This window comes from Aquaspirillum soli (assembly GCF_054781915.1).
Genome location: NZ_BAAGTM010000007.1, coordinates 1 through 56288, shown reverse-complemented (window position 1 = coordinate 56288; position 56288 = coordinate 1). Strand labels below are relative to the sequence as shown.

58 protein-coding genes and 1 tRNA gene (1 of these 59 running past the window's edge) are annotated in these 56288 nt (G+C 50.6%); 33 read left to right on the top strand and 26 right to left on the bottom strand.

Features of this window, described 5'->3' with window-relative positions:
• Positions 1 to 818: the 5' portion of a glycosyltransferase family 2 protein gene (locus ACYVJG_RS08205; RefSeq protein ID WP_460430628.1), read on the bottom strand. 115 nt of this gene lie to the left of the window's left edge; 818 of the gene's 933 nt are visible here — the first part of the coding sequence; its start codon is at positions 816 to 818; its stop codon lies beyond the left edge, outside the window.
• A gap of 62 nt (positions 819 to 880) precedes the next feature.
• Here ACYVJG_RS08205 and rfbB point away from each other — a divergent pair, with 62 nt between their 5' ends.
• From rfbB to rfbA, 3 genes are read left to right on the top strand one after another with little or no spacing between them, the layout of a single operon-like run.
• Positions 881 to 1945: a dTDP-glucose 4,6-dehydratase gene (gene rfbB / locus ACYVJG_RS08200; RefSeq protein WP_460430627.1), complete on the top strand. Its 1065-nt coding sequence runs from the start codon at positions 881 to 883 to the stop codon at positions 1943 to 1945.
• Entirely contained in the window at positions 1935 to 2840 is a 906-nt protein-coding gene (gene rfbD, locus ACYVJG_RS08195) for a dTDP-4-dehydrorhamnose reductase (protein ID WP_460430626.1), read from the top strand. Before rfbB ends, rfbD begins: the two co-directional genes overlap by 11 nt.
• 17 nt (positions 2841 to 2857) lie before the next feature.
• On the top strand, positions 2858 to 3730 hold the full coding sequence (rfbA, locus tag ACYVJG_RS08190) for a glucose-1-phosphate thymidylyltransferase RfbA (protein ID WP_460430625.1): 873 nt from the start codon (positions 2858 to 2860) through the stop codon (positions 3728 to 3730).
• A 91-nt stretch (positions 3731 to 3821) separates the two neighbouring features.
• Here the strand turns inward: rfbA and ACYVJG_RS08185 are convergent, their stop codons facing one another.
• Positions 3822 to 5603: a M10 family metallopeptidase gene (locus tag ACYVJG_RS08185; RefSeq protein ID WP_460430624.1), complete on the bottom strand. Its 1782-nt coding sequence runs from the start codon at positions 5601 to 5603 to the stop codon at positions 3822 to 3824.
• Positions 5604 to 6068: 465 nt separating this feature from the next.
• Here ACYVJG_RS08185 and ACYVJG_RS08180 point away from each other — a divergent pair, with 465 nt between their 5' ends.
• The 6 genes from ACYVJG_RS08180 (at position 6069) to ACYVJG_RS08155 (ending at position 17318) form a co-directional block, all read left to right on the top strand.
• The gene (locus ACYVJG_RS08180) at positions 6069 to 9959 is read left to right on the top strand and encodes a beta strand repeat-containing protein (RefSeq protein WP_460430623.1); all 3891 of its coding nucleotides are present in this window, start codon (positions 6069 to 6071) and stop codon (positions 9957 to 9959) included.
• A 98-nt stretch (positions 9960 to 10057) separates the two neighbouring features.
• A complete protein-coding gene (locus ACYVJG_RS08175; protein WP_460430622.1) occupies positions 10058 to 13957 on the top strand; it encodes a beta strand repeat-containing protein in 3900 nt (1299 codons plus the stop codon).
• 183 nt (positions 13958 to 14140) lie between these two features.
• On the top strand, positions 14141 to 15676 hold the full coding sequence (locus ACYVJG_RS08170) for a methyltransferase regulatory domain-containing protein (RefSeq protein WP_460430621.1): 1536 nt from the start codon (positions 14141 to 14143) through the stop codon (positions 15674 to 15676).
• 72 nt (positions 15677 to 15748) lie between these two features.
• A complete protein-coding gene (locus tag ACYVJG_RS08165; protein WP_460430620.1) occupies positions 15749 to 16279 on the top strand; it encodes a hypothetical protein in 531 nt (176 codons plus the stop codon).
• Between the two features lie 360 nt (positions 16280 to 16639).
• Positions 16640 to 17005 carry a type II toxin-antitoxin system RelE/ParE family toxin gene (locus ACYVJG_RS08160; protein WP_460430619.1) on the top strand — a complete coding sequence of 122 codons (366 nt, stop codon included), beginning with the start codon at positions 16640 to 16642 and terminating at the stop codon, positions 17003 to 17005.
• Complete coding sequence (locus ACYVJG_RS08155) at positions 16998 to 17318, top strand: XRE family transcriptional regulator (protein ID WP_460430618.1); 321 nt, start codon at positions 16998 to 17000, stop codon at positions 17316 to 17318. The genes ACYVJG_RS08160 and ACYVJG_RS08155 overlap by 8 nt, the downstream gene beginning before the upstream one ends.
• A 224-nt stretch (positions 17319 to 17542) precedes the next feature.
• Here the strand turns inward: ACYVJG_RS08155 and ACYVJG_RS08150 are convergent, their stop codons facing one another.
• Both ACYVJG_RS08150 and ACYVJG_RS08145 read right to left on the bottom strand, forming a co-directional pair.
• Positions 17543 to 17800 carry a DUF2442 domain-containing protein gene (locus ACYVJG_RS08150; protein WP_460430617.1) on the bottom strand — a complete coding sequence of 86 codons (258 nt, stop codon included), beginning with the start codon at positions 17798 to 17800 and terminating at the stop codon, positions 17543 to 17545.
• A gap of 9 nt (positions 17801 to 17809) precedes the next feature.
• A complete protein-coding gene (locus ACYVJG_RS08145) occupies positions 17810 to 18079 on the bottom strand; it encodes a DUF4160 domain-containing protein (protein ID WP_460430616.1) in 270 nt (89 codons plus the stop codon).
• A gap of 139 nt (positions 18080 to 18218) precedes the next feature.
• Here ACYVJG_RS08145 and ACYVJG_RS08140 point away from each other — a divergent pair, with 139 nt between their 5' ends.
• The 4 genes from ACYVJG_RS08140 (at position 18219) to ACYVJG_RS08125 (ending at position 19804) form a co-directional block, all read left to right on the top strand.
• On the top strand, positions 18219 to 18476 hold the full coding sequence (locus ACYVJG_RS08140; RefSeq protein WP_022654548.1) for an AbrB/MazE/SpoVT family DNA-binding domain-containing protein: 258 nt from the start codon (positions 18219 to 18221) through the stop codon (positions 18474 to 18476).
• Positions 18476 to 18808, top strand: a complete 333-nt coding sequence (locus tag ACYVJG_RS08135; RefSeq protein ID WP_460430615.1) for a type II toxin-antitoxin system PemK/MazF family toxin — start codon at positions 18476 to 18478, stop codon at positions 18806 to 18808. Before ACYVJG_RS08140 ends, ACYVJG_RS08135 begins: the two co-directional genes overlap by 1 nt.
• 263 nt (positions 18809 to 19071) lie before the next feature.
• Positions 19072 to 19422 carry a type II toxin-antitoxin system HigB family toxin gene (locus ACYVJG_RS08130; RefSeq protein ID WP_460430679.1) on the top strand — a complete coding sequence of 117 codons (351 nt, stop codon included), beginning with the start codon at positions 19072 to 19074 and terminating at the stop codon, positions 19420 to 19422.
• Between the two features lies 1 nt (position 19423).
• Positions 19424 to 19804, top strand: coding sequence for a helix-turn-helix domain-containing protein (locus tag ACYVJG_RS08125; RefSeq protein WP_460430614.1), 381 nt, complete (start codon positions 19424 to 19426; stop codon positions 19802 to 19804).
• A gap of 203 nt (positions 19805 to 20007) precedes the next feature.
• On the opposite strand, the gene ACYVJG_RS08120 is transcribed toward ACYVJG_RS08125, so the two are convergent.
• The 3 genes from ACYVJG_RS08120 to ACYVJG_RS08110 form a co-directional block, all read right to left on the bottom strand.
• Positions 20008 to 20385: a hypothetical protein gene (locus ACYVJG_RS08120; protein WP_460430613.1), complete on the bottom strand. Its 378-nt coding sequence runs from the start codon at positions 20383 to 20385 to the stop codon at positions 20008 to 20010.
• Between the two features lie 199 nt (positions 20386 to 20584).
• A tRNA-Arg gene (locus ACYVJG_RS08115) sits at positions 20585 to 20661 on the bottom strand.
• Between the two features lie 57 nt (positions 20662 to 20718).
• Positions 20719 to 21516, bottom strand: coding sequence for an inositol monophosphatase family protein (locus ACYVJG_RS08110; protein WP_460430612.1), 798 nt, complete (start codon positions 21514 to 21516; stop codon positions 20719 to 20721).
• 98 nt (positions 21517 to 21614) lie between these two features.
• Between ACYVJG_RS08110 and ACYVJG_RS08105 the strand changes: the two genes are divergently transcribed.
• From ACYVJG_RS08105 to ACYVJG_RS08085, 5 genes are all read left to right on the top strand, one after another.
• A complete protein-coding gene (locus ACYVJG_RS08105; RefSeq protein ID WP_460430611.1) occupies positions 21615 to 22409 on the top strand; it encodes an RNA methyltransferase in 795 nt (264 codons plus the stop codon).
• 86 nt (positions 22410 to 22495) lie between these two features.
• On the top strand, positions 22496 to 23767 hold the full coding sequence (locus tag ACYVJG_RS08100) for an EAL and HDOD domain-containing protein (RefSeq protein WP_460430610.1): 1272 nt from the start codon (positions 22496 to 22498) through the stop codon (positions 23765 to 23767).
• A complete protein-coding gene (locus tag ACYVJG_RS08095; protein WP_460430609.1) occupies positions 23751 to 25160 on the top strand; it encodes a diguanylate cyclase in 1410 nt (469 codons plus the stop codon). Before ACYVJG_RS08100 ends, ACYVJG_RS08095 begins: the two co-directional genes overlap by 17 nt.
• Before the next feature lie 140 nt (positions 25161 to 25300).
• Complete coding sequence (locus ACYVJG_RS08090) at positions 25301 to 25633, top strand: DUF2782 domain-containing protein (protein WP_460430608.1); 333 nt, start codon at positions 25301 to 25303, stop codon at positions 25631 to 25633.
• An 8-nt stretch (positions 25634 to 25641) separates the two neighbouring features.
• Positions 25642 to 26583: a homoserine kinase gene (locus ACYVJG_RS08085; RefSeq protein WP_460430607.1), complete on the top strand. Its 942-nt coding sequence runs from the start codon at positions 25642 to 25644 to the stop codon at positions 26581 to 26583.
• Positions 26584 to 26635: 52 nt separating this feature from the next.
• On the opposite strand, the gene ACYVJG_RS08080 is transcribed toward ACYVJG_RS08085, so the two are convergent.
• The 4 genes from ACYVJG_RS08080 to cyaY are packed head-to-tail and all read right to left on the bottom strand — an operon-like array spanning position 26636 to position 28964.
• Entirely contained in the window at positions 26636 to 27382 is a 747-nt protein-coding gene (locus tag ACYVJG_RS08080) for an amino acid ABC transporter ATP-binding protein (protein ID WP_460430606.1), read from the bottom strand.
• Between the two features lie 8 nt (positions 27383 to 27390).
• Entirely contained in the window at positions 27391 to 28194 is an 804-nt protein-coding gene (gene rsmA, locus ACYVJG_RS08075; protein WP_460430605.1) for a 16S rRNA (adenine(1518)-N(6)/adenine(1519)-N(6))-dimethyltransferase RsmA, read from the bottom strand.
• A gap of 33 nt (positions 28195 to 28227) precedes the next feature.
• Positions 28228 to 28653 carry a YqaA family protein gene (locus ACYVJG_RS08070; RefSeq protein ID WP_460430604.1) on the bottom strand — a complete coding sequence of 142 codons (426 nt, stop codon included), beginning with the start codon at positions 28651 to 28653 and terminating at the stop codon, positions 28228 to 28230.
• Complete coding sequence (gene cyaY, locus ACYVJG_RS08065; RefSeq protein WP_460430603.1) at positions 28653 to 28964, bottom strand: iron donor protein CyaY; 312 nt, start codon at positions 28962 to 28964, stop codon at positions 28653 to 28655. The genes ACYVJG_RS08070 and cyaY overlap by 1 nt, the downstream gene beginning before the upstream one ends.
• Before the next feature lie 72 nt (positions 28965 to 29036).
• Here cyaY and lptM point away from each other — a divergent pair, with 72 nt between their 5' ends.
• Genes lptM through rfbC form a run of 4 tightly spaced genes read left to right on the top strand, consistent with a single transcriptional unit; the run spans position 29037 to position 31462 of the window.
• Positions 29037 to 29159, top strand: coding sequence for an LPS translocon maturation chaperone LptM (gene lptM / locus ACYVJG_RS08060; protein ID WP_460430602.1), 123 nt, complete (start codon positions 29037 to 29039; stop codon positions 29157 to 29159).
• Positions 29160 to 29178: 19 nt separating this feature from the next.
• Positions 29179 to 30429 carry a diaminopimelate decarboxylase gene (gene lysA / locus ACYVJG_RS08055; RefSeq protein WP_460430601.1) on the top strand — a complete coding sequence of 417 codons (1251 nt, stop codon included), beginning with the start codon at positions 29179 to 29181 and terminating at the stop codon, positions 30427 to 30429.
• Complete coding sequence (locus ACYVJG_RS08050; RefSeq protein ID WP_460430600.1) at positions 30429 to 30914, top strand: GNAT family N-acetyltransferase; 486 nt, start codon at positions 30429 to 30431, stop codon at positions 30912 to 30914. The genes lysA and ACYVJG_RS08050 overlap by 1 nt, the downstream gene beginning before the upstream one ends.
• Entirely contained in the window at positions 30911 to 31462 is a 552-nt protein-coding gene (rfbC, locus tag ACYVJG_RS08045) for a dTDP-4-dehydrorhamnose 3,5-epimerase (protein ID WP_460430599.1), read from the top strand. The genes ACYVJG_RS08050 and rfbC overlap by 4 nt, the downstream gene beginning before the upstream one ends.
• On the opposite strand, the gene ACYVJG_RS08040 is transcribed toward rfbC, so the two are convergent.
• A complete protein-coding gene (locus ACYVJG_RS08040; RefSeq protein WP_460430598.1) occupies positions 31459 to 32616 on the bottom strand; it encodes a pyridoxal phosphate-dependent aminotransferase in 1158 nt (385 codons plus the stop codon). The two genes, rfbC and ACYVJG_RS08040, sit on opposite strands and share 4 nt — an antisense overlap.
• A gap of 23 nt (positions 32617 to 32639) precedes the next feature.
• On the bottom strand, positions 32640 to 33434 hold the full coding sequence (locus ACYVJG_RS08035; protein ID WP_022654687.1) for a DeoR/GlpR family DNA-binding transcription regulator: 795 nt from the start codon (positions 33432 to 33434) through the stop codon (positions 32640 to 32642).
• Between the two features lie 184 nt (positions 33435 to 33618).
• On the opposite strand from ACYVJG_RS08035, the gene ACYVJG_RS08030 reads away from it, so the two are divergent.
• Entirely contained in the window at positions 33619 to 34530 is a 912-nt protein-coding gene (locus ACYVJG_RS08030) for a glutamate/aspartate ABC transporter substrate-binding protein (RefSeq protein WP_460430597.1), read from the top strand.
• A 105-nt stretch (positions 34531 to 34635) separates the two neighbouring features.
• Here ACYVJG_RS08030 and ACYVJG_RS08025 read toward each other — a convergent pair whose 3' ends face one another.
• From ACYVJG_RS08025 to ACYVJG_RS08010, 4 genes are read right to left on the bottom strand one after another with little or no spacing between them, the layout of a single operon-like run.
• A complete protein-coding gene (locus tag ACYVJG_RS08025) occupies positions 34636 to 36333 on the bottom strand; it encodes a SulP family inorganic anion transporter (protein ID WP_460430596.1) in 1698 nt (565 codons plus the stop codon).
• Entirely contained in the window at positions 36333 to 36752 is a 420-nt protein-coding gene (locus ACYVJG_RS08020) for a DUF6691 family protein (RefSeq protein WP_460430595.1), read from the bottom strand. Before ACYVJG_RS08020 ends, ACYVJG_RS08025 begins: the two co-directional genes overlap by 1 nt.
• Positions 36749 to 37183 carry a YeeE/YedE family protein gene (locus ACYVJG_RS08015; RefSeq protein ID WP_460430594.1) on the bottom strand — a complete coding sequence of 145 codons (435 nt, stop codon included), beginning with the start codon at positions 37181 to 37183 and terminating at the stop codon, positions 36749 to 36751. Before ACYVJG_RS08015 ends, ACYVJG_RS08020 begins: the two co-directional genes overlap by 4 nt.
• Positions 37180 to 37542, bottom strand: coding sequence for a metalloregulator ArsR/SmtB family transcription factor (locus ACYVJG_RS08010; protein ID WP_460430593.1), 363 nt, complete (start codon positions 37540 to 37542; stop codon positions 37180 to 37182). Before ACYVJG_RS08010 ends, ACYVJG_RS08015 begins: the two co-directional genes overlap by 4 nt.
• 131 nt (positions 37543 to 37673) lie before the next feature.
• On the opposite strand from ACYVJG_RS08010, the gene ACYVJG_RS08005 reads away from it, so the two are divergent.
• The 4 genes from ACYVJG_RS08005 to rlmH are packed head-to-tail and all read left to right on the top strand — an operon-like array spanning position 37674 to position 40063.
• Positions 37674 to 38540, top strand: coding sequence for an MBL fold metallo-hydrolase (locus ACYVJG_RS08005; protein ID WP_460430592.1), 867 nt, complete (start codon positions 37674 to 37676; stop codon positions 38538 to 38540).
• Between the two features lie 22 nt (positions 38541 to 38562).
• Positions 38563 to 39213: a nicotinate-nucleotide adenylyltransferase gene (gene nadD / locus ACYVJG_RS08000; RefSeq protein WP_460430591.1), complete on the top strand. Its 651-nt coding sequence runs from the start codon at positions 38563 to 38565 to the stop codon at positions 39211 to 39213.
• Positions 39210 to 39578: a ribosome silencing factor gene (rsfS, locus tag ACYVJG_RS07995; RefSeq protein ID WP_460430590.1), complete on the top strand. Its 369-nt coding sequence runs from the start codon at positions 39210 to 39212 to the stop codon at positions 39576 to 39578. Before nadD ends, rsfS begins: the two co-directional genes overlap by 4 nt.
• A gap of 14 nt (positions 39579 to 39592) precedes the next feature.
• The gene (gene rlmH / locus ACYVJG_RS07990) at positions 39593 to 40063 is read left to right on the top strand and encodes a 23S rRNA (pseudouridine(1915)-N(3))-methyltransferase RlmH (protein ID WP_460430589.1); all 471 of its coding nucleotides are present in this window, start codon (positions 39593 to 39595) and stop codon (positions 40061 to 40063) included.
• Here the strand turns inward: rlmH and aauR are convergent, their stop codons facing one another.
• From aauR to ACYVJG_RS07960, 6 genes are all read right to left on the bottom strand, one after another.
• The gene (gene aauR, locus ACYVJG_RS07985) at positions 40064 to 41404 is read right to left on the bottom strand and encodes a two-component response regulator AauR (RefSeq protein ID WP_460430588.1); all 1341 of its coding nucleotides are present in this window, start codon (positions 41402 to 41404) and stop codon (positions 40064 to 40066) included. It lies immediately after the preceding gene.
• On the bottom strand, positions 41397 to 43991 hold the full coding sequence (mutS, locus tag ACYVJG_RS07980; RefSeq protein WP_460430587.1) for a DNA mismatch repair protein MutS: 2595 nt from the start codon (positions 43989 to 43991) through the stop codon (positions 41397 to 41399). The genes aauR and mutS overlap by 8 nt, the downstream gene beginning before the upstream one ends.
• Positions 43992 to 44302: 311 nt before the next feature.
• Positions 44303 to 45370 (bottom strand): sulfate/molybdate ABC transporter ATP-binding protein, encoded by a 1068-nt coding sequence (locus ACYVJG_RS07975; RefSeq protein ID WP_460430586.1) that lies wholly within the window; start codon positions 45368 to 45370, stop codon positions 44303 to 44305.
• 38 nt (positions 45371 to 45408) lie between these two features.
• On the bottom strand, positions 45409 to 46308 hold the full coding sequence (gene cysW, locus ACYVJG_RS07970; protein ID WP_022653644.1) for a sulfate ABC transporter permease subunit CysW: 900 nt from the start codon (positions 46306 to 46308) through the stop codon (positions 45409 to 45411).
• 11 nt (positions 46309 to 46319) lie between these two features.
• Positions 46320 to 47156: a sulfate ABC transporter permease subunit CysT gene (cysT, locus tag ACYVJG_RS07965; RefSeq protein ID WP_460430585.1), complete on the bottom strand. Its 837-nt coding sequence runs from the start codon at positions 47154 to 47156 to the stop codon at positions 46320 to 46322.
• Positions 47157 to 47229: 73 nt separating this feature from the next.
• A complete protein-coding gene (locus tag ACYVJG_RS07960) occupies positions 47230 to 48225 on the bottom strand; it encodes a sulfate ABC transporter substrate-binding protein (RefSeq protein WP_460430584.1) in 996 nt (331 codons plus the stop codon).
• A 225-nt stretch (positions 48226 to 48450) separates the two neighbouring features.
• Between ACYVJG_RS07960 and ACYVJG_RS07955 the strand changes: the two genes are divergently transcribed.
• Both ACYVJG_RS07955 and ACYVJG_RS07950 read left to right on the top strand, forming a co-directional pair.
• Positions 48451 to 48627: a hypothetical protein gene (locus tag ACYVJG_RS07955; RefSeq protein WP_460430583.1), complete on the top strand. Its 177-nt coding sequence runs from the start codon at positions 48451 to 48453 to the stop codon at positions 48625 to 48627.
• Entirely contained in the window at positions 48624 to 50270 is a 1647-nt protein-coding gene (locus tag ACYVJG_RS07950; protein WP_460430582.1) for a methyl-accepting chemotaxis protein, read from the top strand. The genes ACYVJG_RS07955 and ACYVJG_RS07950 overlap by 4 nt, the downstream gene beginning before the upstream one ends.
• Position 50271: 1 nt before the next feature.
• On the opposite strand, the gene ACYVJG_RS07945 is transcribed toward ACYVJG_RS07950, so the two are convergent.
• On the bottom strand, positions 50272 to 51423 hold the full coding sequence (locus ACYVJG_RS07945; RefSeq protein WP_460430581.1) for a GGDEF domain-containing protein: 1152 nt from the start codon (positions 51421 to 51423) through the stop codon (positions 50272 to 50274).
• Positions 51396 to 52424 carry a type IV pilus twitching motility protein PilT gene (locus ACYVJG_RS07940; RefSeq protein WP_460430580.1) on the bottom strand — a complete coding sequence of 343 codons (1029 nt, stop codon included), beginning with the start codon at positions 52422 to 52424 and terminating at the stop codon, positions 51396 to 51398. Before ACYVJG_RS07940 ends, ACYVJG_RS07945 begins: the two co-directional genes overlap by 28 nt.
• 47 nt (positions 52425 to 52471) lie before the next feature.
• On the opposite strand from ACYVJG_RS07940, the gene ACYVJG_RS07935 reads away from it, so the two are divergent.
• From ACYVJG_RS07935 to ACYVJG_RS07920, 4 genes are all read left to right on the top strand, one after another.
• Positions 52472 to 53176: a YggS family pyridoxal phosphate-dependent enzyme gene (locus ACYVJG_RS07935; RefSeq protein WP_460430678.1), complete on the top strand. Its 705-nt coding sequence runs from the start codon at positions 52472 to 52474 to the stop codon at positions 53174 to 53176.
• Between the two features lie 218 nt (positions 53177 to 53394).
• Positions 53395 to 54207, top strand: a complete 813-nt coding sequence (gene proC, locus ACYVJG_RS07930) for a pyrroline-5-carboxylate reductase (protein ID WP_460430579.1) — start codon at positions 53395 to 53397, stop codon at positions 54205 to 54207.
• Entirely contained in the window at positions 54207 to 54791 is a 585-nt protein-coding gene (locus tag ACYVJG_RS07925) for a YggT family protein (RefSeq protein WP_460430578.1), read from the top strand. Before proC ends, ACYVJG_RS07925 begins: the two co-directional genes overlap by 1 nt.
• A 95-nt stretch (positions 54792 to 54886) precedes the next feature.
• On the top strand, positions 54887 to 55192 hold the full coding sequence (locus ACYVJG_RS07920; RefSeq protein WP_022653633.1) for a c-type cytochrome: 306 nt from the start codon (positions 54887 to 54889) through the stop codon (positions 55190 to 55192).
• Between the two features lie 236 nt (positions 55193 to 55428).
• Here the strand turns inward: ACYVJG_RS07920 and ACYVJG_RS07915 are convergent.
• Positions 55429 to 56288 (bottom strand): RNA-guided endonuclease InsQ/TnpB family protein (locus ACYVJG_RS07915; RefSeq protein ID WP_460430577.1); only part of this gene is annotated, 860 nt, incomplete at its 5' end.

The following is a 56288-nucleotide window of genomic DNA, read 5'->3' as shown; positions in this document are numbered from 1 at the left end:
GGCAGCCGCCATGCCTGATGTTGCCACAAATACGCCCACTCCGAACGCACAAAACGTGCCCCCTCGCCCTCGGCAGCACCAAACTCACGTTTTAGCCATGCCGCTTGTTGGTGGAAAACACCAATATCAAAATAGCGGCTCATTTCTTGCCATAGGGAGTAGTCATGGGAATGGAATACCTGTGCTTCAGCACAGTAGGCAATGTCGTGTCCTGCCAACACCAAACGGCCGCCAACCCACGCATCTTCTCCCAAAATAATTTGGGCTGGAAAGCCGCCAATCTCTCGCAACGCGCTTTGTCGATAGGCAGCAAAACTGTTCGACATGAAGCTGGCCTTAATCCCTTGCTGTGGAATGCTGGCGCGGCTTTGCCGGCGGCTGGTGGCAGGGTAGTTAAATAAACGGGCATGTGCTCCCAAAACGCCTGCCCCAGGGCGGGGTAATTGTCGCCCATAGGCCGCACCTACGCTTGGGTCGTTGAAAGTTTGCCGCAAGTGCCATAAAGCCTCTGGGTCGGCAAACCACGCATCTTGTGTCAGATACACCACAAAGGGATAGCGTTGTAAATAATCAGCCCCTTGTTGGCGCGTTGCACCATGATTGAAATCGCGGCTGTCAATGTGTTGCACAGTAAAGCCTGCCGCGCGTGCTGCCTCGGCGGTGCCATCGTGTGAGCCAGAATCGATGACCAACACTTCGGCTGGGCGATAACGCAAGCGCTGATAATGGTCGATCCATTGCAGCCAATCTTGCCCTCCCTGATAGGTTGGTACCATTACAACAACATCAGACAAGGTAGTAGGTGCAGACAAAGACATGTTCAAATCGCTGATTAGGCAAGGGCTTGTGAGTATAATCGTTGTTTTTTATCAGTTGAGGATTGCACGTGATTCTGGTGACAGGTGGTGCGGGCTTTATTGGCAGTAATTTTGTCTTAAATTGGTTAGCCAACCAGCAAGAACCGGTGGTGGTATTGGACAAACTGACCTACGCCGGCAATCCAGATAATTTGGCCCACTATCAAAACGACCCACGTTTACAGCTTGTGGTGGGAGATATCGGTGATCGAACATTGGTGGATGCGCTGTTATCACAACATCAACCCCGTGCTGTGCTGAACTTTGCGGCGGAATCGCATGTGGATCGCTCTATTCACGGCCCAGCCGATTTTATTCAAACCAATATTGTCAGCACCTTTTCCCTACTGGAGAGCGTGCGCGGCTATTGGCAAACGCTAGCAGAACCTACTCGTCAGGCTTTCCGCTTTTTGCATGTTTCGACGGATGAAGTCTATGGTTCTTTAACTGATGTTGCCCCCGCTTTCACCGAACAACATCGTTACGAACCGAATAGTCCCTATTCTGCCAGTAAAGCCGCCAGCGACCACCTCGTTCGCGCTTGGCATCACACTTACGGCCTGCCAGTTTTGACCACAAATTGTTCTAACAACTATGGCCCGTATCATTTTCCTGAAAAACTGATTCCGTTGATGATTTTAAATGCCCTCAACGGCAAAGCGTTGCCAGTGTATGGTGATGGTAAAAATGTGCGTGATTGGTTGTATGTAGTCGATCATTGCCGCGCCATTGAACGGGTATTGGCGGCTGGGCAAGTGGGTGAGACATATAATGTCGGCGGTTGTAACGAAAAAACCAATCTGGAAGTGGTACATACCCTGTGTGACATCTTAGATGAGCTGCAACCTCGAGCCGATGGTGCGAGCTATCGTGAGCAAATTCGCTTTGTGCAAGATCGCCCGGGGCACGACCGCCGCTATGCCATTGATGCCAGCAAAATCATCGATCAACTGGGTTGGAAACCACAAGAAAGCTTTGAAACCGGCATTCGTAAAACCGTGGAATGGTACTTATCCCATCCGGAATGGGTGGAAAAAGTGCAAAGCGGTGCCTACCGTGAGTGGTTAGGGAAACAGTATGCCGAATAATTTTCCTCGTATTGTATTGTTGGGCGCTCATGGTCAAGTGGGGCATGAATTACAACGCGCTCTCGCCTGTGTTGGTGAGTTACACAGCCTGACACGGGCGCAGCTGGATATCTGTGACAGTGTGGCACTGCGGCAAACGCTGAGGGATCTGGCGCCTGATATCGTCGTTAATGCTACCGCATGGACTGCCGTTGATAAGGCAGAAAGTGAAGTTGATGCTGCTTTTGCGGTCAATGCCACTGCGCCGCAGGTGATGGCAGAAACTTGCGCTGCCTTGGGTGCGGTGTTGGTGCATTATTCAACCGATTATGTATTTGATGGACAACACAGTGCGCCCTATCGCGAAAGCGATAGCCCCGCCCCACAATCTGTCTATGGCCGTAGCAAATTGGCGGGTGAACAAGCCATTTTGGCCTCGGGGGCAAAAGCCCTGATTTTCCGTACCAGTTGGGTGTATGGCGATTTTGGCGGCAATTTTGTTCGCACGATTTTACGTCTTGCTCGTGAACGCAAAACCTTATCCGTGGTGGCTGATCAAATTGGTGCGCCCACGGCGGCTTCGTTGATTGCAGATGTCACAGCGGCTGTGCTGCGCCAACTGTGGCAATGTCCTGAGCAAGCCGCATGGGGCGTATTCCATCTGACGGCCAGCGGTGCGGTATCGTGGCATGCTTTTGCCTGTGAAATTGTTCGATTAGCACAACAACAAGGGGCCAGCTTGGCATTGGATGCCGCAGCGATTGCGGCAATTCCAAGCAGCGAATATCCGGTGCCGGCCCCACGCCCAGCAAACAGCCGCCTCGACTGCCAACGGCTACAACAACACTATGGTATCTATCTGCCTTCGTGGTCACATGCTTTGCCGGCGGTTGTTCACTCACTTCTGCGACAATAACGATTTTGGAAACCACCATGACAACTCGCAAAGGGATTATTTTGGCCGGTGGCTCTGGCACACGGCTCTATCCCGCTACTATTGCTGTTTCAAAACAGCTGCTACCGATTTACGACAAGCCAATGATTTACTATCCGCTGACCACCTTAATGTTGGCGGGGATTCGTGAGATTTTGATTATCTCCACACCACAAGACACACCACGTTTCCAACAACTCTTAGGCGATGGCAGTCAATGGGGGATTCAGCTGCAATACGCAGTGCAGCCAAGCCCTGATGGTTTGGCACAAGCGTTTATTATTGGTGAATCTTTTATTGGCCAAGACAGCTGTGCCTTGGTGTTGGGCGATAATATTTTTTATGGCCATGATTTCACTGGGCTGTTGACCTCGGCAGCCAAGCAAGAACAGGGCGCGACAGTTTTTGCTTATTTGGTCAACGACCCTGAGCGTTATGGTGTGGTGGAGTTTGATGCCGCTGGCCACGCCATCAGTATCGAAGAAAAACCCAAGCAACCTAAATCACGCTATGCCGTGACCGGTTTGTACTTCTACGATAACCGTGTTGTTGATATTGCAAAATCGATTCGCCCTTCAGCACGTGGTGAGTTAGAAATTACCGATGTGAATGCAGTGTATTTGCAAGAAAAACAGCTAGATGTACAAGTGATGGGGCGTGGCTATGCTTGGTTAGACACTGGCACGCATGAGTCGATGTTAGAAGCAAGCCAATTTATTGCCACAATCGAACACCGCCAAGGCCTGAAAGTCGCCTGTCCAGAAGAAATTGCTTGGCGCAGTGGTTGGATTGATGACGCTCAACTGGCTACCCTAGCCGCACCTTTAGCAAAAAATGGCTACGGTCAATATCTACAACGCTTGCTCAGCTAGGGCCAAAAAAAGTTTCGTAGGGTGGGCACGTTTCTGTGCCCACCACATCTCATGGTGCGCCACCCCAAAGGGGTGACGGCACCACACCCACTTAAACAGTGAAAATCTCACCGTTCCCGTAGCGAATTTGTTCAACACCAATTAACTCGGCGGCAAAACCACTGCCGACCAATAAGAAATTACCATTATCAAGTTTGCCGGTTTGCACATCGGCTTTCAGCACATCAAGGTAAACCGTATCGGTACCGCTACCGCCATTGACAGTATCAAAGCCGCCACGACCCAGATAAATTGCATCATCACCACTACCGGTGGTGATGGTGTTGTTGACAGCGTTGTCTTTCACCGTGTCGTTACCGGCACCGGTTTTGACGTTCTCGATAATCGTGCCATAAGTAATCACTAGGTTGTTTTCACCCGTGTAGAGCTTTGAGGCATAGTCTGGTGTGGCATATACGCTATCAACCCAGCTGTCCATACCATTTAAACCCATCGACTGGTAATAGGCTTTGGTAACCGCTGCTTGCATGGCAATGGTTTGAATGTCGATCGAGGCTAATTGACCCGCACGCATGTCGATGATGGATTGACCGGTGGCGGTACTGGCATCAATCGTATCGTTACCACCGGCATCCCAAATGGTAAGGGTCTTTTTATTGACAGCATCAACGCTGTAGGTGTTATCACCGGTGGCATAGTTGGTGTTAGCGCCGTACATCGCTTGTAAAGCAGCGACATCAAGCAAAGTAAAATCGGCAGGTGCTGCATTGTAATCGGCAGCCACATTGGCACTATTACCTGATGCAGTGAATTTCAACACTAAGCTTTTGCTCGGTGTATACGACATAATTGAATTGGCCCAGTTGTCTAAGCTCTTGCTGAGGGTATAGGTTCCCTCAAAGGGGTGTTCTAAACCCATGGCATGACCCAACTCGTGCCAAACGGTCATGTAACCTTGGTCGCCTGCTGCAAATTTGTATTGTGAGCGCATTTCCGAGTCGAGGAAGACATCACCCTCCACTGCTGTGATACCGCCGTTGGTTGGCATATAGGCAAACCCTGCGGTATCTCCAGGGATATAAATAACATTAAAACGAATGTCTCCGCTGTTGCCGCTGGCTTCGGTAAAGGTCAGGGGCGTGAGTTGGCCTAGTCGATCAATTGCTGCCCGAGCTACGTTGGTTTCGGTTGTATTCAGTTTTTGCCATTGGTTGATCTGGCTTTTTAAATCATTGTCAGTCAGATATTCGCTCGGCAAGGTTTGGTTAAAGCCATAGGTGAGGGCTTGTTTTTGCCAGAGGTAAGAACTCGCCACGGTTCGTACCAAACTATCGTTAGCACTTGGCAAGGTGTCGATATTGTTATCGGTGTAGCTTTTGGTTTGGGCCGTGGAAAACAAGCTGGAAGGTGCAGAGCCACCCGTTGTGTCTCCCTCTGGCGTTGTTACTAATGTTGTTCCTCCAGAGTCATTGACAGTCACTGTTTTACCGTTGAGGATAGCGGCCCCAACGGGAACTGATGTTCCTAAACTTTGCGTGACAAACTGTGTAAAATTTTGTTTGCTGCCACCGATAGCGGAAAGGGAATCTCCCCCTGTCTGAAACGTAAAGCTAGACGCACCTAAAATGGTAATCTCTGCCCCATTTGTCAATTTTAACAGTAAGGTGTCCGAGGCAACCTTACTGGCTGAGATGACCAACCCACCTACCAAATGTAAAACGTTACTTCCTTGAGCATCACTGATTTGAATTTTTTGGTTCGTTGACAAAGTGGAAAGTGTCAGGATGTAACGATCATCCCCTCCACCGGCGCCAACTGTCTGAGCATCATTTTGCTGCAGTACATTTATATCGTTTTTTGATGTGAAAGGCATTTTTTCTCCGCTTGTGCTGAAAGTCATGGAATATGGAATTATGCAAGATGCCGTCTTTATAGACAGCGTGGGTTGGGTTGCTGATGTTTGGCAGCCCAACATTCCCATAATAACAATAAAACAAACAGCGATTGCTACGGCTCCGTCACCCCAAAGGAACGACACACGATGAGTTTCTGTCGCAAATCCCCCACTCTTTTTAGATGATTCAATGTTAATGTTTGTGTTTTTCCCATTCCGTGCGCTACCATGCCACGCTAATTTTGTGCCGGCTATTGTGTAACGATCTGTACGCAACCGCACAAATTTCAATTTCGTGTGACGTGCATCACATCGATTTTGAACAAGGTCGGTATACTGCCGATTCCAGGGATTTTAAGTTTTAGGGTACGTACCCCTTTAGCGACACATCCCGAACCTTCCCGAATGTTCGGGGTGTTTCTCAACCTAGCTAGGAGCTTTTTCATGGCTGTATCTGCTGATCACGTTTTATATTTGGCCGCTGGCCTGTTTGGCATGGCACCTTCCCGCGCCATCACTAACGACCTGACCACTCGCGCTAACGTCAACACATTGGCTGCTGAGTTGGGCAACACCCAATTCACCAAAGATTTCTACCCAGTGTTCAACGATGCTAAAGCCGCTAAATTGGCTGACGTGCTGTTGGGTAACGCTGTTTCCGCAGAAACCAAAACTGCTGCAGTTGGCGCCCTGAAAGGCATGTTAGATGCCAACGGCGGCAACGTCGGCTCCGCTGCACTGAGCGCAGTTCAATTCTTGGTGAGCACCAGCGACACCAACTTTGCTGCTGCTAAAACCCAATTGCAAAACCGCGTTGAAGTGGCAACTGCCTACGTCAACAGCAAAAACCCAACAGCTAACTTGCAGTTGACCAACGTCACTCAAGAAGCAGCAACCAAAACTGCTGCTATCGCTGCGATCGATGCACCTGCTTCCAAATCGTTCAACCTGACCACTGGTTTGGACAACCTGATTGGTACCGAAGCAAACGATACCTTCACTGCAGACTTCAACGGCAACAACAACACCTTCGAATCGGGTGATGCAGTTGACGGCGGCGCCGGTACCGACACCCTGTCCTTGAACTTGGGCAATGCTTCCAACTTCGCGATCAACGCAACCACCAAGAGCGTTGAAAACGTTGTAATCCGTGCTCAATCCGTTGATGCAAACGGTAGCTCCGGTGACAACAACATCGTGACCAACCAAGTGACTGTTGATGCTGATCGCATGAATGGCGTGAACTACTGGGAAAACAGCAACAGCCGTGCTGACCTGGTGGTTGAAGACGTTCGCATTCTGCCAACACAAATTACCAAAGACATCACCATCGCTATGGTCGAAACCGACCCAGGCCATGTTGACTTCGGCTTCTACTTCGACCAGTACTCGCTGCGCGCTCAGAAAAACAGCTCCAGCCAACTGACCATCGAATTGGCTGATACCCGTAGCTTGGCTGCTGGTGGCGCTGCCCTGAAAGACAACCCATACTGGGGCTTCAAGTTCCTGTTGGGTGGCGTTGAGCAGACTGTTACTTCCGACGCAATCGACGCAGCACAAACCTACGCTGAGTTGCTGACTGCTGTGAACGCAGCCTTGGCTGCAAACCCAGCTTTGGCTGGCGTGACTGCCGCTTTGGGTACCCCAATCACCCGTACTGACACCATCTCCGGTCAAGCAGTACAAGTGACCCCGCTGATTCTGTCCAACAGTGGCGCAGCTGCACTGAGCACCGTTGCTTCTGGCGATGCATGGTTGGCGAAAAACGGCGTGCCTGCTAGCTCCGGTCTGCACACATTCATGACTACTGCTTCTGCTGTGAGCACCGACAAAGTGACCAGCAAAGTGATCTTGGACGATGTGGGTCGTGGTTCTACTGGTGGCGATCTGGTGATCGGTGGCTTGTCTGTGGGCGATACCTCCACTTCCTTGGGCGTTGAACGCTTCGAAATCGAAGTTCGCGACAACAGCAAACTGCAAACCATCAACTCGACTAACAACACCCTGCAAGAAGTTGTTATCAAGAACGGCGTGACCAGCAGCAGCAGCTTTGCTTACGTTGGTACTGAAAAAGACAAAGGCAACCTGACCGTTAACGGCAACGTCGCTGCTTCTTTGGGTAACAGCAATGTTGACAACAACGTTGCTCCAGGTAGCGTATCGGCTGGTACCGGCACAGCCTACGGCACTGGCATCGACACTGCATTGCCAGGTAGCGCACTGCAACACAATGCTTACGGTTTCTCCGATGTTCGTTTGATCGACGGTTCCGCAATGGGCGGCAACTTGGCATTCACTGCTGAAGTGACTGCACGTTCGATCGCTAAGTACATGAACTTGGTTGATACCCAAAACAATCCAGTTGAAACCAACACCCAAGGCAATGGCCTGAACGGTTTTGGTACTGGTTCTATCGCTAACTTCCAATACCTCGGTGGTTCCGGTAACGACACCATGGTGGTTGATGTTGACGGTCAAGTCACTGGCAGCCGCAGCCTGATGGTTGCTGGTCGTGAAGACTTCACCTTCAAACTGGATGGTGGCGCAGGTGATGATTCCATCACTCTGAAACTGGCTAACAACGACATCGTGAATGGTGTTCGTAACAACCCAGGTAACAACCAAAACTGGTACAACAACCAAGACCTGAACAACAACATCACTATCGATGGTGGTGCTGGTAACGACACCATCCGCACCCCAGGTGCTGGTGATGTGGTGATCAACGGTGGTGACGGTAACGATACCATCTACACCGACAACACCGGTTTCCAAACCGTGAACACCTCTGGTGCAACGGGTTACAACAACGGTGTGGCAACAGCTGTAGTTGCTAAGACCTCCAACGTTAATGGCGTTTGGGTGTTCAACACATTGGATCAAACCAATGCTGCAGTGGTGACTGATGCGTTCGAGCGTAACATCAACGATCTGCGTTCCGACACCAACGAAACTTACAACTTCTACAACAGCAAAGTGGTTGTGACTTTCAAAGGTATCCCAAGCGCAACGATCGTTGTTCCTGGTACCGGTTACAAAACCACCGACCTCGAACTGAACCAAGCGATCAAAAAAGCCATCAACCTCGACCCAGTGTTGAGCAAATTGTTGGTTGCTGAAGACGGCCCAGCTAACACCTTGGTTGTGAAGTCGCTGATCGACGGTGTGATGACCAATGCCGACCTCGGCGTTGCTGTGACTCCATTGACCCTGAACGAAGTGACTGCATTGTCGGCAACTGAGTTGGCTGCTGTGGGTGCTGCTTATGGCCTGACTGCTGCAAACATCACTGCTGCTAGCGTCCACGCTGCAATGACCACTGCTTACAACGCCTACACCACCAACGGTGACTATGTGACCCAGTTGGCTAACGATGGTGCAGTTGTGATCACTGGTAACAACAGCTTGTCCACCAGCGACAACACCATCACCGGCGGCGCTGGTGACGATGTGATCGTGTTGGGCACCACTGCTGGTACTGATGCAACAACCACTTTCGACGACAGCAACGAAGTGTTGGTGTACAACGCTGCCTTCGGTAAAGACACTGTGGTGAACTTCACTGCTGCTGGTGCTGGCTTCGATGCATTCGACTTCTCTGCCTTCGGCGTGAAAGCCACTGGCGGCGTGACCAACGCAGTGAGCAACATTGATGGTTCCGTGACTATCGCTGCTGACATCGCTGTTCCAACCAACTCCACGCTGATTGCTGAAATCAAGAAACTGTACGTGGGTCTGGATGATGCAACCACCGCTGGTGCTTCGAAACACATCTATGTGTCTTACGATGCACACAATGTCGGTAAAGTGTTCCAAGTGGTTGACGGCGCAGCCGCAAACGACTTGACCGTGACCGAGTTGGGTTCGATCGACTTGGCCGCAACAGCATGGAGCACCTTGACAACACTGAACTTCACCACTGCTAGCGCAGCGAAGTTGAACGGTGGTCAGCCTGCTGGTGGTACTGGCGGCGGCGGGACACCTGTTGGTGGTGTGATCAACGTTGTCGCTGCTGGTGTTGCCGGTACTGCTGCTGCTGATACCTTTGCGATCAACGTTGCTAGTGCTCTGGCTGATACTGCTGGCACTAACTTCCAGCCAACCATCACTGGTTTTGCGACCGGCGATAAATTGAGCATTGACTTACCAACTGCAAACGCTGCAATCACAAACTTGGCACAGTTGAATGGCCAACAAAATGTTGCCGTTCAAGTGGATCCGTTTGCTAACAAAACTGTGATTAACTTTGGTAACGATGCAAACGGTGGTGAGGTTGTGACCGTGACTTTGGCTGGTGTTGTTGATCCAGCAACCGTAGCTGTTGAAATTGTTTAATTAAGCGGTTCCCTCACACCCCTTTTGGATGTGAGGGAGTAATCAACGTGTTTGCTAAAAGCATCACGTTGAAAAATCCCTAAAGGAGCTTTATAAAGATGGCTTTTACGACTGGTAACGACATCAACATCCTGCAAGGTTCTGACCTGACAAACGTAAGTGCAGGCGCAGGTAACGATCGCTATGTGTTGACTGCTGCAACACTGAATCCAAATCAGAAAATCACAATTACTGATACCCAAGGTACTAACACCCTGCAACTGGTTGGTGGCTTGGCAATCACAAGTGCAAAAGTGTCGAATGATGCTTTGTTGTTGAAACTGAACAACGGTGCAGAAATCACTGTTTTGGGTGCTGCTTCCTTCCAATTCCAAACTGGTGGTGATTCACTGGCTGGTACGGGTGGCTCGATTCAAAGCTATGCTGATTTTGTCAAATTATCGTTGGGTGTAGCTGCTGGCGTGCCTGCAGCAGGTGCTAATCCTGTCGATGTAGGTGCACTGACTGTCAATCCAAATGGTGGTGCAACTGCTGGTAACACCGGTGGTGTGACACCTACTGGTTTTGCTTTGACTGCAAGTGCAGACAACTATACCGGTACAACTGGTAATGATGTGGTGAGTGGTACAATTTCTGCCACGGCAACCTCTACCACCTTTAACAGCACAGACAACATTCTGGATGTTAGCACCACCGATACAGATACTTTCACCTTGACAACAGAGGTTGATGTAACTGCAGCTAACTCGGGTTTAGTGCGTAACTTTGAAACTGTTAACGTCAACTTTGACGCGACAACAGCAACGGGCGGCACATCAGCGACAGCTCTTGACTTCGCTGCAACAAATTTCTCGAATGTTAAAACCTTTAACTTCGACGTGATTCGTGCTACTTCTGCTGTGAACGCACTAGATGTTACCGCCCAAGGTAGCAATAATGCCAAAGTTGTTGCAAGCGATGATTTCAACTCGGTAGCTGTGGCGGGTACTGCAAGCAACAACATGACTGTTGAAGCAAAAGCAGCGGGTTCTGCAGGTGCAGCAACAACAGTAACAGTAACTGGTGCTTTAGCTGATGTTACTGTGGTAGGCGCAGGTTTCCTGAACGCTACTTCAAATGCCAGTACTGGATTGTTGACTGCAACCGCAGCTAAAAATCTGACCTTGTCAGGTACTGCTGCTCAAATCATCAATGCCACTTCTACCGCTGGTAATGTGACCATCTCTGATGCCGCCGCTTCTGTTAATACTACGGTTAAGGCTGCTGGTGATGTGTCCATCTCCAAATTGGATGCAGCTGGCAAACTGAACGTGACTGCTGGCGGGACTATCAATTTGGCAGGTACAACTAATGCTGGTACTGACTTAGATATAACAAGTGCAGTGTTATCTGGCGTTGGCGCTTCTACAATTGGTGATGCCGATGCACTAACCTCCTTGACTATCTCGGGCAATGGTGGTGCAGCAACTTATACAATGGCTGCAAGTGGTTCTGCCGCACTGACCGATGTGATTGTTAATGGTGACCAAAACGTTACTCTGACAGTCGATGCATCTTCCATTGAGGCAGGGACTTCTTCTGCATTGAATGTTGTTGATTCTGGTGCAGGTACTTTCACCTTGGAATTAGCAACTGCTGCTGGTACTGTTAACTTGGTTGACAGCACCAACTTGGTCGATAAATTGCTGGTGAATGTTGATAACACCGGTAAAACGTTGACTGTGAAGTCTGGTCAGGCTGTAACTTATAAAGCTGACCAAAGTGGTGGTACTCTGGCTGTTGGGACAGCAGCAAGTGCAGCAACCAATAATGTTACATTGAAGTTAGATGATGAAGTGCGTGATGCAAATGCTGCTGACATTGTTGGATTAACTATTACCCAAGCAAAAACCGTCACCATCGACGCTTCCGTCGACGCAACTGCAGGTGGTGCTGCCGTAGCACACAATATCAATGGTTTGACTGCTTCAGCAGCCAATTCGAATGTAGCTATCAAGGGTGGTGCAAACAACCTGACTTTGGGTGGCACTTCAACAGTTGGTACTGGTACTGTTACCGTTACAGGTTCTGGCTCTGTAACAGCGAATGGCGCCTCGCTGACTGCTGCAACCCTTGACGCGTCTGCTGCCACTGGTGTGGTTACCGTGACGCCAACAGCTTTAGTTGTTGGTACTGTGAAAACAGGTAGCGCGAATGACGTCGTAACATTAACCAACCAGATTGATTCTACAGTACAAACTGGTGCTGGTAATGATACGTTGACCCTCGCTGGTGCTGATTACTCTAACAAAGTTGTCAATATTGATTTGGGTGATGGTACGCTGGACAAGCTGAAGTTTGTTGCTAACTCCAAACTGATCAAAGATGCTTCTGGGGTTATTTCTTTGGCTGGTGTTGAAACCATTGAGTTTGCAAATGGTGCAAACCAAGAAATTCAAGCAAATCTGCTGAATGAAAAAACCTACAACGTATTGTCAACTGCTGCAAGTAACACTAACACTGTAACAGTCAAAGTTGCCAGCTCTGATACCACCGTTGATCTGAGCAAGCTGGTTGGTTCAACTGCAACAGAAACCAGCGTTGCAGCAATGACCTTCACAACTGATGCAAGTGCAAACACCGCAGCAACTACAGTGAAAGGCCTCGCTAACGCTAAGAACAGCATTACAGGTTCTTCTGTTGGTGGTGATAACTTGGTGGGTGGTACCAAAGCAGATACCTTCAACTACGGTACTGCTGCCTTGCTGTTTAGCAATAATGCGCTGTTAGACACCATTAACGGTGGTGATGGTGATGATGCTATCAACTTTACTGCCACAGGTACTGCTATCACTGTTGCAGCGACCGATAGCTGGGCGAATGCAAGCAGCATTGAGAAAATCACTACTGCTGCCAACACTTCAGCAATTAGTCTGACCTTAGGTACAACAGCACAAACCGCTGGTATCAAGACCATTGATCTGTCTGGTGCGACTGGTAATAACGTTGTAAATGTGTCGGCATTCACTAATGCAGTAACTATTACAGGTGCTGCTGCCGCCGCGATCGATACCATTACTGGTGGTTCTGGTAACGATACTATCGTTTACAAATTGGTTGCTGATATTCACAACGGTGGAACTGCATTTGTCGATAGCGTTGTTGGTGGTGAAGGCACTGATACCCTGTTAGTAGGTACTACAGGTACTGCATTTACTTTAGCTAATGATGTTTCGTTTGCTCGTGTTTCGAGTGTAGAAACAATCAAAGCTGCAGCCAATACTGCTGCTGTAAGTATTTCTCCAGATGTTACTGCCTATGCAGCTGGTCTTCGCACTGTTGATGTGAGTGCAGGGACTGCTACAACAGGTAATGTTATCAATGCGAGCGAAATCACTGGTGGTGGCATGACCTTAATTGGTTCTGCTACTGGTGAGACAGTAATCACTGGTGGTTCCGGTAACGATACTTTGTCTGGTGGCTCAGCAAACGATACCTTCGTTGGTGGTGCTGGTAGTGACAGTATTTCGCTGGCCGCTGGTGGTACAGATACTGTTAAATTTGCGGGTAACTCTGGTGGTTACGATACCATTACTGGATTTACTGCAGGTGCAAGTTCAGTGACTGGTTACGATAAGATCAGCGTCAATGGCGTATTAACTGGTACTGATTTGGTAACAGCCCCTCCTATTGCGACCAATGACATCACATTAACTGCAAGCAAAATCAGTGCAATTAGCCTGATTCTGAGTGGATCAAGCCTTGATACAAGCACCGATGGCTCTGGTTTATTGTTAGCGCTAAAGGCGGTTAACGCTGACACAGCTGTAACATTAACAACATCTGCATCAGGGACGGGCTACTTAGTAGCGTATCAAAACTCCAACGCCTACATTTATTCTTATGACGCAGCTACCCTTGGAACAAACACCAATATTGAAGCTGGTGATATCGTTCTGATTGGTAAGCTTACCGGAGTTGGTGCTGGAGCGCTCGTAGCTGATAATTTTGTGGCATAACCTGCGTAAGCTCGGTAGGGTGGGCATGTTTCTGTGCCCACCAAATCGGTGAACGTTGGAATGCCGGTTATTTGGCAACCCAACAAAACCGACACCGGCAAACGGCAGAACATCGCCGTACGTAACACCGAACCGCTTCACCCTGAATTGGGTGAGGCGGTTTTTTTTAAGGAAAAACCTATCATGACAGACTGGACCGCCGGCTATGTGGCCGATATTGGCTACACCTACGGCTACTACACCGAACTGAACCCGCTGCGCGTCAAGATGGCGTTTCTCAACGCCGGTTTGGCCCTGCCTGAATTTGGTACCGCCTGCGAACTCGGCTTCGGCCAAGGTTTGAGCGCCAACATCCACGCTGCGGCATCGATCACCCAATGGCACGGCACAGACTTCAACCCCAGCCAAGCCGCTTTTGCCCAAGAGTTGGCCAAGGCCTCCGGCAGCGGCGCCCAATTACTCGACGATGCGTTTGCCGATTTTGCCCAGCGCCCAGACCTCCCCGAGTTTGACTATATTGGCGTCCACGGTATCTGGAGCTGGATCTCTGACGAAAACCGTACTGTCATGGTCGATTTTATCCGCCGTAAGTTGAAAGTCGGTGGTGTACTTTACATTAGCTATAACACGTTACCCGGCTGGGCCAGCTTCGCGCCGATGCGTCACTTAATGACACAACACGCTGAAATCCTTGGAGCCGAAGGCCGAGGGATTGTCAGCCGAATCGATGGCGCCATCGACTTTGCTGACCAACTCATGAAAACCAATCCTGCCTTCGCCCGTGCCAATCCGCTGGTCGCTGGTCGTCTGAATACCTTGAAGGGCCAAAACCGCCACTATCTAGCACATGAATACTTCAATCGTGACTGGCATCCGATGCACTTTGCAACGATGGCTGAGTGGCTAGAGCCAGCCAAGCTGCAGTTTGCCTGTTCGGCCAATTACCTTGACCATGTCGAAGCAATTAACCTTTCTACAGAACAATATGCCCTGCTCAAGGACATCCCCGACCCAATGTTCCGCCAGAGCGTGCGCGACTTTATGGTCAACCAGCAATTCCGCAAGGATTATTGGGTTAAGGGAGCACGTCAAATGAACAAGCTTGAACAGGCTGAAGCGCTGTGTGCCGTGCGTGTGCTACTGACTACCCCACGAGACCAAATATCGCTCAAGGTAATCGGTGCCTTAGGCGAAGCTGTAATGAACGAAAGCATATATGCTCCGATCCTCGACCAACTGGCCGATCATAAACCCAAGACACTCAATCAGCTTGAACAGGCTTTATCAGATCGGGGCATCCACATGTTCCAGCTGGCAGAAGCAGTGCTGCTGCTTAGCGGAGCGGGCCATCTTGTCGTCATTCAGGACGAAGACACCATCCGCAAAGCCCGTAAAACCTGCGATGCGCTTAATTCCCGTCTACTGTTGCTCGCCCGCAGCCGCAACGATATTGCCTACCTAGCCAGCCCAGTCACCGGTGGTGGAATTACGGTTAACCGCTTCGAACAACTCTTTTTACTCATTCGTCAGCAAGGCCACAAAACCCCCACCACTTGGGCACAGTTAGTTTGGCAGCTTCTCTCTGCGCAAGGCGAGTCACTGATCAAGGACGGCCAACTCCTACCGACTGCCGAAGAAAACCTTGCCGAACTGACTCGTCAAGCCAATGAATTTGCTGAGAAACGGCTGCCGATTTTGAAAGCATTGCAGATCGCCTGATACGGTCTTTTCAGGAAACCCTGCCCTGTGGGTAGGGTTTTCTCTTTGATCTGAATAAACCAAGGAAACACCATGCCAATCAATATCACCGATTCCCAATATCGTTCCTTTGTGCTGGGCCTGACCGGCGCGCTACCGTTATCACCCAACCAACTATTGTGGCTGGGTCATGGGAGCGGCTACTACGCAGATCCGTGGGTCATTGAAGCCGCTGTACGAGATACGCCCGTCCGGCTGTCCTTCAAGTTCAAGGACAATGAGCAATTAAGTTGCTGCATTAATCTCCGCCCTTACGCAGAACGCCTTGGAGAGACTCAACCCGAGGACGTTGCATTTGCTCAATGGGTGCATCAGCAATACGCTAAAGAAGTGAGAGCGAACACCCCTGCCGCCTATTTCAAACCTTTTGGGCATCCTCCCGACAGCAAGGAAGGCAAGACGGTGGACACCTTTTTTAAACTAGGCCCCGAGATGTGCCTGACGCATCTGGCTGAAGTGAAATCCTGTCCAGAGTTTGCACACCTTGGATCAGGCACTGTGGTGCAACTGACCTTGGTTGAGGCTGTGAGCCGGATTCTTCAGCGCTTACGCAAATCTGCATAAGGCCGGTAGGTAGTCTGATGTAGTGGACACGTCTCTGTGCCATCTCATCGGTGAACGTTGGAATACCGGCTATTCGGCAACCCAACAAAACCGACACCGGCAAACGGCAAAACACCGCCGTACGTAATACGAACCGCCTCGCCCTTGATTGGGTGGGGCGGTTTTTTTTCGGGGGTGTGATTGGTGATGGGTTTGGTGGGCGAAAAACTTGACCATCACAGGCACGGGGGCTTGCCCCTACATATCTCTAACAAATTGTATTTATTCAACTATCCAACAAATTCTCGTTCCTTATTTACCTTATTTTACTAATCAAACATTCCCTTGAAGGAATGTTCGATCAAAGGTATATTCATTTGTATGAACTGGGATATCGAATACACCGATGAATTCGGTCAATGGTGGGATACGCTCTCTGAACCCGAACAGGAATCACTAGCTGCCTCAGTGCATTTACTTGAGGAACGTGGACCAAATTTGGGTTTTCCTCATAGCAGCGGAATCAATGGATCGATGTATAACCATATGCGTGAGTTAAGGACACAACATGAAGGTCGCCCTTATCGCACGCTCTATGCGTTTGATCCACGTCGGAGTGCAATTTTATTAATTGGTGGAGATAAAACTGGGAATAACCGGTGGTATGAACTCCATATTCCCATTGCAGACCGACTCTATACCGAGCATTTAGAGCAACTTCGAAAGGAAGGGCTGATCAATGGCTAAAAAATTTGCTGATCTACGTGCGAAAATGTCACCCGAATCACGTTCTCGTGCAGAGGCCAAAGCACAAGCAATGTTGAATGAAATGCCTCTTAACGAATTACGTCAGGCCCGAGGCCTCTCGCAAAAAATGCTAGCTGAAGTGCTAAATGTCCAGCAGCCCTCAATCGCTAAGCTGGAGAAACGTACGGATATGTATATTTCTACGCTCCGTAGCCATATACAAGCAATGGGTGGAGAGCTTGAAGTTGTTGCGCGTTTTCCAGATGGTATGGTCAGAATCTCTAATTTTTCTGATTTAGGTCGTTTGACATAACCCGCGTAAGGTGGATTCGCCGCTAGCCCGAGCACATCTCTGTGCCCACCAAATCGGTAAACGGCAAAACACCGCCGTACGTAACACCGAACCGCCTCGCCCTGAATTGGGTGGGGCGGTTTTTTTTGGGCGTGATTGGTGATGGGTTTGGTGGGCGAAAAACTTGACCATCACAGGGCAGGCATAGAGGCTTGCCACTGTCCATGCTAAAGAATTTATATGGATTATACTGCTTTCGATGTCATCAAAGTTGACTTGTCATAGAGTGTTTCCGGTGCGATGTCGATTTCACCTGGCCAGACGACAGTGCCATAATCGATATGAGCAGCAAAGAAAGTATTGTTTTCTTTTAATCGGATAAAGGGTTTTTTATCAATAATAGAAGACATATCGAATAGTCGATGCTCTCCATTTTCGAACTCTAATTGCAGTAGATAACCTGGCATTGCTGTCACTTTGACAACGTCAATTAGTTCATCCATATCAAATCCTTACTGTAACGGTGGAATACGGAAAAGTTCTTCACCATTAGTGGCTAATTCCCAATCGGCGAATAACTCATCACGATGGATTTCAACCCATGCTTGTACGAGTTTTAGTTGTTTTGGTGGAAAATTACCGGCTAAGACAGATCCATCTTCAATTGCAATCGATGCCTTAAAGTTTTGGTAGCGGACGTGGAAATGTGGTAGGTGATGTCGATCATTATCTTCAAACATGATAGCAACAAGAATTCCATAGAACATGCTAATCGTCGGCATGCTGATGTCTCCGGTGTTGGGATGTGATGATTATAGTCTGGTAGAAAAACAAGCGCAGCCTCGGTGAAGCAGCGAGAAGTTGGAGACAAAGGCAAGATTAAGTTATACTTTAATATAACTTAATGGATAGGAGCGGTTCATGCACACGACAAGTTTACGTAAGGTTGGCGGTTCGGTCATGTTGGCCGTGCCCCCTGCTTTTCTTGACCAACTGCATCTACACGCCGGTGTGACGGTAGGGCTTGCGATCGACCATGGCTGTCTGGTGGTTAATCCGAATCCACGGCCACATTACACGCTCGAAGAGTTGCTTGCTCAGTGTGATCCCAATGCTGAGATCTCGGCGGAAGATCGTGAATGGCTTGAGGCACCTGCGGTTGGTGGCGAGCTGTTGTGATGGAGCGAGGTGATATTTATCTCGTTTCACTTGATCCGACATCAGGTCACGAGCAACAGGGTACTCGCCCTGTGCTGGTGGTATCACCGACAGCGTTTAACCGGCTAACACGAACGCCCGTCGTATTGCCGATTACCAGTGGCGGCAATTTTGCTCGCACAGCGGGCTTTGCTGTTTCTCTTATAGGATCGGGTACACAAACGACTGGCATCGTGCGCTGCGATCAACCCCGCGCACTCGATATTGATTCGCGCTACGGCCGCAAACTTGAAAGCGTGCCGCAGTCTGTGCTTGACGAGGTACTCGCCAAAATTGCGCCGATCTTTAATTAAAGCCGGCATAGGGTTGCTTGCAACCCAACACTGCACCAAATCGATGAACATTGGAATGCCGGCTATCTGGCAACCCAACAAAACCGATACCGGCAAACGGCAAAACACCGCCGTACGTAACACCGAACCGCCTCGCCCTTGATTGGGTGGGGCGGTTTTTTTGCCCACGTGTGGGGAACACATTTTCCTGCCCACCACACCTCGCCGTCTTGCAGAAGGAATCCCCGCTCTTTAGGGCGAGGAGGAAGTCAACAGTGAGCACGATGATCAGCTGTTGCTATATCCCAACATGGGACTATAATAACCGCATGAACATCGTTGCCGTCAAATTTCTCCGTGCCTTCTGGGAACAGCACCCAGATGCTGAGCAGCCACTCAAGTCCTGGGTTGATGAGACTAAGAAGGCCGCGTGGACGCAACCTGCCGATATCAAAGAGCAGTATCGAAGTGCGAGTATCCTCAAAAATCGCCGCGTGGTGTTCAACATCAAAGGCAACGACTACCGGCTGGTGGTCTCAGTTGCCTACCACTACCAAGCGGTCTATGTGAAGTTCATCGGCACCCACAAAGAGTACGATGCCATAGACGCCGAAACCGTAGAGATGGAGGTCTGACATGGACATTCGCCCGATCCGTACCGAAGAGGACTACAAAGCTGCGCTGCGCGAAGTTTCGGCCTACTTCGACAACGAACCGACCCCCGGCACCCCTGATGGTGACCGCTTTGAAATTTTGCTGACGCTCGTTGAAGTCTACGAGGCTAAGCACTATCCGATTGAACTTCCCGACCCGGTCGAAGCCATCAAATTCCGTATGGATCAGGCTGGGCTAACGCCCAAAGATTTGGTGCCTATGATCGGTCGCCTGAATCGGGTCTATGAGATCCTCAATCGCAAGCGCCCACTGACGCTGAACATGATCTGGAAGCTGCACGAGAAGCTGGGCATTCCTGCAGACTGCCTGATCCAGCCGCCAAAGCTGAAGCTGGTTGCCTAGCTCGGTAGGATGGGCACGTTTCTGTGCCCACCACAGCGGCAAAACGGCAAAACACCGCCGTATGTAACACCGAACCGCCTTGCCCTTGATTGGGTGGGGCAGTTTTTTTTTGGGGGTGATTGGTGATGGGTTTGGTGGGCGAAAAACTTGACTATCACAGGGCAGACACAGAGACCTGTCCCTAAATATGGTGACGGCGCTGGTTAAACCTCGAAAATATCCTCTAACCGCTGTGCTTGTGTTAACGACACTCCCCACTGCTGCAACTGCTCCGGCGTCGCCGCCCGTAACCGCGACAACACCCAATCCGGCAATGGCTGACCGAACCGCGCCTCAATCAATGTTCGGAGAAGGGTTTGCATGGCCTGTATGCCTTTTTCCAGACCTTTCTGCATGCCTTGTTGAAGACCTTTTTGCATACCTTCTTCTAAACCCTCTTCCCGCGCAGTGATGATGTCAGTGTTGTAATCCCACACCGCCCGTTCACGTGCCAATGCCCGTAACCGTTCTTCTTTGGTCTGGCTCATTTGCTCTAGGGATTGCAAGACAGTCATTACCGGTGTGTGTGTCAGCTGTGCCATGATGTGTTGCTCCTGCCAGTGTTCAAACAGATCGACCCAATTCTTTAACGCAGTGGGCGCAAGTTGGAGGCGGTCGGCTTTGTCTAATTCCAGAATATCAATAAATCAATAAACTTGACCATGACAGCCAACGTAAGTTGGTTTACAGAGCGTGGGATAAAAAAATAGGCACTGCGAACAGTGCCTATTTTTTGTATGCTGGCGCACCCGAGACGATTCGAACGTCCGACCCCTGCCTTCGGAGGGCAGTACTCTATCCAGCTGAGCTACGGGTGCAAAGAGTAAGGGCGAGATGATAGCGTGTCAGCCGCTTGTCGTCTAGCGCCCATTTGTCTAGCGATAGTGTACGAGATGTGGTGCTAAGGTTTGTAACATCTGATTTAAGATTTTTGGACTGGCGGCAACAATATCACCACTGTTTAACCAGTTTTCTTCACCAAACACATCGGTCACAATTGCGCCGGCTTCTTGAGCAATCAAACTACCCGCAGCGATATCCCACGGCTTTAAGCCAAACTCCCAAAAACCATCGGCACGACCACAGGCGACATAGCATAAATCTAACGCCGCCGCGCCTTCACGACGCACGCCCGAACTCTTACGAATCATATCGCCCAAAGTCGCCAAGTACAGGTCTAAGTGCTGCAAATTAGAGTAAGGGAAACCCGTCACTAACAGCGCTTCGGCCAGCTGAATACGACGAGCAGCACGAATACGGCGATCATTGAGGAACGCGCCCGAGCCCTTGCTGGCAGTAAACAGATCGTTGCGGTTTGGGTCGTACACCACGGCTTGGGTGATTTGGCCACGATGCACTAAGGCAATCGAAATCGCGTATTGGGGATAGCCGTGTAGATAGTTGGTAGTGCCATCGAGCGGGTCGATAATCCATTCATACTCAGACTCACCTAAACGCTGAGCACCGGATTCTTCGCCCAAGAAAGCATGTTGAGGGTAGGCCTCGCGAATCACTTCGATAATGGCGGCCTCTGCAGCACGATCCACCTCACTCACATAATCATTGGGCCCTTTTTGGTCGGGGCGAATGAGGTCCAGATTATGTGAAGCGCGCTGAATAAGGTTGGCGGCGCGCCGGGCGGCTTTAATAGCCGTGGTGAGCATGGGATGCATGGGCAATCTCTCGTGATTCGTGGATGTCAATGAGCGAAAAAACCCGAACAAGTTTCGGGTTTTCTGGATAATGCGACATTTTACCCGACATTCTGAGAATGGATAAGTCCCAAGTGCTTGATCACACATCATTTGATGTCTTGCAACGCATCCGCATTGTGCTATCGCGACCGTCCCATCCGGGCAATATTGGCTCTGCTGCCCGTGCTATGAAAACGATGGGACTCAGCCGACTCTATCTCGTCGAGCCAAAACACTTTCCTGATCCTCAAGCCGACACCTTAGCCAGCGGTGCCGTTGATGTGCTGCAACAGGCAACGGTATGCCACAGTTTAGATGAGGCATTACAGGATGTGACAGTGGCAGCAGCGTTGACCAGCCGCCGCCGCGAACTCGCCGCCGACCTTCACCCACCCCGTATCGCTGTGGCTGATTTATTGGCCTTGGCGCGCAGTGGGCAAGAAGTGGCTTTGGTGTTTGGCAATGAGACTTTTGGCTTGTCGATTGAGGAAGTGGAACGCTGTAATTTATTGGTCACTATCCCGGGAAACCCAGCCTATTTTTCGCTCAATTTGGCACAAGCAGTGCAAGTGATGTGTTATGAGGTGTTTCAACAATATAACGACAACCTCGACCACCTACGGCCAAATATCGACTTAGCCACGCGAGAGGAAGTGCAAGGTTTCTACCGACATCTGGCCACCAGTTTAGAAGACATCGGTTTTTTCCGTCGTCGCAATAGCGATCGTTTAATGCGCCGTCTGTCCACACTTTTTGATCGTGCCCGACTGCAACGTGAAGAAGTCGATATTTTGCGCGGGATGTGTAAACAGATGCAGTATTTGGCACAACACCAGCCAAACGATGTGCCACCCCTCGACACTGAACCATAAAAAAACGCTTTGTTGCAAGAGAATCATGCCAAGAGGCAAGCTCTTGCGTATGATTTGCTGCAATTTTGTTTTAAGCCACTTTTGCTATGTCTGATTCTCCCTCCACCCCAGTCTTTGTCGGCCGACAGCCCATCTTGAATCACCAATTTGATTTGGTGGGGTATGAGCTTTTATTTCGCGATGGGGGGCAGAATCGGGCAGTGATTGATGATGACTGTAAAGCCACGGCACAGGTTATCTCGGCTGCTTTTGGTCAAACCCTGATGTGTAATGTGTTGGGTGAATATCGCGGCTTTATCAATGTCAATGCCGCCTTTCTCAATAGCGAGATGGTCGAGTTATTGCCAAAAGATAAAGTGGTATTAGAAATTTTGGAGCATGTCGAACCAACACCAGAATTTATTCAACGCTGCCGTGCGGTACAGGCGGCAGGCTTCACGCTGGCATTAGATGATTTCTGTGAATTCGATCCAAAGTGGATTCCGCTGCTGAAAATCGTCGATATTATTAAAATTCCCTTGCTGCCTGAGGTTGAGGCACAGCTGCCTGCTTTGTTGAGCCATATCGCCCCCTACCGTGCCAAGCGATTGGCCGAGCGTGTTGAAACACGGCAACAAGCACAAGCGTGTTTAGAACTTGGGTTTACCTTATTTCAAGGGTATTTTTTCTCGCGCCCAGAAGTGTTGCGGGCACAGCGGCTTGATGTGTCGCGGCTACGAGTGTTAGAGCTGTTGTCTTTATTGGCGGTGGAAGCAGAAACCAGTGCGCTAGAACGCGTGTTCAAAGAAGTACCCAGTTTGGCAATGAATTTATTGCGAATGACCAACTCCGTTGCCGCAGGATTCAGCCACCCAATTCGTTCTGTTCGCCATGCCATCACGGCACTGGGCCGACATCAACTGCGACGCTGGTTACAGCTGTTGTTGTACTTAGAACAAGAAAACATGGCAGTTGGCAGTCCGTTATTTCGTACTGTGGCGGCACGGGCGCGCTTGATGGAATTGTTGGCCTCTCAAAGCCAGCCAAAACTGAGCGAAGAAGCTTTTTTATGTGGTTTATTGTCGATGGCCTCGACGCTTTTCACTGCACCGATGGCACAAATTCTAGCGGCCATGCCTTATCTTTCCCCTAGCATTCGCCAAGCCTTACTCAATCAAAGCGGCCCGCTCTACCCATTTTTGGAAATTGCCGAGGTGATTGAACAAGAACGCCATGATCGTTTAGGGATTAGCTTCCCAGTATTACAAAAGTATGGCTTCCAGCTCACTCGCGTTGCACAAGCACAAGCAGAGGCACTCGCTTGGAGTCATGCCATTGGTCGAATGGCGGATGAGCGTATTGATGATGAAGATTGCTAGTTTTCGTTTCATCTTGCTGTTGGGAGTCGTGTTAAGCCAGCCTGTGGTGGCAGAGCATAGCGTTCCTCTCTCGGCAGAAGAACAACGCTATCTCGCGCAACATCCTGTCATTAAAGCCTGTGTTGATCCAGATTGGGCACCGTTCGAGCGCATTAACGAACAAGGGCAGCATGAGGGCATTGGCGCCGACTTATTGCAACTGGTTGCTAAGCGGGTAGGGATTAAAATTGAGCTCTACCCAGTACAACACTGGGAAGAAAGCCTTGCGGCTTCAAAAAGTGGCCACTGCCAGATCATGAGTTTTCTTAACCAAACCCCTGCTCGTGAAAAGTGGCTGATTTTCACCGAGCCGGTGTTTTACGATCAAAATGTCATTATCACCCGCGAAGAACACCCTTTCATTGGTGATTTAGCATGGGCAAGAGATAAAACAGTTGCCTTGCCCGCGCAGACGATGGTGGGCGAAAGAATGAAAAATGATTTCCCCTATCTGCGATTGATTGCCACCAAAAGCGAGGCCGAGTCGATGAATTTGGTTTCGAACCGACAAGCGGACATGACGGTACGGTCGTTGATTGTGGCAGCGTATGAGATCAAAAAAAATGGCTGGTTTAATCTGAAAATTGCTGGCCAAATCCCAAGCTATACCAATCAGCTGCGAATTGGGGTGTTAAAAGATGAGCCAATTTTGCGCGATATGCTGAATAAGGGCGTGCTGACGATTACCCCGCAAGAGCGCGAGGCCATTGTGAACCAGCATGTTTCAATCAAGATTGAACAGCCATTCGATTATTGGTTGATGGCCAAAATCATTGCTGTCAGTGTGGCGGTGTTGATGCTGATTTTGTGGTGGAATCGCAAGTTGCGCCGTCTTAACCAACAGCTACAGCAACTCAACCAAAAACTGGCCACGCTCTCCATCACAGACAAACTCACGGGATTGGTAAACCGTTTGCGCCTAGACGAAGTCTTGGCCCAAGAGATCCAACGCAGTAGCCGTTTTGGTCATGTATTCAGTGTAATTTTGGTTGATCTTGACCACTTCAAACACGTTAACGACACCCACGGCCATCAGGTAGGCGATCAAGTGCTCATCACCGCTGCGCGGCTATTGCAACAATATTGCCGTGAAATTGATGTAGTGGGGCGTTGGGGCGGTGAAGAGTTTTTAATTATTTGCCCAGAAACCCCCTGTGCTGGCGCGGCCAAATTAGCCGAGTCACTGCGCCAACATCTGGCAGCGCATCTGTTCCCAGTGGTACAACAACAGACCGCTAGCTTTGGTGTCACCTGCTATCACCTTGGCGAACTGGCAGACACCTTGTTAGCCCGTGCCGACGTCGCGTTGTATCACGCTAAAACACAAGGCCGCAATCAAGTCGTCGTCGATTAAGACGGCATGCGCTGCAAGCGGTACAATAGCAGGGTGCAACCTGTCATTTTTTGAGGCGTTTGCCACATTTCCCATTCACAGGAAACTGCCATCATCCTTCTATCGGTGATGGTAAACCGACATTACCCGAGGAGAGGCCAATGCGTCGCCTGCTATTGTCTTTATTGTTATGCCTGCCGTTGTCCGCTTGGGCTGTTCAACCAGAGGCGAGAGCGAAAGCCGATGTTCCCCCGCCCCCAACGCATCTGATCGATGATGGTGTTGGCGTTGAACCCGAAGTGCGTATTACCAAGAACGAATCGGGTACCGTTGAGGAATATCGCGTCAATGGCCAACTGTATCTGGTCAAGGTCACGCCACCGATTGGCGAACCTTACTACCTCTACGATGAAGATGGCAGTGGCCAAATGAAGCGTTTTGATCATCGCGGCGATCGAATGGTGATTCCGCGTTGGGTTCTCATCCGTTTTTGAGTGTATTCATGTCTGTCTATACCACTGTTACCCCCGAAGCGCTTGTCGCTTGGCTCTCTCGCTATTCCCTTGGCGCCTTAATTGACCTCAAAGGTATCGCCGCCGGCGTGACCAACACCAATTATTTTGTCACCACCGAACAAGGCCGCTATGTGTTGACCTTGTTCGAGGTGTTGCAACTTGATGAGCTACCCTACTACCTCGATTTAATGAAACACCTCGCCGAGCATGGCGTGGCCGTGGCGGCCCCTATCGCCGATCAAGAGGGACAGTTGGCCAGTCTGTTGTGTGATAAACCGGCCTGTTTGGTGGCCTGTTTGGCTGGCCGTGATCTCACCACACCGAATGCCTCACATTGTGCTCAGGTCGCTACCACGATGGCAAAGATGCATGTGTCTGGACAAACTTTCACCGGCCACATGAGCAATCCTCGAGGCTTAGATTGGTGGCAGCAGACAGCAGAACGGGTGTATCCGTTTATGCCGGCGGATGAGGTCGCCTTGTTACAACGCGAATTGGCCTTACAGCAACAGCAATCGTTTGCCGACTTGCCGCGTGGCGTCGTTCATGCCGATTTGTTCCGCGATAATGTGTTGTTCGATGGCGATCACATCAGCGGCTTTATTGATTTTTACTATGCCTGTGATGATGCTTGGTTGTATGACCTCGCTATTGCGGTCAACGATTGGTGTAGTTTGCCAGACGGTGATATTGATGCTGAGCGTGCTCGTGCCATGTTGACCGCCTATCAAGCCGTGCGGCCATTACAAACGGCTGAAGTGGCGGCATGGCCGTTGATGTTGCGTGCAGCAGCAATTCGGTTTTGGACGTCGCGCTTGTTAGATTTCCACTGCCCACAAGCCGGGGAACTGACCTTTGCCAAAGACCCCGGCCATTTCCAACGCATTTTGCAGCAACACTGCCACCGGCAAGATTTTTGGCTGAACTAAGCTGAAGGTGTGGCAGGAGATGGCCGTTGGCGATCTCTCTGCCACCGAGGTCTTAGGCTGCCCCGTGCATCGGGGATAAAACCTGCTTCAAGAATTGTTTAGTACGGTCGTGTTGTGGTGCCGAGAAGAAATGTTCTGGTTTGCCTTGTTCAAGAATCTGACCGTGATCAATAAAAATCACCCGATCAGCCACTTCACGCGCAAAGCCCATTTCATGGGTCACACACATCATGGTCATACCCGACTCGGCCAAATCCTTCATCACTTTTAACACTTCGCCAATCATTTCCGGATCGAGTGCCGAGGTTGGTTCATCAAACAGCATCACCTTCGGTTTCATTGCCAAGCCGCGTGCAATCGCCACCCGTTGTTGTTGTCCACCGGACAATTCAGAGGGGAAAGCGTCTTTTTTATGCGCCAGCCCAACTTTTTCTAACAACGCCACGGCTTCTTGTTGTGCTTGTTTGACCTCAGTTTTGCGTACTTTAATCGGGGCAAGCGTGATGTTATCCATCACTGACAAGTGCGGATATAAGTTGAAGTGTTGAAAAACAAACCCGACCTCGGCACGCAACGCGTTGAGATTGGTTTTGGGGTCGTGCACATTATGACCATTGACCCACAGCTCGCCAGATGTGATTGGTTCAAGCTGATTGACGCATCGAATAAGGGTCGATTTCCCCGAGCCCGACGGGCCACACACCACGACCACTTCACCTTGTTGCACTTCTAAATTGATGCCATTGAGCACATGCAATTTATCGCCATACCATTTGTGCACATCAACAAAACGTATCATACAAATCCTCACTTATTCGGCTTGTGGCCGTGATCGACGGCAAAGTTTGCCAGTGCAACATATTGCGCTAGGGTCAGGTTTTCTGGCCGCCAGCTCGGATCAATCCCTTGGTTGCCCAAGGTTGCTTCATCAAACCATCCACGTAGGGTATTGCGTATGGTTTTGCGCCGCTGGCTGAAGGCCTCGGTAAGCAGTTGGCTTAATACCGCGACATCCTGTGCCGGATAAGGCAAAGTTTGATATGGAATTAAGCGCACCACTGCTGAATCAACCTTCGGCGGTGGGCTAAAACACCCGGGCGGCACGTCCAACAATTTTTCCATCGAGAAGTAATACTGCAACATCAACCCCAAGCGGCCATAATCGGCACAGCCCGGTTCTGCCACCATCCGCTCGACCACTTCCTTTTGCAACATAAAGTGCATGTCTTCTACTTGGTCGGCAAAGGTCGCCAAATGAAATAACAGTGGGGTTGAGATGTTGTACGGTAGGTTACCGACAATTTTGTAACGCGGTGCGATGGTGCCGAAGTCAAAGCGCAAAGCATCGCCTTCATGCACTGTCAATCGTTCCGCCGGCCACCGTTTCCGCAAACGTGCAATCAAATCACGATCAAGTTCGACCACATGCAGATGGGTCACACGTTGCAACAGGGGTTCGGTTAACGCCCCCAAGCCGGGGCCAATTTCCACCACCACTGAATCTGCCTGTGGGTTGACTGCATTGACGATGTCGTCAATCACTTGTGGGTTATTCAAAAAATTTTGGCCAAAACGCTTACGCGCTACATGACCATGAGTCGCTTGAGACATGCCTGATCCCAAAATAAACCGAGTGTTTTTCGGCTACAACAGCACAAAGGGCAACGCCAACACAAGGTAGCGTAGCGTTTTACCCACACATAAAAAAAAGACCACCGACCACCACGGTAGGCGCAACCACCCCGCCGCCACACATAAGGCATCGCCTACCAGCGGTAGCCACGACAGTAACAACGCAGCCGCACCATAACGTTGCAACCAAGCTTGTGCGCGAGGCTGTAGGGGTTGTCGTGACGGCAAACAACGGCCCAACACCACATTGGTTAAACCACCTAGGCTGTTGCCGATGCTGGCGCACACCACAGCGATGCCCCACTGAGTTGGCAGCTGTTTTACATACCACAGTAAAAACAGCTCGGAGTTACCCGGTAATACCGTGGCCGAGACAAAGGCCGAAAATGTCAGCCCCCATAACCCCCATTGTTGCAGCCACAGATCTAACCACGCCACTAGAACGACACAGTTTCGCCGCAAGCGGCTTCGATTAACCCGCTCAGGCGGTGATAAAACGCCATGCCATCGCGGGTGTCACACCAAGCTTCATTGTGCCAGTGAAAGTGAAAACCACCGCTGCGCGCTGCAATCCACAACTCTTGATTGGGTGCGTGGCGGTTGAGGATGATTTGACTGCCATCGTCAAATTCCAACTCTAAAACAGCCCCTTTGTTGGTCACCTCAATATCACTTTCGGCGTGGTCCAATACATTTTGAATGTGCTGAAAAATCTGTTCAGCACGGTCTAAAAATTCACTTTCAGTCATCGTTTTTCTCATTGTCACAGCCAAAGCCTTGGCCAATTTGGTGATACTATCGCGATTTTGCTCGGTTCTACCATGCGCCCACTGCTTGCTTGTTTGGTGCTTGTCAGTTTACTGACAGCCTGTGGTTATAAAGGGCCGCTGTTTTTGCCCAAGGCGTCAACCTCGCCAACAGCGGCCACCTCTTCACAACCCTAGTTTTGCTCAGGAAATATCCGTGTCTGCTATTGATTATCGCGACGGTGTGTTGACCGTCGAACAACTCCCCCTGACGCGTGTGGCGGCAGAATTTGGCACACCTTGTTATGTCTATTCCAGTGCCGCCCTCACTGAGGCTTTCTCAAGCTATCAACAGGCCTTTGCCGCGCTCAATCCGCTGATTTGCTATGCCATCAAGGCGAATTCTAACTTATCCCTGCTGCGACACTTTGCTCGTTTAGGTGCCGGTTTTGATATTGTGTCTGGCGGCGAGCTAGAACGGGTGTTGGCCATTGGGGGAGATCCGAAAAAAATCGTGTTTTCTGGCGTGGGCAAAACTGAAGCTGAAATGCGCTGTGCATTAGAGGCGGGGATTTTCTGCTTTAATGTGGAATCACCGACAGAATTAGATCGCCTCAACGCTGTAGCAGCTTCATTAAACGTCCGTGCGCCTATTAGCCTGCGCGTGAATCCAAATGTGGATGCCAAAACGCATCCTTATATTTCCACCGGCTTAAAAGACAATAAATTTGGCATCCGCTGGGAAGAAGCCTTGCCCTGCTATCGCCATGCCGCCAGCCTGTCTCATTTAGATGTGGTCGGGATTGATTGCCATATTGGCTCACAACTGACCGAATTGTCGCCACTGTTAGATGCCCTCGACCGTTTACTTGCCTTGGTCGATCAATTAGCCGCCGAAGGCATTGTGCTGCACCATGTTGATATCGGTGGTGGCGTTGGGATTCGCTACCGCGAGGAAACGCCGCCTGATCTACACGCCTATGCCCAAGCGGTGGCTTCGCGTTTGGCTGGCCGTTCGTTACAGCTATTGATGGAACCCGGTCGTTCGCTCGTTGGCAATGCTGGCGTGTTGTTAACAGAAGTGGAATTTATCAAACAAGGCGACGGCAAAACCTTTGTGATTGTCGATGCTGCGATGAACGATTTGGCACGGCCTGCTTTATATGATGCGTGGCATGACATTCAGCCGGTGACCCCTCGTCATGAACAAACGCCGCAGTTGGCCGATGTGGTGGGGCCGGTGTGTGAGTCGGGCGATTTTCTTGGCAAAAACCGTGAATTGGCAGTGCAAGCCGGCGATTTATTGGCGGTGATGTCGGCAGGAGCGTATGGTTTTACCATGAGCTCGAACTACAACACCCGCCCACGGGCAGCCGAAGTGTTAGTTCACGGAGAAGAAATGCGTTTGATTCGACAACGTGAAACCTTCGCTCAACTGATCGAAAACGAAATCGATTTGGTGAACTGATGTCCGAGTCCACCGTGATTCGTGTGGCAGATTTAGACAACCCACGGGATGCAGAGGCAATTCTTGCCTTGACCGAGGCCTATGCCCAAGACCCAATGGGTGGGGGCAAGGGGTTGTCTGAACACGCACGACAGCAGTTGATTCCTGCGCTTCGCCAACATCCCTCGACCTTTACCCTGTTGGCTTGTCAACAAGATGATGTTGTTGGGGCTGCGTTATGTTTTCTTGGTTTTTCTAGCTTTGCCGGTGCGCCAACCGTCAATGTGCACGATTTATCGGTGCTTCCCGATTGGCGCGGCAAGGGTATTGGGCGGCGTTTGCTAGAGGCTGTGGCCGAGGCGGGACGCGCTTGTGGTGCTTCAAAACTGATTTTAGAAGTTCGTCCCGATAACCGACGGGCGCGGGCTTTATATCGTGCCGCAGGATTTAAAACCGCTCGCCTTGGTGGGCAGCCCTATTTAATGATGGAAAAGGCTTTAAAGTGAAGTGTCTTGATACCGCGATTCCCGAAGTCAAACTATTAGAGCCAACGGTGTTCGGCGATAGCCGAGGTTTTTTCTTTGAGAGCTTTAATGCCCGTCGCTTTACAGAATTGACAGGGGTGCAAGCTGACTTTGTGCAAGATAACCATTCGCGGTCGGCGCGTGGGGTGTTGCGTGGTTTGCACTATCAAATTCAACAAGCACAAGGCAAATTGGTGCGGGTGACAGTCGGCGAGGTCATCGACGTTGCGGTTGATTTACGCCGCAGCTCGCCCACGTTTGGCCAATCGGTTGCCGTTCGTTTATCGGCAGAGAACAAACACCAATTATGGATTCCCGAGGGGTTTGCTCACGGTTTTGTGGTGTTGTCGGACTATGCCGAGTTTCTCTACAAAACCACCGACTATTGGGCGCCGGAACACGAACGCTCGATTATTTGGAATGACCCTGATTTGGCGATTGATTGGCAGTTGCCGAGTGAAATTGTGCCGCAGCTTTCTGCAAAAGATGCTGCGGCAGGGCGGTTTGTCGACGCAGAAACCTTTGCTTAACGCTGCCGTTGCAAATATTCGCCAATACGCGCTGCGGCTTGGCGAATACGCGCCTCATCGCAGGTATAAGCCAAGCGGATATGTTGTGTGGCACCGTTCTGGCCAAAATCCTTACCCGGTGTGAGGGCAACGTGAGTGTGTTCTAACAAGTCAGCCGCCAGCGTGGCACTGTTGTCACACAAATCAGACACATCGGCATAGGCATAAAATGCTCCTTGTGGCTGAGTCGGAAAGCGGAAGCCAATGTCGGAAAAGGCTGCCAACAACACATCACGGCGTTGATGGAAGACTTGGCGCCGTTCTTCAAGCAGGGCAATGGTTTGTGGTGTAAAAGCTGCCAACGCTGCATATTGTGCAGGGGTCGGGGCAGATAAAAATACATTTTGTGCCACCCGTTCTACGGCATCAATATACGCTTCTGGAATGACCAACCACCCCAAACGCCAGCCCGTCATTTGGAAATATTTCGAGAAGCTGTTAATCACCCAAATATCATCAGCACACGCTAGGGCGGTTGTGGCATCCACCCCATAGGTCAGACCGTGGTAAATCTCATCCACAATCAATTGCCCACCCTGCGCTTTCACTGCCGCATATAAGGCGGCCAGTTCGGTAGGACAAATCAACGTCCCCGTTGGGTTGGCTGGTGAGGCAATCATCGCCGCCACGGTATTGGCTTGCCAATGTGCTGCGATATGTGCCGCATTGAGTTGGTATTGTGTCTCTGGGCCGACGGCGACTGAACGCGGCTCGGCATCGAGTAGGCTGACCAAATGACGATTACACGGATAAGTGGGGTCCGGTAGCAAGACACTGTCGCCGGCTGCTAATAAGGCCGACAGCGTTAGCAATAAAGCACCTGACGCGCCGGTGGTTACCGCAATGCGCCGTGGTGATACGGTCACACCGTAGCGTTGCTGATAAAACGCTGCAATCGCTTCTCGTAGCGCAGGAATACCCAATGCAGGGGTATAGAAGGTTTTACCGTCAGCGAGGGCTTGGCGGCCCGCTTCAATAATCGGAGCTGGGGTTGGGAAGTCGGGTTCGCCGACTTCCATATGAATCACGTCATGGCCTGCGGCGGTCAGTTGTTGCGCGCGCGCTAAAATCGCCATCACATGGAAAGGATGAACATGAGCAAGACGAGAGGACATAAGCCACCCAAAAACGACTCAGTTTAATCCTCGTCGTCGAGGGTTTCCAGTGTTTGCCCCGGCACATAGACCCGTACATTATGTTCTTGCAACATCGGTAACAGCTCAGGAGGCGGGTAGTCATCGGTAAACAGGGCATTAAGTTCACCGATATGACAGAGCTTCATCATGGCATTGCGACCAAATTTACTGGAGTCTGCCACCAACCATTTTTGGCGGGCATTTTTCATCATGGCTTTCGCCGCCCGCACTTCACGATAGTCATAGTCGAGCAAGGTGCCATCGCTGTCGATGCCTGAAGCCCCCACAATTGCATAGTCCACCTTGAACTGTTCAATCATGTCCAAGGTTGCCACCCCCGTAATGCCGCCATCTTTCGGGCGCACCACGCCGCCGGTGATGATCACCTCAAAATCAGGCCGCCGTGTCAGGATAGATGCAACATGGATATTATTGGTAATCACCCGCAGATGTTGATGCCGCACAATTAAGGCTTTCGCTACCGCTTCGATGGTCGTGCCAATGTTCATGAATAAAGAGGCATCATCGGGGATATGTTCTGCTAATAATTCAGCAATGCGGGTCTTTTCGTTTTGGTTTTTGACTTTGCGGGTGGCGTATTCTTCATTTTCCACGCTTGGCCCTAATGCCGCCCCACCATGAAAACGCCGCAGTAGATTTTCTTCCGACAGTTGATTGATATCACGGCGAATGGTTTGGGGCGTCACATCTAAGCGGCGGGCAAGTTCTTCAATAGGCATAAAGCCACTAGCACGGACAAGCTTGAGAATTTCTTCGTGACGAGGCAAACGATTCATAGTGGCAACCAAACTGACAAAATTTTGGGGCTTTGTTTTAACACGAAAGCGAAAAGGCGGCAAATCAGGTGGATTATGTTGCAGTGCTTTCGTTTGCGATCATAGGGTCAATCAAAAATGAATTGACGATGCAAAAACAGCTCGTGTTAAGCTTTGCTTCTCCCTCACGTCAGGAGTCTTACCCATGCGTTATTTTTCTGTTCGTCTGATCGGCGCTGCTGTGGCAGCGGCTTTGTTATCCACGCCAGCATTAGCGGCTGAATACACCGGTACACTGAAAAAAATTAAAGACTCGGGCACCATCGTCTTGGGCCACCGCGATGCCTCGATTCCTTTCTCATACCTCGGTAATGATCCTTCCCAACCGATTGGCTATTCTCACGACTTGCAGCTGAAAGTGGTTGAAGCACTGAAAAAAGAGCTGAAACTGCCTAGCTTGAAAGTCAAATACAATCTGGTCACCTCTCAAACCCGTATTCCGCTGGTGCAAAACGGCACCGTTGACCTCGAATGCGGTTCGACGACCAACAACGTAGAACGGCAAAAACAGGTTGATTTCTCGGTGGGGATTTTTGAAATCGGCACCCGTTTGTTGACCAAGAAAACCTCTGGCATCAAAGATTTTCCTGATTTGAAGGGCAAAAACGTTGTCACCACCGCCGGCACCACTTCTGAGCGGTTGCTGAAAACCATGAATGCAGAAAAAGAAATGGGCATGAACATCATTAGTGCAAAAGATCACGGTGAATCGTTCTTGATGCTGGAATCGGGCCGTGCTGTTGCCTTTATGATGGACGATGCACTGTTATACGGTGAAATGGCGAAGGCGAAAAACCCTGCTGACTGGGTCGTCACCGGTAAGCCACAATCGTTTGAAATCTACGGATGTATGGTGCGTAAGGGCGATGCTGCCTTTAAGAAAGTGGTGGATGATGCCATCGTTGCCACTTACAAATCGGGTGAAATCAACAAGATTTACAACAAGTGGTTCCAACAGCCCATCCCACCTAAAGGCCTGAACCTGAACTTCCCAATGAGCGATGAACTGAAACAACTCATCACCAAACCAACCGACAAATCGGCAGAGCAGATGTAATTCTGTTGCAGCCTCTTGGGGCGAAGCCGTATCGTCGCCCCAAGCCGTATCTTTGCTCAAAAGGGCAGGCATGTTGTCTGCCCTAAAAAACCATCTTAAACCGGCTTAATCCATACGAAAAAACTCACTCACCTGATGCGTACTGAGGAAGATTTGACCTTGGAAGCGGGTGAGGAAGTCGTTTTGCTGCAGGCGGTCGTAGACGGGGCCTTTGACCTCGGCAAGGTGTAGGGTAATGCCTTGTGTTTGTAACTGTTGTTGCCATTGCAGCAAGCACGCAAAAGCACTTGCATCAATGCTGTTGACGGCTGACAGCACCAACACCAAATGTTTCACCTCAGGCTGTTGTTGTATACGACGGTTGATGTTGTCTTCAATAAATTGCACATTGGCAAAATAAAAACTCTCATCCACTCGCAACAACATCACCCCCGGCAAACGCTCGACTTCTGGATAGCGTAGGACGTTGCGATAGTGTTGAGTATTGGGCAAACGGCCCAGTTCAGCGATATGAGGATGGCTACTGCGCCAAACCAAAAACGCCAAGGAACACGCCATCCCAACCATGATGCCCTCGGCCACACCGGCTAACACCACCGTAAAAAACGTGAACAGCATGGCTAAACCATCGGCACGGTCATAACGCCAAATTTGCCGCATCTCAGACCAACCAAACATACTCGATACCGCTATCACAATCGTGGCAGCTAACACCGCTTGCGGTAGAAATTGCAGCACATCACTGGCAAATAACAACACCGGCAGCAGCAACAACGCGGTGATCACTGACGACATTTGCGTGTTGGCGCCAGCAGCAGCATTCACCGCTGAACGTGATAAACCACCGGTGACGGGCATTCCGCTGCTGAGCCCTGCGGCAACATTGGCCAAGCCCAAGCCAGCCAATTCACAGTTGGCCTCAATCCGTTCTCCACGCCGTAATGCCAACGACTGTGCCACCGAAATACTTTGCACAAAATTCATCAGGCCCAATAACAACGCAGGAACAAACATGGTTTGCCATTCCCGCCAAGTTAAATCTGGCCATGACCAAGTAGGTAATCCACTGGGAACAACACCAATTGTATGCCAGCCCCAACGCCAATCTAAACGCCAATACGCCGTTGCCGCCAATGCCAATACCACCCAAACCGCAGGGGCAAGGCGGGTGGCAAGGTTGGCCCAAAAAGCCGCCATACCGAGTCGTTGTAAGCTGGCGCTGAGAAAACCACGCGACCACCAAAGAAATAGCAAACTGGCGACCGATAGCCACAGCGTGGGGCCGTGGGTGTGTGGTAGTGCGTGGATCAGATGTGGGACTTGTACTAAAAAAGAACGTCCACCACTGTCCACACCAAACAGCGGCGGCAATTGCGATAAAATAATCAACACTACCGAACCGGCGGTAAAACCGGTAATGACGGGTTGGCTGAGGTAATGCGCCAGCCAGCCCATTTTTAAGACAGCAAATCCCAGCAAAAACAGCCCAGATAACAACGCTAACGCCAACGCATAATGCACCGCTTGCACACTGCCCGCATGGGCAAAGGGCGCAATCGCCGCCCCAGTCATCAAAGCGGTCACCGCCATCGGGCCAACCGATTGTTGCCGACTGCTACCGAGTAAAGCATAGGCAACCAAGGGAATCACGCTGGCGTATAAACCCGTTGCCGGTGGTAAACCGGCCAACATTGCATACGCCAACCCCTGCGGCACCAGCAACAAGGCAACCACCACCCCCGCGCTAAGGTCTCCCACCCACCAAGTGGATTGATAGTGGCGTAACCAAGTCGGCAAACACATTAAGCTGTCCGCATCCGCTCGATAACGGCAAAAGCCAACATGCCGGTCACCATCGCAGCCACGAAGACCACACCTTGCCATGCGCCAGTGCCCAATAACACTAAGCTAGGCCCCGGACAAATGCCGGCCAATCCCCAGCCAATGCCAAACAACAGACTGCCGCCAATTAAACGTGGCGTGAGTTGTGTTGCCGTGGGTAGCTGCATGGGGCATTGCAACAAGCTGGTTTTGCGGTGTTGTAACAAACGAAAACTGACCAAACCAACTGCAATGGCGCCTGCCATCACTAAAGCAAGGCTGGGGTCCCATGTACCAGCCACATCCAAAAACCCCAACACTTTTGCTGGATTGGCCATGCCAGCCACAATTAAACCGAGACCAAACACCACGCCAGATAACAAAGCTGTCAGCAGTTTCATACCAACCCCAAGAGGTGACGCACGACATATACGGTGGCAAAGCCGGTGAACATAAAACTCAGTGTGGCGACCAGTGAACGCAACGAGAGACGCGATAAACCACACACGCCATGACCACTGGTACACCCCGAGGCATAGCGCGTACCGAGCCCTACTGCCACACCCGCGAGCACCAATAACACGGTGTTATGGGTAACCTCGCTGTGCGGAAACTCGCCTTGCACCACCCACCACAACAGGGGCGCACCCACAATGCCTGCAATAAAGGCCAATCGTTCACCCTTGCCCTCGGCACCTTCCAACAGGCCACCGAGCATGCCACTGATCCCCGCAATACGACCATTGAACGCCAATAACAGCGCCGCTGCCACGCCAATCAGTACGCCACCAGCCAAGGCCGATAGCGGAGTAAACGATGACCATGCAATCATGGGTGTTCGCCTCCACAATAAATTTGATACAGGGTTTGTAAAATCGCTTGGACTTTTTCACTTTCCAAGCGGTAGTAAATCCATTTGCCATCGCGGCGGGTGTGTACCAAACCTTCGTTACGCAACACGCCGAGCTGTTGCGACAAACTGGGTTGGCGAATCCCCGTTAAACGCTCTAATTCACTGACGGTTTTTTCACCGGTCACCAATTGGCACAACAACATCAAACGGTCACGGTTGGCTAAACCTTTTAACAAGCACGCCGCTTCGTTGGCATTGTTGCGTAGCATCTCCAAGGCATCGGCAGGCAATTCTGTTGCGGCCGATGTTGAGACGGAATCAAGCACAGGGGTATCCATGTGATGGGTTTCCTCAAATAATTTTTTGCTCATTGAGCTTTTTTGGTTGAAATACATTATATTTTTTTATAAATTGATTGCAAGTAGAAATTGCGTTTCCTTTTCAAAAAAATGAATCAAAGAGGCCATTTATGAATCAAGTTCATGTTCACAGCCTGTTCCATGAGCCAACCAGCACCTTCACCCACATTGTCTACGATCATCCACAGGGCAAAGCGGCGGTTATCGACCCAGTGTTGGATTACGAAGCCAACAGCGGTCGTACCCATACCCAACAACTTGAGCTGACCATCGCGTTTTTACGTGAACAGCAATTAGAACTGGTGTGGATTTTGGAAACCCACGCTCACGCCGACCATTTGTCGGGGGCACAGATTTTGAAGCAAAAACAGGGGGGAACGGTAGCCATTGGTGAGCATATTTCAACCGTACAATCTTATTTTGGCAAAGTATTTGATATTCCTACAGAAGAAATGGAAAAAGGCATCAGTTTTGACCATCTTTTTGCCGATGGCGAGACCTTTGACATAGGTTTATTGCAAGGCCAAGCATTACACGTGCCAGGCCATACTCCAGCCGATATGGCCTATTTAATCGGGGATGCCTTATTTGTCGGAGACACCTTGTTTATGCCCGATGTCGGCACGGCACGTTGTGATTTTCCGGGGGGCGATGCCGCCACACTCTACCGTTCAATCCAACGGCTCTATTCGCTGCCGGATAGCACACGGGTATTTATGTGCCACGATTATCCACCGGCCTCGCGTCAGCAAGTGCAGGCCGTGACAACGCTCACAGAAGAAAAACAGCACAACATTCACCTACGAGCTGAGACCAGCGAAGCCGATTTTATTGCCCGTCGCCAAGCGCGAGATGCACAACTGGCTGTGCCAAATCTGTTACTGCCCTCGATCCAAGTCAATGTCCGAGGTGGTCACCTACCAAAAGCAAAAGCCAATGGCACCGCCTATTTGCAAATTCCGCTTAACCTGATTTAACTGACTGTTTTACACTCGCGGAATGAATACTTCTTCTGCGATTGGTGTATTTGGTGGGACATTCGACCCAATTCATATTGGACACCTGCGGCTTGCCTGTGCTTTTCGCGATGAACTGGGCTTGCATGAGGTTCGCTTGATTCCCACTGGCGAACCACCCCACCGTCAGCGCCCTTATCTACCGGCCACGGTACGGCTGGCCTTGGTACAGGCTGCAGTACGCGATCACACAGGCTTAGTCGCCGATGAACGCGAAGTGCGTCGCCACGGCTATTGCTATACCGTCGATACCTTGCGCGAGATACGCCAACAAATTGGCCCAACACGGCCACTTTATCTGTTGATTGGTGGCGATTCGTTATTGCAGCTGCATACTTGGTGCGAGTGGCGACAGTTGTTTGCCTTAGCCCATCTGGTTGTTGCTACACGACCGGGCTTTGCGATGGCAGATTTAGCCCCCGAGGTGCAACATTTCTGGCAAACTCGACAAGCCGATGATTTTGCAAAACAAAGCGCGGCAGGTACAATCCGCACCTTGTCTCTCGCACCGTTAGATGTATCAGCCACCCAGATTCGTGCCAAATTACAGGCCAACGAGGATGTCAGTGCCTTATTACCCCCCGCTGTGCGTGAGCCCTTAATGACTTATCTGCATTGCAAAAAGACTCAATGAACACAGAAGAAATTGCGGCATTGGCCGTTGAAGCCCTTGAAGACATCAAAGGCAAAGAAATTGTTAATCTCGATACCAGCGAACTGACCTCGTTGTTCCAACGTTTGGTAGTGGCGACTGGTGATTCCAACCGCCAAGTTAAAGCCCTTGCCCGTAGCGTTGAAGCCAAATTGAAAGAAGCCGGTGTCGATCTGGTGGGTACTGAAGGCGAAGAGTACGGCGAGTGGGTATTGGTCGATGCAGGTGAAGTGGTGGTGCATGTGATGTTGCCTGCAGTACGCGATTACTACGACTTAGAAGCCTTATGGGGCGGTCAAAAACCGGTGTTCAATCCCGCCGGTGGTAAGCCGTGGCAGGCAGTCTAAACGGCGCGTAATCGGTGAGAATTACCCTATTAGCTGTGGGTAGCAAAATGCCGCGTTGGGTAGACGAAGCCTATCAAGATTACGCCAAGCGGCTGCCGCGTGATGTGGCATTGCAACTGCAAGAAATCAAGCCAGAAAAACGCGGTGGCGGTGTCACCGCAGAAAAAGGCATTGCGGCAGAACATGCGCGGCTTTGCGCCGCCCTACCTGCCCGCAACAAGCTGGTGGTATTGGATGAACGCGGTCATCAGTGGACCAGTAAACAGCTGTCACAAGCACTCGCACGCTGGCAACAAGAGGGGGACGATGTCACCTTTGTGATCGGTGGTGCCGACGGCTTACATCCTGATTTGAAAGCGCGGGCGGATGTTTTGTTGCAGTTGTCTGCCCTGACTTTGCCTCATGGCATGGTGCGGGTGTTGTTAGCTGAACAGCTGTATCGCGCCGTTTCGATTCTGAATAATCACCCCTACCATCGTGAATAGCTAGGCTTGGTTGCCCAAGCCGTATTTTTTCACTTTGTCGAATAAAGTGGTCTTAGCCATCCCTAGCGCAACACTGGTTTGGCTAAGATTTCCGTTATGCCGTTCTAAAGCCTCTTTTAACAAAGTGCGCTCAAACGCCTCGACTGCCTCAGCAAACGAAGGACCCGAGCCATCGGGCACGCTCTTCTTAAAAATGGGCAAACCCAAGGCAAAACGCTCAGCCACATTTCGCAATTCGCGTACATTCCCCGGCCAATCATGTGCCATCAAGCTGGATACCGTGCTGCGGTCGAGCGTGGGAACAGGTCGGTCGAAGCGCAGCGAAGATTGCTGTAAAAAATGCTCAAATAACAGTGGAATGTCTTCGCGACGCTCGCGCAATGGAGGCAGCTCTAAGGTCACCACATTTAAGCGATAGTACAAATCGCTGCGAAAACGGCCCTCGCGCCCTTGTTCTGCCAAATCTGCCTTAGTCGCAGCAATCACCCGACAATCGACCGCAATCGGTTGATTACTGCCTAACCGTTCCACACTGTGTTCTTGTAACACCCGCAACAGTTTAATCTGCAAACTGATCGGCATACTTTCTACCTCATCAAGAAACAAGGTTCCCTGATGGGCATGTTCAATTTTGCCGATTCGCCGTTTACCCGCACCAGTAAACGCATGGGCTTCGTGACCGAAAATTTCGCTTTCAAACAAATTTTCCGGCAATCCACCACAGTTGAGCGCGACAAATGCACGTTGTTGACGGCGGCTAAAATCGTGCAAACAACGGGCAACCAATTCTTTGCCGGTACCGGTTTCACCTTCAATGAGCACATTGGCCGAAGTATCCGCCACATTGCTAATCAATTCGCGCAACCGATGCATGGCAGCCGAACGGCCAATAATGCGGGCTTCCAGCGCTTGCCGGCCAGCCAACTGCCGCCGTAACGACGACACTTCGCGTGCCAAGCTGCGCTGTTCGAGCGCACGGCGACTGACTTCAACCAAGCGTTCAGGGGAAAACGGCTTTTCCATAAAGTCGTATGCCCCTTCGCGCATTGCCCGCACCGCCATTGAGATATCACCATGACCCGTGATTAACACCACCGGCAAAGTAGCATCTTTCTGTTTAAGTGCCGACAGCAGGCCAAGACCATCCATCCCCGGTAGGCGAATATCGCTAATCACAATCCCAGCAAAATCCTCTGCGATTTTGGCTAATGCCGCTTCTGCTGTGGTCACGCCTTCACTGGGAATATCCTCCAATGCTAACGCTTGCTGACAACCCAATAGCACATGGGGATCGTCTTCGACAATCAACACCGATAGCGGCGCCGCGATATTGTCATACATCTTGAATGTCCCCTTGTTGAGTGTGTGCAGCTTGTACCAGTTGATATAACAAGTCCATTGCAGCGCGTGGCGTCAGTTCATTGGGGTCAAGTTGGCGCAGTTGCGCAACAACCGGATGGGGTTCGATCACAGGTAGGCTCGGAGGCGGGGGGGCCGTGAATAAATCGTCAGTGGCCGCTGGCACAGTCTGGCTTTCTAGTTCAGCCAGTTTCCGCCGTGCCTGTCGAATCACGCTGGCAGGCACACCGGCCAAACTGGCCACTTGCAAGCCATAGCTGCGACTGGCGGGGCCTTCTTTTACATGATGCAAAAAGACGATTTTGTCTTTGTGTTCTAACGCCGCTAAATGGACATTTGCCACCATCGGATACGCTGCCGCCAAGCGCGTCAATTCAAAATAATGGGTGGCAAATAAGGTATAAGCGCGATTATGTTCAATCAAAGCGCGAGCAATCGCCCACGCCAATGCCAAGCCATCAAAGGTTGATGTACCACGTCCCACCTCATCCATTAACACCAAGCTCCACTCATCGGCATTGTGGAGAATGTTGGCGGTTTCTGTCATCTCGACCATAAAAGTGGAACGACCACCGGCAAGATCATCCGATGCCCCAATCCGCGTAAAAATCCGCTCAACACGGCCAATCACGGCTGCCTCGGCAGGGACAAAGCTGCCGATATGGGCCAATAACACAATCAAGGCCACTTGCCGCATATACGTTGATTTCCCTCCCATATTAGGGCCAGTGACTAACAACAGTTTGCGGCCTGCATGTAAGTCACAGTCATTCGGGACAAATTGTGAGACTTGTGCCTCTACCACGGGATGCCGCCCTGCGCGCAGGGCAAGGCAAGCATAGGGGACAAACTCAGGGCAAACATAATGCTGTTGCTGTGCCAGTTGTGCGAGGGTGTTCAATACATCCAGTGCCGCCACAGCTTGGGCTAGCGCCTTGAGCGATTCAAGGTGTGTTATCAATTGGTCGAGTAGCTGTTCATACAGCTGTTTTTCCAAGGCCAATGCGCGATCACGAGCAGAAAGGGCTTTGTCCTCGAAGGCTTTAAGCTCGGGCGTGATATAACGCTCAGCATTTTTCAGGGTCTGGCGGCGACGATATTCCGCCGGTACTTTATCTGCTTGGGCCCGACTGACTTCAATATAAAAACCATGCACACGGTTGTATTCCACTTTGAGAGTGGAAATGCCGGTGCGGCTACGTTCTCGTTCTTCGAGTTCAGCGAGAAATTCGCCACCGTGGTGCTCGATATTGCGTAGTTCATCTAACTCCGCCGCGTAGCCTTCTGCAATCACGCCCCCTTCGCGCACCAACGCGGCCGGTTCTGGCAAGATGGCACAGGTCAATAACGTAGCAACCGGACAGTCAACTGTCGGCAGTTGTAGTCGGCAATGTTGCAATAATGGACTGGCCACTGTCGCTAAAGATGTGGCTAACGCAGGCAGTCGCTGTAGGCTGTGGCGCAAACTGGCGAGATCACGCGGGCGCGCACTGCGTAAAGCAATACGAGCGGTAATGCGCTCGATATCTGCAATGCCTTGCAATCCTTCAGCCACTTGCGCCGACAAGGGCATTAACTCAGCAACCGCCTGTTGTCGTTGCCGCAGGTGATCATGGTCACGCAGCGGATGATGCAGCCAATAGCGCAATAAACGGCTGCCCATCCCCGTTGCACATTGGTCTAATACTGAAAACAGCGTGGGTGCACGCTCTCCGCGCAAGGTTTCGGTAAGTTCTAAATTACGGCGGGTGGCGGCGTCCATTTGAATATAAGCGGAGACCGATTCCACGGTTAAAGAGTCGATATGTGGCAGGGCACCGTTTTGGGTTTGTTTAACATAGTGAAATAACGCCCCTGCCGCGCCGAGGGCAGCGGTTAAATGCTGTGCACCAAAGCCACTGAGATCTTGTGTTGCAAAATGCTGGGTTAAAGCCGCTAACGCGCTGTCAAGATCAAATTGCCACGGTGCAATGCGCTTAATAGGCTGTCGCCATTGTTGTAGAACAGCCGGTGTGAAATCTTCTGCCAACAATAACTCTGCCGGCCGCAATCGCTCCAACTCAGCGGCTAAATGTTGGCTATCCGTTTCTAAAACACGAAAACTGCCGCTGGCCAGATTCATCCACGCCAAACCCAATTTACCGCGCAACAGATGAATTGCCACAATCAAACTGTCTTGCTTGTCATCCAATAAAGCTGCATCAGTTAACGTCCCCGGTGTCACCACGCGCATGACCTTACGTTCAACCGGCCCTTTGCTGGTCGCTGGATCGCCGATTTGCTCACAAATCGCCACCGATTCGCCCAATTTGACCAACTTGGCCAAATACTGTTCTAAAGCATGAAAGGGTACGCCCGCCATCGGCACCGGCTGACCTGCCGATTGACCACGACAGGTTAGGGTAATGTCTAATAACCGTGCAGCCCGCTCGGCATCATCATAAAAAACTTCATAAAAATCCCCCATCCGATAAAACAACAATTTATCCGGATGGTCGGCTTTCAAACGCAGGTATTGCTGCATCATCGGGGTATGTTGTTCTGGCTTGGGGGCGGAAGTTGGCGTCATCGTTGAGTGAGGGCAATAAATAATAAAGACATAGAAAAGCCTTTTTTCTATTTGATAAAACTAGAAATTGGCTCGGGCAGTGCAGTGTATTCTATGCCGTTTTTGCCTATCAACCTGCGACAATGCAGCGATAACGATTTTTTGTCCTAGATTGATTTTACGGCGCACAGCCAACATTGCCTTGTGTTTGGGCCTTGTTACGGCACCTGCATCGCGTTTACCACAGACTCAACAACTCAAATCCTTGATGCAAAAACGTAAAAACGGCGACTGTTGCGGTCGCCGTTTTTACATTTTTGCTGTGAACCAGTTTAGATGTGAGCCCCTTCATCAACAAACACCGCCACTTTACGGGGGCGAATATAGACCTGATCGCCTAACATCAAACGCAGCGATTGATATTGTTCCTTGGTCAGGGCAGCATCGATATAGGCATCGCTGTCATCACGTTTTAATTCAACACGGACAATCGGCCCTACGGCGTGGATATGCTCAATGGTGCCAGAAGCCAAGGCCGCCCCGGGTTCACGCGATAACTCGATATCATGCGGCCGCACATACACTTTCGCCGCCCCATCCGTGGCTGATGGGTCAGCAATCGGGTGTGCATAGTCGCCAATTGCAACTTGCCCAGCATCGACCCGACCGTGGAATAAATTCACATCCCCTAAGAATTGCGTCACAAAAGGCGTAGCAGGGGTTTCGTAGATTTCATCTGGTCGACCGGCTTGTTCAATCCGGCCATGATTCATCACCACCACACGATCCGATACTTCTAATGCTTCTTCCTGATCATGGGTAACAAACACGCTGGTAATGTGCATTTCATCGTGCAACCGGCGTAACCACCGGCGCAAATCTTTACGCACCTTGGCATCTAATGCACCAAACGGTTCATCTAACAACAACACCCGAGGTTCGACGGCCAACGACCGCGCCAAAGCAATCCGCTGCCGCTGTCCACCCGACAACTGTGCAGGATAAGCGTCTGCCAGCCAATCTAATTGCACCAATTTCAATAACTTCATCACCCGTTCGCGGATTTCTTCTTTGGAAGGACGCGAACGACGCGGACGGACACTTAAACCAAACGCCACATTATCAAATACGGTCATATGGCGGAACAGCGCATAGTGTTGAAAGACAAAACCCACTTGGCGTTCTGACACGTGGCGATCGGTAGCATCTTCACCATGAAACAGAATTTGACCGGAATCGGGGGTTTCTAAGCCAGCAATAATGCGCAATAAAGTGGTTTTGCCACAGCCAGAGGGCCCCAGCAACGCCAATAATTCACCCGAAGCAATGTCGAGATTGATATTTTCTAGGGCAATAAAATCGCCAAAGGTCTTACGTACATTACGGATATCGATACTCATGACAAAACCATCCTTAATTCGTCGTCAGGCCATCACACTTAATGTGCACTTGCCAAGCGAGCGCGGGCTTCTAATGGCACGGCATCGCCTTTATGTTGTTGGGTCGCGCGCCATTCCACAAAGGTTTTGAGCGCCAATGTCACCAAAGCCAAGCCAGCCAATAACGAAGCACAGGCAAAAGCACCGATGAAGTTATATTCGTTGTAAAGAATTTCGACATGCAGGGGAACGGTATTGGTCTGGCCACGAATATGTCCCGAGACCACACTCACTGCGCCAAACTCACCCATTGCACGGGCATTACATAAAATCACGCCATATAACAGACCCCACTTGATATTTGGCAGTGTCACACGCCAAAAGGTCTGCCAGCCAGAGGCCCCTAAGACCAAAGCGGCTTGTTCCTCGTCGGCCCCTTGTGCCTGCATCAGAGGAATTAGCTCACGCGCAACAAAGGGGAAAGTCACAAACACAGTAGCCAATACAATGCCGGGGATGGCAAAGATAATTTTAATATCATGCTCAGCAAGCCACGGGCCTAACCAGCCTTGCGCCCCAAACAGCAACACATAAATCAAGCCAGCCACCACCGGCGAGATCGAGAAGGGCAAATCGATTAAAGTTGTCAGCAGCGCCTTACCACGGAACTCAAAACGAGCAATTGCCCACGCGGCGGCAACACCAAAGACCAAATTCAGCGGCACTGCGATTAAGGCAGTAATCAATGTCAGCTTAATGGCATTGACGGCTTCAGGATCGGTTAGGGCTGCGAGGTATAAATCCCAGCCTTTGGCCAAGGCTTCCCAAAACACAGAAACCAGCGGCACAAATAAAAATAAAGTCAGAAAAACTAATGCAAAACCAGTTAGCACATAGCGCACCACAACAGATTCAGTTGTCGCGGCAGTGCGCTCGGTTTGATTGGTTGCCAGTGCCATCGCTTTTTTCCTTAACGAATACCGTGGCGACGTCCTGCCCACCACTGGATGCCATTGATGAGTAACAGCATCACAAACGAAATCATCAACATCACGACCGCAATCGCTGTGGCACCGAGGTAGTCGTATTGCTCCAACTTACCAATAATCAGCAAGGGGGTAATTTCTGACACCATCGGGATATTGCCAGCGATAAAGATCACCGAACCAAATTCACCAGTTGCGCGTGCTAGGGCCAAGGTAAAGCCAGTGAGCAACGCCGGCAGCGTGGCAGGAAAAATCACCCGCTGAAAAATTTGCCACCGATTGGCACCAAGACAGGTCGCCGCTTCTTCTAATTCTGCTTCTAAATCCTGCAATACCGGCTGCACTGTCCGCACCACAAACGGCAAGCCAATAAAGGTCAGTGCCACCATAATCCCAATCGGGGTAAAAGCGACTTTAATCCCTAAAGGCTCTAAATACTGACCAAACCAACCGTTTGGCGCATACAGTGTGGTCAAGGCAATCCCCGCCACCGCAGTGGGCAAGGCAAAGGGCAAATCTACCAATGCATCAACAAAGCGCTTGCCGGGGAAGGAATAACGCACCAACACCCACGCGACCAAAAAACCAAAAAAGGCATTGATTAACGCTGCCACTAACGACGCACCAAAGGACAGTTTCAACGAAGCAATGACACGATCAGTCGAAACCGTTTCCCAAAATCCCTGCCAGCCTAGCTCGCTGCTTTTCAGCACCAAAGCCAACAGCGGCAACAACACAATTAAGCACAACCAAAACAGGGTATAACCCAAGCCCAAACCAAAGCCGGGTAAAACGCTGTGTTTTTTATTGAATAAATTCATCTGAACGCTGCTTTAAGCAAAACCTCGTTGGAGCAGGCTGCCTATCACGGATTGGATGGGCAGCCCGACACGATTAACGCTTGGCGTAGATTTGATCGAACACACCACCGTCTTTGAAGTGGGTATCCATCGCTTTTTTCCACGAACCGAAGGTTTCTTCCACGGTAAAGGTTTTAATCGTTGGGAACTGTTTGCTGTACTTTGCTAACACTTGTGCATTGCGTGGACGCAGATAGTTTTGTGCAGCAATTTCTTGTCCTTCTGGTGACCACAGGAATTTCAAATAATCCTCAGCCACTTTACGAGTGCCTTTTTTATCCACCACTTTGTCAACCACGCTGACCGGACTTTCGGCCAGAATTGATACCGTCGGATAAATTACATCAAAACTGCCACGTCCAAACTCACGCGCCACCATTTCGGCTTCATTTTCAAATGTCACTAAGACATCACCGATATTGCGTTGCATAAAGGTGGTGGTTGCAGCACGCCCCCCAGCATCTAACACCGGCACGTTTTTGAATAACGACTCCACATACTGACGGGCCTTGGCTTCACCACCGGCTTTTTGTGCCTGACCCCATGCTGCCAAATAGGTGTAGCGACCATTACCCGTGATTTTTGGATTCGGAATAATCACTGCCACGCCTGGTTTAGTCAGGTCGTTCCAATCTTTGATTTGTTTTGGATTGCCCTTGCGAACCAAGAAGATCATGGTTGACGTAAAGGGCGCTGCATTGTCAGGCAGGCGTTGCTGCCAGTTTTTTGGCACCAAAGCGCCACGCTCAGCCAATAAGTCAATATCCGGTGCTTGGTTCATGGTGATGACGTCGGCTTCTAATCCACTCACCACACTCATGGCCTGTTTACTGGAACCACCGTGTGACTGTTGCACAGCAATATCTTGTCCGGTCTGGGCCTTGTAAGACTTTTGGAATGCTGGATTGAGGTCTTTATAAAAATCTCGCATAACGTCGTAGCTGACATTCAGAATCGAGGTATTGGCAAACGCCGTTCCCGATAAAGCAAGGCTAAGCGCTAACACGGTTTTGCTGATAAAGGCTTTCATGGTCTGGCATCCTGAGTGATTCACAATGAACGCGACTATACCTGTGCCTCTTTATTACTTGAAATATTATTTTGCAATACAAAAAATATATTTTGGTTATAACGATTTTGCTGGCCGATGATCCTATAGTTGCATCGCAACAAAAAATGCATAAAACATGATTATTCCTGTAAACATCAAACCGTAAATTGCTTGACATCTTTGGCCAGACATTGAAGGAAAACCATGATGTTCTCCCCTCAATCCTCCTCGATTGCCAATGCGATCTGCCATGAGTTAAACGCCGCCTGCCAACGCCTAAAACAATGCGAATCGGCCCTCAGTGAGCTCTTAGAAAACATCGAAGAAAACTGGTCTCCAACACAAACCGAACAATTACATCACGAGGGAGCACAGGGATGAGTGTGCGCTTACGCCTATTTGCCCTTGCACTGTTAGCAATAGGCGCCATGGGTTTAGTGGGTTTGTTGGGCCTATCCGGTATGCGGCTCAGCACAGAAGGCATGAAACTGGTGGTGGATTTACACCTGCCAGCAGTGCAAGGTGTGGCAAATTTAAATAAACAGCGCTTGGCGATTGAGTTGGCACAATATCAACTGTTAACCGATGGCTTTATTCCGGAACCTGAGCGGGTGAAACATACCCGACAACTCACACAACAACTGTGGCAAAACCTTGAGCAGAGTAAAACCCGTTACTTGGCTTTAGCACGTGGAGAAAAAACACGGGCGCAATGGGCCAAAATTGAACCACTCTGGCAACAATGGCAACAGCGATCACAACAACTTGACCAGCTCTTAGCGGTGCCGGAAGTCACCGCGTCGGTACTCGACCAATATCGGGCAGGGTTGGCTGAGATGGCACCGTTGATGCAGCAGCTAGAACGTGAGTTAGAAACCCTATTAGAGATGACCAACCGTATCGCCAATGAAAATGAAGCGGCATTGGTCGACACCCTGCAACAAAACAGTCAGGCTATTCTGTGGTTTGGTTTATTGGCCACAGCGGGGTTTATTCTTTTGGCGCAATGGATTATCCGTACCATTCTGCGCCCGCTGAATGCAATGCGCACCACGGCGGAAAACAGCAGCCAAGACCTTGATTTAACGCGGCGTTGTCAAATCAAAGGCCAAGACGAAATTGCCCGTACTGCACAAGCATTTAACCACCTACTGGATACCATCAGCCATAGCTTTGCGGTGATCGTGAAAGAAGGGGATAGCGTCAATCGAGTGGCAGAAGAAGTGGCCACCGCCTCACAACAAATTGCCTCTGCCACCGAAGTGCAAAGCGAGTCATCAGCCAGCATTGCTGCATCTGTCGAAGAAATGCTCACAAGTATTGCCCAAATTGCCGGTAACGCTAATCAAGCCCTACAGGCCTCAGAATCGGCACAGCAATTAGCCAGCAGCAGCGATAAAGTCATCGTACAAGCCGCACAAGAAATCCAAAACATGGTGCAAGCGATTCAAAGTTCAGCTGAGGATGTCTCACACTTGGCAGCACGTACCGATGAAATCAGCCGCATTGTGCAAACCATTGCTGCAGTAGCGGAACAAACCAATTTATTGGCTTTAAATGCTTCGATTGAAGCTGCACGAGCAGGAGAACAGGGGCGAGGGTTTGCTGTGGTAGCGGATGAGGTTCGGCAACTGGCAGAGAAAACTCGCATTGCCACCACTGACATTAGCCAAACCATCGCTTGGGTACAGGAACAAACCCGACGTGCAGCAGATAATTTATTGCAGGGTGAAAAGTTGGTCAGTTTTGGGGTATCGCTAATTAGCGGTTTGGTAAAACCCTTAAGCGAATTGCGCGATGGTGCAGTTGTAGCACGACGCGAATTAAATGCCTTGACCGAAGCATTACAAACTCAGTCGGCGACCAGTCGCCATATTGGCAGCAATGTTGAATCATTAGCCGCGGTTTCTGAACAAAACAGCGCTGCAGCCACACAATCCGCTTCGGCAGCACAATCGTTAAACGACAGTGTGAGCACCTTGCGCCAGCAATTGGCCCGTTTCCGTTTGCCAGAAACGGTGTAAGTTACACCATCGAGGCTTCCGATTCTTCTTGCCGTGGGGCCGTGTGAGGGGAGAGCGTTTCTATCAACACCCGATCACGGCCTTGTTCTTTTGCCGCATACAACAACAAATCAGCGCGGTGTAGCGCGTGGTCTAATGACTCGCCTTCCTGTACGGACACAATCCCACCACTGAAGGTGACAACACCGTGTAGCAAATCAATCGCATACAGCTGTTGTCGCAATTGAATTAAACATTGCTCGGCAACAGCAAGGTCCCCCGGCACCAACAACACAAATTCTTCACCGCCGTGTCGTCCGGCCACGGCTTGCAGCGGAGTCGCGACTTTCTGCGCCAACTCAGCAAAGCGTTTTAAGACCTCATCGCCATAAGCATGACCAAACGTGTCGTTTAGCCGCTTAAAATGGTCTAAATCCATCAAAGCCACACAAAAGGGCTGGCCTTGCCAAGCTTGATAAGATTGTTCCATAGCGCGGCGATTAAACAAACCAGTTAAAGTATCGCGTTCCGCTAACAGCCGGAGCTGTTCAGCCAGCGCGGTGGCACGGTCACGTTCGAGCTGATAACGTCGGCCATAGTTATTCACCAAAATCAGCACGCACACCGCCGTGACAAAATAGCTAAACACCAAATCCCACTGCCGCACTTGTTCATTCGGATAGGGATACACCCATGTCGGGTATTGCTGTTCGACCAATAACAACAGCACAGGTACCAATAAAAATAATAGCTGTAACGCCCGTTGTACCCGTCCCAAGCTACGCAGTACCACCGTGATATAAACCAAACCGATCAAATAAAACATCAGCGTCGGGCCAGCGGAACCACCGTTAAAAAACCAATTCAGGGGTAGATTGAACAACACAAATAGAAAATTAAACGCCACCGCCATGATCTGAAAACGGCCGCACCAACGGGACTGATACCAAAAAAATAGATACAGGGGCACCAACAACAACATTGATATCGCATAGTTGGCCTCGGCTGTTTCCAAAGCCAAATTGAACACCGCGGCAACCAGATGCAAACCGATACCGACCAGTAGCAGGGCGTGATGGGTATATTCAAACGGTTTATCTCGGCTACCTAACCACCAAGCGGAACACCGCTCCCAATAATCATTTTTCATAACCTGTTTTTTACCGAAAGCCATGCGGTGCGCTCAATCACACCTGCATCATAAAGTCGTTGCGTATCTTGCATCAGGGTTTGCATACCTTGGGCTTGTCCTGTTTGTAAGACCGAGAGCAATTGCGCACTATTGCGTTCCCGAATTAAGTTTTTGACAGCGGGGGTAGATAGCAATAATTCAAACACAGCGCGACGTTGGCCTTCTACCACCGTTGGCAATAAGGTTTGTGCTACCACCGCTAATAAGGTATCGGCCAATATCGCCGCCGCCATGTCGCGTTCAGCAGCAGGAAAACTATCAAGCAGGCGATCTACTGCACTGACGGCTGAGCCGGTATGCAATGTTGCCAACACCAAATGTCCGGTTTCTGCTGCCGTGAGTGCCAATCGCATGACTTCTAGATCACGCAATTCCCCGATTAACAAAACATCGGGATCTTGTCGTAAAGCAGCACGCAAAGCGTGTGCAAAAGAGGGGCTATGTCTGCCAATCTCTCGCTGTTGAATCAGGGCATATTTCGCACTGTGTATCCATTCAATCGGATCTTCTAACGTCACAATATGCCGAGGTTGCGTGTGGTTGATGTATTGCACCAAAGCGGCCAACGTGGTGGATTTCCCCGATCCGGTCGCCCCAGTGACTAAAATCAAGCCTTGTTGTCGTACACAACAGGCCAATAACGCATCAGGCACCCCCAAATCGGCCAAAGTCGGGAGTTGTTTAGGCAAAAGCCGCATGGCACAGGATACGCCATGCTGTTGTAAAAAAATATTAAAGCGCACGCGACCCAGCTCAGGAAAAGAGAGGGCGAAATCCTGTTCGTGTTCGCCTAACGCGCTGAGATAGGGCGCAATAGCAGGCTCTCGGTTTAGAATGGTCAATAATGCTTCTGCCGTCACTATCGGCATATCGAGGGGATGTAATACCCCGCCAATCCGTAAAATCGGTACCGAACCACTGACTAAATGGATATCCGATGCCTTGTGTTGATAGGCAAATGCCAACAATTCAGATAACAACACGACAGCGCCTCCCTTATCGCAACAGGCATATTTAACAGAAATTGATGATGACAGAAAACCTCACCCTTTCGTTACACACCATCCAACACCGTCTACGCCAAGCAGAACAAGCAGCCCAGCGCCCTGCCCACAGTGTGCGATTGCTGGCAGTTAGCAAAACTGTGAGCGCAGATCGATTACGGCAGGCTTTTGCCGCTGGCCAAACCGCCTTTGGTGAAAACTATGTGCAAGAGTGGCTGGACAAACAGCAAGCGCTCGCCGATTTGGCGATAGAATGGCATTTTATTGGCCCATTACAGAGTAATAAAACCCGCCATGTAGCAGAGTTGGCCAGTTGGATTCATTCTGTCGATCGGCTAAAAATCGCCCAACGCTTGTCCGAACAACGTCCAGCGGTATTACCACCGTTAAACGTCTGTCTTCAGGTCAACGTCAGTGGTGAAGCATCGAAAAGCGGCGTCGATCCAGCACAAACATTGGCATTAGCACAGGCCATCGCCGCCCTACCCAAGCTGCGCTTACGCGGTTTGATGTGCATTCCAGAAGCCACAACAGATGAATCGGCATTGGCGGCACAGTTTCACTGTTTACAACAGTTATTTGTAGAATTGCAGCAACAAGGTCTAACATTCGACACCCTTTCGATGGGGATGTCTGCCGATATCGAACTGGCCGTAGCACATGGCTCGACCATGGTGAGAGTGGGCAGCGCCTTGTTTGGTGCACGGCCATCGTCTCAACGGGAAGGATAATTTGCAGTAAATCAACTCCCGTCTAAAGACAGAAGCTTTATGGTCAGGAAAACCCGCCACATTCCGGACATTTACAAGGCCGGTTGCACAAACGGCAGTTTGTGCAATCCCCCGTTATTCGGCTTTGCCGCCATGCCACGAGAGGGATACGGGCGACGTACTGACGATAGCGCAATTCCTCCCCTGACTCAAGTCAGGGGTTTCCTCGCGGAGATTCTATGAACATTACATTTATCGGTGGCGGTAATATGGCAACTGCCATTATCGGTGGCTTGGTGAAATTGGCAGACACCCAAATTCGGGTGGTTGAGCCCAATGTGGCGAAGTGCACCGAATTGATTACCCACTTTCGCATTGCAGCCACAGCCACCTTACCAACACAGTTTGACGCTCAAGAAGTGGTGATTTTGGCGGTCAAGCCACAGCAATTAAAAGAAGTCTGTCAACAGATTGCCCCTCGGTTAAACGGGGCGTTGGTGCTATCCATTGCAGCGGGTGTGGGCGTCGCAACATTAAGCCGTTGGTTAGAAGGACATCAGCGGATTGTGCGGGTCATGCCCAATACCCCAGCACTGGTTGGCCTCGGTATCTCAGGTTTATTTGCCGAGGACACGCTAAGCCTTCGCGACCGTACAACCGCCACACAAATCATGGATGCAGTTGGCTCGACGCAATGGGTTGCAGATGAAAAAGCGATGGATGCCATCACCGCGATTTCTGGCAGTGGGCCGGCTTATGTGTTTTATTTAATTGAGGCCCTGCGCGATGCAGCATTAGCACAAGGCTTTGTCGAAGCCGAGGCCCGCGAATTGGCACTGGCGACATTTGAAGGAGCGGTTAAACTCGCCCGTGTCAGCGGAGAAGACCCTGCTCATCTACGTGCCAATGTCACTTCAAAAGGGGGTACGACCGAGCGGGCCATCCTACGCTTTGACCAAGAAGGGGTAAAACACGCCCTGATGGCTGGTGTGGCAGATTGCCGCGCCCGTTCGGAAGAATTAGGTCAATTACTCAATCAGGAAAACCACTGATGCTGCTGGAAACCCTGCGTTTTTTGTTCAAAACGGTCAGCGATTTGTTTGTTTTGGTGGTGTTGTTGCGCTTTTATTTACAGCTCGTGCGCGCCCCTTTTCAACACCCACTGGCACAATTTGTCGTTTCCCTCACCAATTTTGCCGTCTTACCATTGCGACGTTGGGTGCCCAGTATCAAACACTATGACAGCGCAACGTTGTTACTGGCGCTGTTGGTATCGCTGTGTTCAACATCGGTGTTATTGGTGTTGTCGCCTTATCCCTTTAACTTCACCGCCCCCCCCACTTGGCTAGGTGTGGCTTTATTGTCGATTCTGGAACTGTTTCGGGCTTCACTGCATCTATTGATGGGGGCAGTCATTGTGCAAGCGATTCTGTCTTGGGTCAGTCCTTATAATCCGCTGGCCCCGTTGCTCGATCGTCTTACCGCCCCGTTTCTACAGCCTTTTCGCCGCTTGAATGTTGGCGGTGTTGATTTGTCTCCACTGGCATTGTTATTGCTGATTCAAGTGATCTTAATGCTACCAGTGGCATGGATTGAACAGAGCGTGTTCAATTTGTTAACGCGAGTGTTATCCTGATGGCAACACGTTGCGTTAACGCAAAACATCATCGGGCAAAAAGCGCCAAGCTTAGCGCTCGATGGTGATCTTCCTTGTTTATGGAGAATTCAAAAATGAAAAAAGCAATGCTGATTGCTGCTGCCCTGAGCGCAAGTTTTGCTGCTGCCCCTGCTTTTGCCAATCTGCAACTGGCACAGCAAAAAGCCTGTATGTCCTGTCACGCAGTGGATAAGAAAGTGGTGGGCCCAAGCTACAAAGAAGTGGCAGCCAAATACAAAGGTCAGAAAGACGCTGAAGCCAAACTGGTTCAGAAAGTGATCAAAGGTGGCGTAGGCACTTGGGGCCAAATTCCAATGCCAGCTAACAACGTCAGCGAAGCTGATGCTAAAACCCTAGTGAAATGGGTATTGGCACAGTAATTGACTGAGCAAATACTGCCTCATCTATCATGATGAGGCAGCTTAAGCCAACAATGCCGCCCGCTTGTTGCAACACCACCAAACACGCCTCGCCCAAATCAGCCCGAATTCACTCTAGCCACCTCCCCTCTGACGACATTCATCCCTAATTTCCTTCAGCATCTTAATGCCATGCCGTAGTTTGTTGATGTCAACGCAACAAGCAGGTAAATAACCCGCGACTGAAGTCGCAGGCTTTATTGTGAAGCGCAGACATGGTTACCCATATCGACACTCCCAACATCAGGCGTATTTACAGCCGCCCTCGACAGCGGGGCACCGCTGCCGATCCGGGCAAGATTCCGACTTGCATTCAAGTCGCTGTGCGCCCGCAGACCACAGTGAGGGCACTCGAAACGATGTTTCGAGCGCTTCCCCAATCCTCCACAGCACGAGCAGGTCTGGCTGGTGTAGGCCGGGTTGACGTACTCGACCGCGATGCCTGCTGCCTTGGCCTTGTATTCGACGAAGGTTTGCAACTGCCGCCACGCCCAGCGGTGCAGACGGCCACGCATGCGTTTGCCCGCCTTGATGCGAGAGCGAATGTGCGTCAGGTCTTCCATCGTAATCTTGGCAACACCGGTTTGGATCGCCGCCTGAACAATGGCCTTGCTCGTTTCGTGGTTGATGTGCTTCACACGCCGCGCCTCTTTGCCGGAGACCTGCCGGAGCTTTTGTCTCGCGCTCTGGCTGCCGTTGGACTGAAGGCGACGGCGCAGGGCAAGGTAACGGTCGCGCTTGTCGCGCAGATGCTCGCCGCCGAAGACCTTGCCCAAGCTATGGGCAGCGAGGTTGTTTTCTCCGACATCCACACCCATCACAGGGCCGGATGCCACGGGTTCAACGTCGCCCTGCTCGACGACGAGGTTGAAAAACCATTGCCCGTTGCGCAAGACCAGCTCCGCCTCCTTCGGCTGGCCGGATTCGAGAATGCGGCGCTGGTGTTCGCCGAGACGCAACGGCACGGTGATACGCCCATCGAGGGTATAGAGCGAGACGGTCTTGCCTTTGAGGGTGTAGGTGCGTTTGTCGAAGTGGACACTGGCGCGGTTGAAGC

What these genes read in the sequence shown, in the direction of transcription:
- ACYVJG_RS08015 (WP_460430594.1), bottom strand. Translation starts at nt 37,183, where the DNA reads ATGATTGCATGGTCATCGTTTACTCCGCTATCGGCCTTGGCTGGTGGC.
- cyaY (WP_460430603.1), bottom strand. Translation starts at nt 28,964, where the DNA reads ATGACTGAAAGTGAATTTTTAGACCGTGCTGAACAGATTTTTCAGCAC.
- ACYVJG_RS08155 (WP_460430618.1), top strand. Translation starts at nt 16,998, where the DNA reads ATGGCTAAAAAATTTGCTGATCTACGTGCGAAAATGTCACCCGAATCA.
- ACYVJG_RS08140 (WP_022654548.1), top strand. Translation starts at nt 18,219, where the DNA reads ATGCACACGACAAGTTTACGTAAGGTTGGCGGTTCGGTCATGTTGGCC.
- ACYVJG_RS08150 (WP_460430617.1), bottom strand. Translation starts at nt 17,800, where the DNA reads ATGGATGAACTAATTGACGTTGTCAAAGTGACAGCAATGCCAGGTTAT.
- ACYVJG_RS08135 (WP_460430615.1), top strand. Translation starts at nt 18,476, where the DNA reads ATGGAGCGAGGTGATATTTATCTCGTTTCACTTGATCCGACATCAGGT.
- ACYVJG_RS07975 (WP_460430586.1), bottom strand. Translation starts at nt 45,370, where the DNA reads ATGAGTATCGATATCCGTAATGTACGTAAGACCTTTGGCGATTTTATT.
- ACYVJG_RS08125 (WP_460430614.1), top strand. Translation starts at nt 19,424, where the DNA reads ATGGACATTCGCCCGATCCGTACCGAAGAGGACTACAAAGCTGCGCTG.
- ACYVJG_RS08120 (WP_460430613.1), bottom strand. Translation starts at nt 20,385, where the DNA reads ATGGCACAGCTGACACACACACCGGTAATGACTGTCTTGCAATCCCTA.
- rfbD (WP_460430626.1), top strand. Translation starts at nt 1,935, where the DNA reads ATGCCGAATAATTTTCCTCGTATTGTATTGTTGGGCGCTCATGGTCAA.
- ACYVJG_RS07950 (WP_460430582.1), top strand. Translation starts at nt 48,624, where the DNA reads ATGAGTGTGCGCTTACGCCTATTTGCCCTTGCACTGTTAGCAATAGGC.
- rsfS (WP_460430590.1), top strand. Translation starts at nt 39,210, where the DNA reads ATGAACACAGAAGAAATTGCGGCATTGGCCGTTGAAGCCCTTGAAGAC.
- ACYVJG_RS08105 (WP_460430611.1), top strand. Translation starts at nt 21,615, where the DNA reads ATGGATAAGTCCCAAGTGCTTGATCACACATCATTTGATGTCTTGCAA.
- ACYVJG_RS08165 (WP_460430620.1), top strand. Translation starts at nt 15,749, where the DNA reads ATGCCAATCAATATCACCGATTCCCAATATCGTTCCTTTGTGCTGGGC.
- lptM (WP_460430602.1), top strand. Translation starts at nt 29,037, where the DNA reads ATGCGCCCACTGCTTGCTTGTTTGGTGCTTGTCAGTTTACTGACAGCC.
- ACYVJG_RS07960 (WP_460430584.1), bottom strand. Translation starts at nt 48,225, where the DNA reads ATGAAAGCCTTTATCAGCAAAACCGTGTTAGCGCTTAGCCTTGCTTTA.
- ACYVJG_RS07955 (WP_460430583.1), top strand. Translation starts at nt 48,451, where the DNA reads ATGATGTTCTCCCCTCAATCCTCCTCGATTGCCAATGCGATCTGCCAT.
- ACYVJG_RS08180 (WP_460430623.1), top strand. Translation starts at nt 6,069, where the DNA reads ATGGCTGTATCTGCTGATCACGTTTTATATTTGGCCGCTGGCCTGTTT.
- cysT (WP_460430585.1), bottom strand. Translation starts at nt 47,156, where the DNA reads ATGAATTTATTCAATAAAAAACACAGCGTTTTACCCGGCTTTGGTTTG.
- ACYVJG_RS08085 (WP_460430607.1), top strand. Translation starts at nt 25,642, where the DNA reads ATGTCTGTCTATACCACTGTTACCCCCGAAGCGCTTGTCGCTTGGCTC.
- ACYVJG_RS08010 (WP_460430593.1), bottom strand. Translation starts at nt 37,542, where the DNA reads ATGGATACCCCTGTGCTTGATTCCGTCTCAACATCGGCCGCAACAGAA.
- ACYVJG_RS07935 (WP_460430678.1), top strand. Translation starts at nt 52,472, where the DNA reads ATGACAGAAAACCTCACCCTTTCGTTACACACCATCCAACACCGTCTA.
- cysW (WP_022653644.1), bottom strand. Translation starts at nt 46,308, where the DNA reads ATGGCACTGGCAACCAATCAAACCGAGCGCACTGCCGCGACAACTGAA.
- nadD (WP_460430591.1), top strand. Translation starts at nt 38,563, where the DNA reads ATGAATACTTCTTCTGCGATTGGTGTATTTGGTGGGACATTCGACCCA.
- ACYVJG_RS08080 (WP_460430606.1), bottom strand. Translation starts at nt 27,382, where the DNA reads ATGATACGTTTTGTTGATGTGCACAAATGGTATGGCGATAAATTGCAT.
- ACYVJG_RS08100 (WP_460430610.1), top strand. Translation starts at nt 22,496, where the DNA reads ATGTCTGATTCTCCCTCCACCCCAGTCTTTGTCGGCCGACAGCCCATC.
- ACYVJG_RS08030 (WP_460430597.1), top strand. Translation starts at nt 33,619, where the DNA reads ATGCGTTATTTTTCTGTTCGTCTGATCGGCGCTGCTGTGGCAGCGGCT.
- ACYVJG_RS08145 (WP_460430616.1), bottom strand. Translation starts at nt 18,079, where the DNA reads ATGCCGACGATTAGCATGTTCTATGGAATTCTTGTTGCTATCATGTTT.
- ACYVJG_RS08090 (WP_460430608.1), top strand. Translation starts at nt 25,301, where the DNA reads ATGCGTCGCCTGCTATTGTCTTTATTGTTATGCCTGCCGTTGTCCGCT.
- ACYVJG_RS07920 (WP_022653633.1), top strand. Translation starts at nt 54,887, where the DNA reads ATGAAAAAAGCAATGCTGATTGCTGCTGCCCTGAGCGCAAGTTTTGCT.
- ACYVJG_RS08035 (WP_022654687.1), bottom strand. Translation starts at nt 33,434, where the DNA reads ATGAATCGTTTGCCTCGTCACGAAGAAATTCTCAAGCTTGTCCGTGCT.
- ACYVJG_RS08160 (WP_460430619.1), top strand. Translation starts at nt 16,640, where the DNA reads ATGAACTGGGATATCGAATACACCGATGAATTCGGTCAATGGTGGGAT.
- ACYVJG_RS08175 (WP_460430622.1), top strand. Translation starts at nt 10,058, where the DNA reads ATGGCTTTTACGACTGGTAACGACATCAACATCCTGCAAGGTTCTGAC.
- ACYVJG_RS08025 (WP_460430596.1), bottom strand. Translation starts at nt 36,333, where the DNA reads ATGTGTTTGCCGACTTGGTTACGCCACTATCAATCCACTTGGTGGGTG.
- ACYVJG_RS08185 (WP_460430624.1), bottom strand. Translation starts at nt 5,603, where the DNA reads ATGCCTTTCACATCAAAAAACGATATAAATGTACTGCAGCAAAATGAT.
- rfbA (WP_460430625.1), top strand. Translation starts at nt 2,858, where the DNA reads ATGACAACTCGCAAAGGGATTATTTTGGCCGGTGGCTCTGGCACACGG.
- ACYVJG_RS08130 (WP_460430679.1), top strand. Translation starts at nt 19,072, where the DNA reads ATGATCAGCTGTTGCTATATCCCAACATGGGACTATAATAACCGCATG.
- mutS (WP_460430587.1), bottom strand. Translation starts at nt 43,991, where the DNA reads ATGACGCCAACTTCCGCCCCCAAGCCAGAACAACATACCCCGATGATG.
- ACYVJG_RS08170 (WP_460430621.1), top strand. Translation starts at nt 14,141, where the DNA reads ATGACAGACTGGACCGCCGGCTATGTGGCCGATATTGGCTACACCTAC.
- ACYVJG_RS08005 (WP_460430592.1), top strand. Translation starts at nt 37,674, where the DNA reads ATGAATCAAGTTCATGTTCACAGCCTGTTCCATGAGCCAACCAGCACC.
- ACYVJG_RS08040 (WP_460430598.1), bottom strand. Translation starts at nt 32,616, where the DNA reads ATGTCCTCTCGTCTTGCTCATGTTCATCCTTTCCATGTGATGGCGATT.
- ACYVJG_RS07945 (WP_460430581.1), bottom strand. Translation starts at nt 51,423, where the DNA reads ATGGCTTTCGGTAAAAAACAGGTTATGAAAAATGATTATTGGGAGCGG.
- ACYVJG_RS08110 (WP_460430612.1), bottom strand. Translation starts at nt 21,516, where the DNA reads ATGCATCCCATGCTCACCACGGCTATTAAAGCCGCCCGGCGCGCCGCC.
- ACYVJG_RS07925 (WP_460430578.1), top strand. Translation starts at nt 54,207, where the DNA reads ATGCTGCTGGAAACCCTGCGTTTTTTGTTCAAAACGGTCAGCGATTTG.
- aauR (WP_460430588.1), bottom strand. Translation starts at nt 41,404, where the DNA reads ATGTATGACAATATCGCGGCGCCGCTATCGGTGTTGATTGTCGAAGAC.
- proC (WP_460430579.1), top strand. Translation starts at nt 53,395, where the DNA reads ATGAACATTACATTTATCGGTGGCGGTAATATGGCAACTGCCATTATC.
- ACYVJG_RS08050 (WP_460430600.1), top strand. Translation starts at nt 30,429, where the DNA reads ATGTCCGAGTCCACCGTGATTCGTGTGGCAGATTTAGACAACCCACGG.
- rsmA (WP_460430605.1), bottom strand. Translation starts at nt 28,194, where the DNA reads ATGTCTCAAGCGACTCATGGTCATGTAGCGCGTAAGCGTTTTGGCCAA.
- ACYVJG_RS08095 (WP_460430609.1), top strand. Translation starts at nt 23,751, where the DNA reads ATGATGAAGATTGCTAGTTTTCGTTTCATCTTGCTGTTGGGAGTCGTG.
- ACYVJG_RS08020 (WP_460430595.1), bottom strand. Translation starts at nt 36,752, where the DNA reads ATGAAACTGCTGACAGCTTTGTTATCTGGCGTGGTGTTTGGTCTCGGT.